This is a genomic window from Dactylosporangium sp. NPDC005572 (genome assembly GCF_040605515.1).
Classification (GTDB): domain Bacteria; phylum Actinomycetota; class Actinomycetes; order Mycobacteriales; family Micromonosporaceae; genus Dactylosporangium.
Genome location: NZ_JBEXCY010000082.1, coordinates 1 through 46,198, shown reverse-complemented (window position 1 = coordinate 46,198; position 46,198 = coordinate 1). Strand labels below are relative to the sequence as shown.

The following is a 46,198-nucleotide window of genomic DNA, read 5'->3' as shown; positions in this document are numbered from 1 at the left end:
CGGTGATCGCCCTCGGCGGTCAGGCCGTCCTGGTCAACACCGGCCTCGGCAACGCGCAGCTGGAGGCGGTCGCGCACGACCAGGGCCTCATGCTGCTGCTGCACGACGAGGCCCTGCTCGGCCTGCTCGCGGCGATGCCGCCGCACCTGCCCCGGGTGGCCGTCGAGCGCATCGACTCGCTGATCCAGCGGTCCCCGTCGGCGGAGCTGGAGCCGCCGGAGGTCGCGGGGTCCGTCGTCGTGCTGACCTCCGGTACCACTGGAGCACCCAAGGGCGCCAAACGGCGCAACCCGGCGGGTTTGGGCCCGCTCGCCACGGTGGTGTCGCGCATCCCGCTGAACGCGGGCGAGCGGATGTTCGTGGCCGCGCCGCTGTTCCACACGTGGGGGCTGGCCGCGCTGCAGCTGTGTCTGGCGCTGCGCGGAACGATCGTGGTCACCCGCCGGTTCACCCCGGCGTCCACTGTGGAGTCCATGCGGTCCAACGAGTGCACGTCGCTGTTCGCGGTGCCGGTGATGCTGCAGCGGTTGCTGGAGAGCCCGGGCGCGATTCCCACGCTGCGGGTCGTGGCGACGTCCGGATCGGCGCTGACCGGTCCGCTCGCGACGCGATTCATGCAGGTGTACGGCGACGTGCTGTACAACCTCTACGGCTCGACCGAGGCGTCGTGGGCGTCGATCGCCACGCCCGGCGAGCTGCTCGCGGCGCCGGGCACGGCGGGTCGGCCGCCGAAGGGCACCCGCGTGGCGATCCTCGACGAGGCCGGGCGTGACCTGCCGATCGGTGTGGTCGGGCGGATCTTCGTGGGCAACGACATGCTCTTCGAGGGGTACACCAACGGGACCGGCCGGGAGACCCACGGCGACCTGCTGGCCACCGGCGACCTGGGGCACCTGTCGAACGACGGGCTGCTGTTCGTCGACGGCCGCGAGGACGACATGGTGATCTCGGGCGGCGAGAACGTGTACCCGGCGGCCGTCGAGGACGTGATCGCCGAGCTGCCGCAGGTCCGCGAGGTCGCGGTGGCGGGCGTGCCCGACGACGAGTTCGGCCAGCGGCTCGCCGCCTGGATCGCGCTCCACGACGGCGAGTGGGTCGAGCCCGACGCGGTCCGCGAGTACGTGCGGCACCGCCTGGCCCGCTTCTCGGTGCCCCGCGACGTGTACTACATCCCGGCCCTGCCCCGCAACGCCACCGGCAAGATCGTGCGCCGTCAGCTTTTTCCCAGGTAACGTCGCTACGCTTGGTCGGTGGACGTCAGTAGTACCGAGCCGCTCTTGCGGCGGCATCGATGAACTCAACGTGGATCGAGCTCACGCTCGTCCTGGTGCTGACATTGCTCAACGCGGCGTTCTCCGGCAGCGAGATGGCGCTCATCTCGCTGCGGGAGGGCCAGCTCCGGCGCTTGGAGCGGCAGGGCGGAGCGGGCCGCACGCTGGTCAAGCTGGCCCGTGACCCCAACCGCTTCCTCTCGACCATCCAGATCGGCATCACGCTGGCCGGCTTCCTCGCCTCGGCGACGGCGGCCGTCTCGCTGGCCGAGCCGGTGGTGCCGCTGCTCGACTTTCTCGGTGGCGGCGCCAACGTCGTGGCGATCGTGCTGGTCACCCTGGCACTCACGTTCGTGACGCTGGTCATCGGCGAGCTCGCCCCCAAGCGGATCGCCATGCAGCGGGCCGAGCCGTGGGCGATGCTGGTGGCCCGGCCGTTGTACTTCCTGTCGACCGCCCTCCGGCCGGTCAACTGGGTGCTCGGCAAGTCCAGCGACCTCGTGGTGCGGCTGGCGGGTGCCGATCCGAACCTGCGCCAGGACGAGATCAGCCCGGAGGAGCTGCGCGACCTGGTGGCCACCCAGCGTTCGTTCAGCCGCCAGCAGCGCCTGATCATCGCCGGGGCGGTGGAGATCGTCGGACGCACGCTGCGCGAGGTGCTCGTGCCGCGCCCGTCCGTGCTCTCCCTCAACGCCGACCTGTCGGCCCGGGAGGCCGCGGCCGAGCTGGCCGCCACCGGCCACTCGCGGGCGCCGGTCGTCTCCAACGGCGACCTCGACTCGGCGATCGGCATCGTGCACTGGGCGGACCTGATCCGGGCCGACGGCCCGGTCCGGGCGGTGATGCGCCCGGCGCTGCTGCTGCCCGAGTCGCTGCCGGTCGCCCAGGCGCTCCAGCGGTTCAAGGCGGAGCGGCAGCAGCTGGCCCTGGTCGTCGACGAGCGCGGCGCCATCGACGGGATCGTCACCCTGGAGGACCTCATCGAGGAGGTCGTGGGTGAGATCTACGACGAGACCGACAAGGACATCCAGCAGGTCCAGCGGCAGAACGACGGCAGCCTGCTGCTGCCGGGCTCGTTCCCGATCCACGACCTGCCGGACATCGGCATCGACCTGGAGCGGCTGCCCGGCAGCGGCTACACGACGATCGCCGGCCTGGTCCTGGCGATGCTCGGCCACCTGCCGACCGCGCCCGGCGAGTCGGCGACGGTCGGCCTGTGGACCTTCACGGTGTCGCAGGTCCGGGGTCGCGCGATCTCGGCGGTGACGGCCCGGCAGGCGGCTATGGATAGAGCGTGAGCTCGGGGGAGGTGGCGATCGCGACGATCTCCGCCTCCCCGAACGGCGGGGGGATCGCCTCGAGCCCGGTCCCCGCGCCGCTCACTCCGACGCCGGTGCCGTCCGGTCGCACGATCTCGGCACTGAAGCCGGAGCGGACACCGCCCGGGTAGTACCTGCGGGAGATCAGGAGCACGGCGCCGTCGACCTCGGTGACCGCGCAGTCGTTGCCGATGATGTTCGGCCGTGGGCACCGGATCGCGGCCTCCACCCGGAACTCCGCAGGCGAGCTCTTCGAGGCGTAGACCTCGATGGTGACGGTGGAATGGAGGATCGGGTCGGGGCCGACCTGGAAACCGGCCGAGTAGCCGACACGGTGCAGCGCCTGCCGCTGGACGACTGCCGGCATCGGGCTGAGGTCGACCCACCGCAGCTCGCGGCGGACCACGGCGGTCACCGCCACGCTGAGCCGGGCGGTCGTGGCGTGGCAGTCCTCCACGACCGGGACCCGGGGCGGGTCGTCGACCACGAACCCATCGTCGAACGACGGCTCCGGGCAGGGTGGCGGCGGTGGCGGGTTCGTGCCGGTCTGCGGGAGGGCGAGCGTGCCGGCCAGCGCGGCCATGACCACGCCCGCGGCGGTCAGGCGGTGCCGACGCAGCGAGCGGCGGCGCTCGCCGGCGATCAGGGCGTCGACGTCGATCCGGGTGGGCGGCGCCGACTCGGTGGCGGCGTACATCGCCTCGGTCAGGTCCACAGCGGGTCCCCTTCCATCAGGCCGCGCAGGGTGTCCAGGGCCCGGGACGACTGGCTCTTGACGGTGCCTTCGCTGCAGCCGAGCACCTCCGCGGTCTCCTCCACGGAGAGATCGCAGAAGTACCGCAGCACCAGCACCGCCCGCCGGCGCGGCGGCAGCTCGTCGAGGAGGGTCAACACCGCCAGCCGCTGGTCCGGGTCTTCGGATGGCGTCGGGGGCTCCGGCAGTACCGCCACCGCCGCCTCCCGACGCCAAGGCCGGCGCCGCTCGTCCAGCCACGCGCGCACGAGCATCCGCCGCACGTAGGCGTCGAGGTGCTCGAAGGCGGCGGCGCGGCGCCAGTGGCGGAACAGCTTGACCAGCACGGTCGACGTCAGGTCGTCGGCCGTGTGCCAATCGCCGCACAGGAGGTACGCCGTGCGGCGCAACCGCTCCAGGTTGGCCGCGACGTACTCGCGGTAGGCGTGCTCCGTCACGCACTCAGAACGGAGCGTCCCCGGGCGCGGGTTGCCTGGGCCAAGCAGAAAAGCGGCGCCGCTTCGAAGAGGGTCAGCGGCGACGATTCGGACCGATCAGCCCCCAGCCCGGCAATCGCGACGGACATGTGGCCGATCGGCCGATGGCCGCCTCACGCTCCGTGAGAAGGTACCGACACCCGGTCCTCGACGGCAGCCAGCGCGATGTCCGTGCGGAACTGGGCGCCCTCGAACTCGACGCCCTGGACCAGGGCATACGCCGCATCACGGGCCTCGGCCAGGGTCGGGCCACCGGCCGTGCAGGTCAGGACCCGGCCACCGGCGGTGACGAGCGCGCCGTCGGCGCGGCGGGCCGTGCCGGCGTGGATCACGCCCGGGACGCCGTCGGCGCCGGTGATCACGTCGCCCTTGCGGGCCGACTCCGGGTAGCCCGCGCTGGCCATCACGACGCAGACCGCGGCGCCGGAGCGCCAGGCCAGCGGCGGGTCCTCGGCCAGCTGGCCGACTGCCGCGGCGTGCAGGACGCCGGCCAGCGGTGTCTCCAGGCGGGCCAGGACGACCTGGGTCTCCGGGTCGCCGAAGCGGCAGTTGAACTCGATGACCTTGGGGCCGCCGGCGGTGATCGCCAGGCCGACGTAGAGCGTGCCCACGAAGGGCGCACCGCGGTGGCGCATCTCGGCCAGGGTCGGCTGGACCACCTCGGCCATGACCTGGTCGACGAGGTCGGGCGGCGCCCAGGGCAGCGGCGAGTAGGCGCCCATGCCGCCGGTGTTCGGGCCCAGGTCGCCGTCGAAGATGCGCTTGAAGTCCTGGGCGGGCTGCAGCGGTACCGCGGCGGTGCCGTCGGTGACGACGAAAAGCGACACCTCGGGGCCGGCGAGGTACTCCTCGACGACGACCCGCTCGCAGGCGGCGCCGTGGGCCAGGGCCGCGTCCCGATCGTCGGTGACGATGACACCCTTGCCGGCGGCCAGGCCGTCGTCCTTGACCACATACGGCGCGCCGAACTCGTCGAGCGCCCGGGCCAGCTCGTCGGGCGTGGTGCACACGAACGAGCGGGCGGTCGGGACCCCCGCGGCCCGCATGACGTCCTTGGCGAAGGCCTTCGAGCCCTCCAGGGCCGCGGCCGCCTGGGAGGGCCCATAGCAGGGAATGCCCTTCGCCCGTACCGCATCGGCGACCCCGGCCACCAGCGGCGCCTCCGGCCCGACGACCACGAGGTCCGCCGTGCGCTCGACGGCCAGCGCGGCCACAGCCGCCGGGTCGAGCGGGTCGACGTCGGCCAGCTCGCCCAGCGCGGCCATGCCCGGGTTGCCGGGCGCGCAGACGAGCATGGTCACGGCCGGGTCGGCGGCCAGGGCAGCGGCGATGGCGTGTTCCCGGCCACCGGTTCCGATCAGCAGTACGCGCACCTGGAAAGCCTAGAGCAGTGCGTGCCGAATGACGTTTTCGTCCCGGCCCGGTCCCACTCCGACGATGGACACGCGGGTGCCGGCGAGCTCCTCGATCCGCTCGATGTACCGCTGGGCGTTGACCGGCAGGTCGCTGAACTCGCGGGCCTGGGAGATGTCCTCCCACCAGCCGGGCAGCTCCTCGTAGATCGGCACGGCGTGGTGGAACTCGGTCTGGGTCATCGGCATGTCGTCGGTGCGCTTGCCGTCGACGTCGTAGGCGACGCACAGCGGCACCTTCTCCAGCCCGGAGAGCACGTCCAACTTGGTGACGACCAGGTCGGTGATGCCGTTGAGCCGGGTGGCGTAGCGCGCGACGACCGCGTCGTACCAGCCCGTGCGGCGCTCCCGGCCGGTGGTCGTGCCGTACTCCCGGCCGACCTTGCGCAGGTGCACGCCGTTCTCGTCGAAGAGCTCGGTCGGGAACGGGCCCGAGCCGACCCGCGTGGTGTAGGCCTTGGTGACGCCGATGACCTGGTTGATCGCGGTGGGCGGGATGCCCGAGCCGACGCAGGCGCCGCCCGCGGACGGGTTGGACGACGTCACGAACGGGTAGGTGCCGTGGTCCATGTCGAGCATCGTGGCCTGGGCGCCCTCCAGCAGGACCGTGCGGCCCTCCTCGAGGCCGCGCCACAGGACCGCGCGGGTGTCCGTGATGTACGGGCGGAGGCGCTCGGCGTAGGTGAGGTACTCCTCGACCACCGCGTCGACGTCGATCTCCTTGCGGTTGTAGACCTTGAACAGCACCTGGTTGCGCTCGCGGAGCACGATCTCCAGCTTCTTGCGCAGGATGCCGGGGTCGAGCAGGTCCTGCACCCGGATGCCCATGCGGCTCACCTTGTCGCCGTAGGCGGGGCCGATGCCGCGGCCGGTGGTGCCGATGCGGGACGAGCCGAGGTACCGCTCGACGACCCGGTCGAGGGCCCGGTGGTGGGGCATGATGAGGTGTGCGTCACCCGAGATCATCAGGCGGGACACGTCGACGCCCCGCTCGGCCAGGCCGTCGATCTCGGCGAGCAGCACCTTCGGGTCGATGACGACGCCGTTGCCGATGACGATCGCGGCGTTGGGCCACAGCGCCCCGGAGGGCATGAGGTGCAGGGCGAACTTCTGCCCGTCCGGCGTCACCACGGTGTGACCTGCGTTATTGCCGCCCGAGAAGCGCACGACGTAGTCGACGCCGCCGCCAATCATGTCGGTAACCTTGCCCTTGCCCTCGTCGCCCCACTGTGCGCCGATGAGCACGATCGCTGGCATCTCTGCTCGCCCTCCAAAGGGGGTCGGGCGACCGCTCGGTCACCCGGGCTGCCAGGCTAACAACCTCATGCTGTGTGTTTCCTCTGAGGAAGGCTGACAACGGTGGTCGACGTCGTGGTGCTCGCGCTCGGCGAAGGCACGGAGTGTGCCTGCGACAACGGCGCGTGCGGCACGCGTACCCCCATTCTTGCCTGCCGAGACGCCCTCCGCACGGCAAGTGCCGAGGTCCGGACCGTGGTCGCGCACACCGACGCCGAGATCGACGAGGCGCTGCGCACGGATGCCCGGATCATCGTGGCGACCGCGGCCGACGCACAGCTGCGCGCGGTCATGCGGCGGCTGGTCCGGATGCACGCGCCCGCGCCCTCCAAGCGGCCCGACGACCTGCCCGACGACCGCACGGTCCCCGACCTGCCGCCGATCGGCATCCTGCCGCTCGGGCCGGACGCCACCGACCTGGCGACCCGCCTCGGCCTGCCCCGCGAGCCCGCCGCGGTCGCCGCGGCCGTGCTCGGCGGCCGCACCCGCCGCCTCGACCTGCTGCGCAACGACGGTGGCTCGGTCACCCTGGACGGCGCCCTGATCGGCGGCGTCGACGCCCGCGGGTCCGCCCGCACGTTCCTGGCCCGGGTCGAGGTCGATGACGCCGTCCTGGCCGACGGCACCGAGCCAATGCTGATGTCGGTGATCGCCAACGCGTCCCGCTACGCGACGGTGGACGGGCTTCCGCTGGTCTCCGGTCCTTCGGCGGATGACGGTGTACTGGATGTGGCCGTGGCGCTGCCGCGGGCATCCCGTCGCCTCTTCCGTCAGCCCCGGGTCGAGATCGAGGTCCGCCGGGCCCACGGCCGGGCCGTCGCGGTGACCCCGCGCGTGGACGTGCCGTTCGTCGACGACGGCGTGGAGGGGTCGCTGAACCGCAAGCGCTCGTGGTGGATGGAGCGCGCGGCCTGGGCCGTGTACATCCCGTAACACCTTCTCACGCTCCGTAAGGACCGGTTGGCGGCGGTATTCGGGTCGCATACGGTGGGGAGCGGCGAGTGGGTGGGAGGGCACGCAGTGGAGGACGGTTTCTGGCCACCGGAGGAAAGCGTCGACGGCCGGCGTCCGTCCGAGGATGAGCCTCCGGCCGGCGGTTCGCCCGGTGGCTCGGCCCAATCTGGTTCGCCCTGGTCGCAGCCGCCGAGCGCGCCGGTGATCCAGCACGGCCGGCCCGTGCCGCACGTGCCGGCGCCGGGTGAGCCGGTGCGTCCGCCGCAGGCCATTCCGGTGACCGGCTCGGGGGCGATCCCGGTCTCGGGCTCGGGGGCGATTCCGGTCTCCGGGCCGGCCGGGGCCTCGCATCCAATGCCGCCCCGGTACGCCGCCGATCTCGCGACGCCGTCGACTCCTACCGCGCCACAGGCTCCTACCGCGCCACAGGCTCCTACCGCGCCACAGGCTCCTACCGCGCCGCCGGCTCCTCCTACGCCACTGGCTTCTCCTGCGTCACCGTCCTCTTCGGCACCGCCGTCCTCTTCGGCACCGCCGGCGCCTTCGTCTCCGGCACCGCCTTCGTCTCCGGCACCGCCGGCGTCCTTGGCTGGGCCGCCTCAAGCACCTCCTCAAGCGCCGCCTAGGCAGCCGCAACCGTCCCCCGGGCCGCCGCCTCCAGCGCCTCCTCCCGGGCCGCTGCCACCAACGATGACGCGGCCCCGGTCGGGGGAGCCTGCCCACTGGCCGCAGCCGGCGCCCTCACCGCCGGCCCCTCCGCAGCTGGCGCCCCCACCTGGGCCGGCTCCGCCCCTGCCGCCGCTTCCTCCCGCGCAGTGGGGGGACGGGAGCACGCCGACCGCTGAGGAGTTCGCTCGGCGGCGGCAGGCCCGGCCCGCCGATCCGGTGGCCGTCCGCGGGGTTCGCGGGGTGCTGGCCAAGGGGACGCTCGGGCTGGTCCAGCTCCCACCCGGGCGGCGCGAGGTGGAGTACCGGCAGGACGTCGAGCGGGTGCGCCGCAACTTCGGCGGGCTCCGGCAGGTCACCGTGGTCAACCCGAAGGGCGGCGCCGGGAAGACCGTGGCCGTGCTGCTGCTCGCGATGACGTTCGGGCAGAAGCGCGGCGGCTACGTGCTGGCCTGGGACAACAACGAGACCCAGGGCACCCTCGGGATGCGGGCCCAGCAGGACTTCCACATCCGCACGGTGCGCGACCTGCTGCGTGACCTCGGGCAGTTCCAGGGTGCCCAGGGGCGGGTCGGCGACCTGTCGCAGTACGTCCGGGCGCAGGGCGAGGGCATGTTCGACGTACTGGCGTCCGACGAGTCGGCGACGGCGGGCGAGATGCTCACGGCGCACGCGTTCGGCGAGATCCGCGACGTCGTCAGCCGGTTCTACAAGCTGATCTTCGTCGACACCGGCAACAACGTGCGCGCGGAGAACTGGCAGGCGGCGATCGACGCCACCGACCAGCTCGTGGTGACGATGTCGGCCCGCAACGACTCGGCCGAGACGGCGTCGCGGATGCTGGACCACCTGGAGCAGCACGGCCGGCAGCGGCTGGTGCGCCAGGCGGTCACGGTCGTGTCGATGCCGCCGAGCCGCCGGCACGTCGACATCCCGGCCATCACCCGGCACTTCGCGGCCCGGACCCGGACGGTGGTCCTGGTGCCGTACGAGCGCTTCATCGACTCCGGCGAGCCGATCCGCTACGCGGGCCTGACCGCGGCCAGCCGCGACGCCTGGCTCAAGGTCGCCGCGGCCGTGTCCGAGGGTCTGTAGCCGCTACGCCAGGGCCTTCGCGGCCGCCGGGTCGCTGTCGTCGAGGAACTGCGCGCAGCGGTCGGCCTCGTCCTGCTCGCCGATGGCCGCGGCGGCCTGGCCGAGGGCGTGCAGGGCGCGGAGGAAGCCCTGGTTGGGCTCGTGCGACCACGGGATCGGGCCGGCGCCGCGCCAGCCGTTGCGGCGCAGCTGGTCGAGGCCGCGGTGGTAGCCGGTCCGGGCGTACGCGTACGCCGTGACCGGCTCGCCGGCCGCGAGCGCCAGCTCGGCCAGCCGGGCCCACGCCGCGCTGAACGCCGGATGCGCCGCGGCGACGGCCTTCGCGGCCGCCTCCGAGTCGGCGGCGTCCAGCAGGTCGGTCGGGACCCGGTCGACGGGCAGCAGGGTCGGGGCGGGCTCAGGCAGCAGGTTCTGCATGCCGTCATTACACCAGCCGGATACGGCGGATGATTCCAGAGGTGACTAAACGGTTGAGGTCTCGTCGCGCGACCGGGGGGTGTGGCGCCGCCCGCGGGCGGACTACAAATGAAAGTCCGGAGCCTCCCCAGGACCCGGTTATGCGATGGCCCGATCGTCATGATCGGGCCATCGTCCTTTGCCTCACCCTGACAGGATGATCTGGTGCCAACACCGCCACCGCCAGACGTCGTCGCCCTGCACGACCACTCGCCGGACGAGATCGAGTCGCCCGAGGAACTGCGGTTCCACCTGAGCTCCGGGACACTCGCCAACAAGATCGTCCAGGGGCTCGACCTCGCCGCCGTCGACCTGTCCACTGTGGACGTGAGCGACGCACTGTTCATCGGCTGCCACTTCGCCGAGCTCGACACCGTCGTCGACCTGCTGCTCCGCCGGGCGGTCGTGGTGCCGGAGTTCGCCGGCGTGCCGTATCCGACGCACCCCTCCCAGCTGTACAACCCGGAGAATCTCGCCGCCGGTTTCGCCTCGGACGGCTTCGCGGGCATGTTCGACACGGTCGTCTACGAGCACTTCCGCACCACGGGCGGCGCGACCCCCGAGATCCGCGAGGCGGTCGCGCAGCGCATGCACGACTCGGGCATCGACAACGCCCTGGCCAACGTGACGGCCGGCTGGATCGCGGCGCGCGGCCCCGCGGCGGCGGTCGGGATCATGGGCGGCCACGCGGTGACGCGCGGCTCCGCCGAGTTCCGCAACGCGGCCGAGCTGGCCTGGCGCCTGGCACGCGCCGACCGCCTGGTCGTGACGGGCGGTGGCCCGGGCGTGATGGAGGCCGCCAACCTCGGCGCCTTCCTGGCCGACCACCCACTGTCGACGGTGGACGAGGCGATCGCCACGCTGGCCACCGCGCCCGACTTCCACGATCACGACCCATACACGGCGGTGGCTTTGACGGTACGGGCAAAGTTCGCCCAGCCCGTCCCGCCGACACCGGACTCGGTGGCCCCGGCCGACCAGGTTGCGGTCGACCCGGTGACCTGGGCCCGCCGCGGCGGCCTGGCCATCCCGACCTGGCTCTACGGCCACGAGCCGGCCAACCTGTTCGCGGCGAAGATCGCCAAGTACTTCTCGAACGCGATCCGCGAGGACACGATCCTCCGCCTCTCCCGCGGCGGCATCGTGTTCGCGCCGGGGATGGCCGGCACCGTCCAGGAGATCTTCCAGGCCGCGACGAAGACCTTCTACGCGACGGACGGTGCGAGCGGCCCGTTCGTCTTCCTGGACACAGCCCACTGGACGGACCGCCTCCCGGTGCGCGGCCTCCTGGAGCCCCTCTTCGCGACGTCCCCGGTGGGCGACCTACGCCACCTGATCCACATCACCGACGACGTGGCCGAGGCCGCGGAAATCCTGACGACCTACACCCCCTGACAGCGGCCCATGATCATGGGAAACATCCGGCTGTCCCAGCGACCAGATGTTTCCCACGATCATGGAGCGCAAGCCTGGCACCACTGAACCGCCGCCACTTCTGCCCGACATATCCGAAATGTCGCCAGGGCAGGGGCCGAGCAGGGCAGGGGCCGAGCAGGGCAGGGGCCGAGCAGGGCAGGGGCCGAGCCGCGGCCAAGGCAACCAACTCGGGCCTGAGCCGGGCCGGAGCGGAGCCGAGCACCCCGCGCCAGAGCCGAGCCAACCCCGAGCCGGGGCGGGGCGGCCAATCCCGAGCGAACCCCCGTGCCGGGGCCGAGTTGGCGCTGGCCGCTAGGCGCAAGGCGTGAGTTCTGGCGCAAGAACTCGCTCAGCGCGGGGTTGTGGCCGCCGGTCCATGATCGATGGAGAGTTCTGGTTGCCATGACAGCCAGCGCTCGCCATCGATCATGGTGTGCGCGGCGGCCGGCGATCGGGGCGCGCGCCATTGCCGGACATGTCCGAAATATCGGGCACCCGAACCCGTGGGCCTTGGATTGGGATCGCAGGTGGTGGGGGCTTGGGGCGACGGTGGTGGCAGGGAGGGCCCTCCAGGGCCCGACCGGTGTCTGGCGGGAGCGATGGTCGTCACTTGTACGGACCCGAGTCAGAAAAGAAAAAGGCGCCCCCCGACAGGGGCGCCCTTCCCGAAGCGACCTACTTGGACAGCGTCGTGCCGGTCGAGCGGAGGTGCTCGCAGGCCTCGACGACGCGCTGGGCCATGCCGCCCTCGGCCGCCTTGCCCCAGGCACGCGGGTCGTAGGCCTTCTTGTTGCCGACCTCGCCGTCGACCTTGAGGACGCCGTCGTAGTTCGAGAACATGTGGGCCGCCACCGGGCGGGTGAAGGCGTACTGGGTGTCGGTGTCGATGTTCATCTTCACGACGCCGTAGTCGAGGGCCTCGCGGATCTCCGAGAGCAGGGAGCCCGAGCCGCCGTGGAAGACCAGGGAGAGGGGCTTCTCCTTGCCGTACTTGGCGCTCACCGCGTCCTGGATCTGCTTGAGGATCTCGGGGCGGAGCTTGACGTTGCCCGGCTTGTAGACGCCGTGGACGTTGCCGAACGTCAGCGCGGCCATGTAGCGGCCCTTCTCGCCGAGGCCCAGGGCCTCGACCATGGCCAGGCCGTCCTCGACCGTCGTGTAGAGCTTCTCGTCGATGGCGCCGACGACGCCGTCCTCCTCGCCGCCCACGACGCCGACCTCGATCTCCAGGACGACCTTCGCCGCGGCGGTCGCGGCCAGGAGCTCCTCGGCGATCTGGAGGTTCTCGCCCAGCGGGACCGCGGAGCCGTCCCACATGTGCGACTGGAAGAGGGGCTCGCCGCCCTTGGCGACGCGCTCGGCCGAGATGGCCAGCAGCGGGCGGACGAACTTGTCCAGCTTGTCCTTCGGGCAGTGGTCGGTGTGGAGGGCGATGTTCACCGAGTACTTCTTGGCGACCTCCTGCGCGTAGGCGGCGAAGGCGACCGAGCCGGTGATCATGTCCTTGATCGTCGGGCCGGACAGGTACTCGGCGCCGCCCGTCGACACCTGGATGATGCCGTCGCTCTCCGCCTCGGCGAAGCCGCGGAGGGCGGCGTTCAGCGTCTGCGACGAGGAGACGTTGATCGCCGGGTAGGCGAACGCGCCGGCCTTGGCGCGGTCGAGCATCTCGGCGTAGACATCGGGCGAGGCGATGGGCATGACGGCGCTCCTTGGCGTATTTGGATCGTGCGGTATGGAGCCGACAGACACGGCTCCACGCGGACCGCGCTGTCCTGTCACGAGTATCTCCCAGCCCTCCAGCAGGCCCGAAGCCGGGTGAGGACCAGGGGATTTACCGACCGCGGGAGCGAAAGGGGCGTTTCAGTCGTACGGTTGAGGCGGCCGACGAGGAGCGACGACCAACAGAGGGAGCGGCGATGACCCAGCCCGACGAGGAACTGTTGACGCTCGACGAACGGCTCGACCCCGAGGTGCGCGACCCGGAGGCCTCCCCGGCGGACGCGGCGGAGCAGGCGCAGCCGGCCAACCCGCTGGACCGGCCGGCGACCCCGCACGCCCGCCCGTGGGACGCCACCGAGTACGACGCCATCGAGCAGGACCGCGAGGTCGACCTGGACGACGAGTACCGCTGACGATCCTCAGGAGGCGTACGCGGGGTGAGCCACGAGCCACTCCGTGAGGGTGCCTGCGCGCATCGCGGCGAACAGGCCGTCGGCGTCGGGGGTCAGTACGACCGTGCCCTGCTCAGTGAGCCTGGTCGGCAGCCGTAGCCCGACGAGGCCATCGGCCCCGATGTGCGCAAGCTGGAAGGCCACCGTCGTCAGCGAGCGGCTGCCGAGGTGCAGGTCCACGCTCTCCGGGAGGACCGACAGCAGCTTCGACAGGGACACCGGGTCGGTCACCGGCACCGAGTGGGCCAGCGCGGCCAGCAGGTCGCGCAGGTGGCGGTCGCGGTCGACGTCCTTGCGCTGGCGCACGTAGTCGATCGCCTCCCAGCCCTGGAAGCGTCGGCAACCGGGCTCGTAGACGATGGGCTGCGCGCCCGGCTTCAGCGAGACGATCTCGCCCGACCTGGTGCGGCCCAGGTGCGCGGAGACGGTGCGCTGGTCGACGCAGAGGTCGACGCCGCCGAGCTGGTTGATCACCCGCTGCAACCCGGCGAAGTCGACGACGGCGCCGCCGTCGATCGGGAGGCCGGCCAGGGTGCTCACGACCTGGGCCGTGGCGTCGTAGCCGCCGAAGTAGAATTCGCCGTTGATCTTGTCTTTGCCGCGGGAGGTGGCGACCAGCAGGTCGCGCGGGATCGAGATCTGGAACGCTTTCCCCGCGGCCGGATCGACGTGGAGCAGGATGATCGCGTCGGAGCGGACCGGCTCGTCGGGCGACTGGGTCTGGCGGCGGTCGGTGCCGAGCAGGAGCAGGGTGAGCTTCTCGGGCTTCTCCGGTGCTTCGAAGAGCGCGTCGGCGCTGCGCGGGGGCTTGGTGGTGAGGGCGAACACGGAGATCACCGCCAACACGGCGATGAATGCCCCCGAAGCGGCCCCGAAGCGCCGCCGGATGCGGCGGCGACGGGCGCCCAGCGCGATCGCCGAGCGCAGTTCCTGCGTCGCCGGCGGGGCCAGTTCCTCGTGACGCGCGAACGTGTCGCGCAGCAGCTGTTCCATCATCACTCCGCCGGGACGATCTGGATCCGAAGCGTGGCCAGGGCGCGGGAGATCGACGACCGGACGGTCCCGACCGCGCAGTGCAGCACATCGGCGATCTCGGTGTCGTTGAGCCCCTCGTAGTAGCGCAGTACGAGCGCGGCCCGCTGCCGGGCCGGCAGTGTGCCGAGCCAGGCCCACATCTGGTCGCGCTCGGCGGAGGCGTCGACGTGGTCGGCCACCGCGCGGTCGAGCGACGATGTGAAGCCCCGCAGCGCGACCCGTTTCAGCCACGAGCCGCGATGCAGGTCGATGTACGCGTTGGTGAGCATGCGCTTCACGTACCGCTCGGGCGCCTGCGAGGCGGCCACCCGGCGCCACTTCAGCTGGGCCCGGATCATCGTCTCCTGGACCAGGTCCTGCGCGGTGTGCGGATCGCCGGTGAGCATGACGGCGTACCGCAGCAGCGTCGCCAAGCGCACCTCGACGAATTCCTCGAACGTCAACCCGGTCCCCCAATGAACGACGGCCTCGACCCTAGGACGGGTCGAGGCCGGTCGAACATTGCAGGAGGGGTCAGGGAATCAGCGGCGGGTAGTTCGGGTCCAGCAGGCCACGCTCGCGCAGCTCGTTGTAGAGCGGCGTGGTCTCCGGGTAGTGCCCCCAGGCGTGGTCGCCGTCGAGGCCGCCGACGCCGCCGAGCAGCTGCTGCTGGACCGGGTTGAGCCGGTTCCACCACGGCTTGCCGGGCAGGGCGCGCACCTCGTCGCGGACGGCGATCCAGCGGTACGTGTAGCCGAGGAAGACGCACTTGCGCGTGATGTCCGAGTGGTTGTCGGACCGGGCGTGCCAGATGCGCCGGTCGAAGAAGACCACGTCACCGGCGTCGACCTGGACCTGGCGGGCGCCGTCCGGGGTCGGCCACGGCACGTCGCGCTTCGGCGGGCCGGGCAGCCAGTTCGTCTTGTGGCTGCCGGGGATCAGGGTCAGGTTGCCCCGGCCGGTCTGCGACACGTCGGACAACCAGTAGGCCAGCTTCACCGACAGGCGGGGGCGCGGGTCGGTCTCCAGCTCGCGGTTCTGCCGGCCGCCGTCCTGGTGCCAGTGCCACCAGTCGGGCTTCGGCGCGGCCAGCGGCGGGTGCACGTCGAGGTGCGAGTGGTAGATGTGGACGTTCCAGCCGAGGATCGACCAGACCAGCGGGAAGGTCTCCGGGTGGTCGATCAGGCCGGCCAGGTCCGGGCAGCTGGTCACCGCGCTGAGCAGGTGCAGCGAGCCGTCGGGCGCGTGCGGTTGCTGGGCGTACGCGGCATCGAGCGCGGAGGAGTAGTGCGCCACCTCGTCGGGGCTGAGGACACCCCGCAGGATGAGGTAACCGTCCGTGTCGAACTGTTCGCGTTGCTCGCTGGTCATGGGTGCCCAGGTCGGCGCGGCCGTCGTCGTGACTGACATGCCCCGTTCTCCAAGTTCCGGCGCCGTCCGCAGGCGCCTCCACCCATTCAGACGGTTCCGAACGGTCACTCCAGAGGTCGGCCGTTCGGCCATCCTCTTTTGGACAATCCGGGTGCAACGGATACCCCGCCTACACCGTCAGTGACGCCGCTAAGTAACCGACGACCCGCTCCTTCGGACCGCCCTCGTCGGCGGACGTGGCGAGGTGGAGGATGTCGGCGCTGCGCCGGGTCTCCTTGCCCCACCGCAGCAGCCCGCGCAGCGCGTGCCGGCCGCAGGCGTCGTGGGTGCCGATCCGGGACGCGCTCAGGGCCATGATCGCGGCCACCGTCTGCACGTCGCGGAGCTGCGCCTGCTCCTCGCTCAGATAGTGCGAAAGGTCGGTACTGCAGAGCACCACCGTGCCCGGATGCGTGACCGCGTGCAGGACCGCGGCGACGTGCTCCACCGCGGACTGCCCGATGCAGACGGGCAGCAGCCGCACGTCGGGGATCTGCTGGAGAAAGGGCACCTGCACCTCGATCGAGTGCTCCGGGGCGTGCGGCCGGTCGTCGGCCATTGCGAGGCCCCGGGCGACCAGGTCGCGGGCGCCGCCGGAGTCGATCGTGATCGGCCCGAGCGGCGTCGCCCACTGCCGCTCGGTGGGCACGGCGACGCCGCGCAGCGGCACCTTGTGGGCCGGGCCGAGCACGACCACGCGCGACGGCTTGCGGTCCACCACGCGACGGTAGACGTGCGCGGCGGTGCGGCCGGACCAGCGGTAGCCGGCGTGCGGGACGATGTACGCGTCCGCGGTGTCCTGGGGCGCCTCCGGGGCGCTGCCGAGCAGGTCGTCGATGGTCGCCTGCAGGACCGCGGGCGATCCGGGGTAGAAGCTCCCGGCCACCGCCGGTCGCCTCATCGGACGCTCACCGGCAGCCGGCGCCGGCCCCAGCGGCCGGGCGGCCCGTCGAACACGCCGGGGAGGACCTGTCCACAGTGGATGCAGTGGCCGTCGTCGGTCACCTCGTAGGAACGCAGGTCGTACCAGTCGCGGACGATGACGGCGGTGTCGCAGCCGGGGCAGCGGGTCGACTGACCCTCGGGATCGTGGACATTGCCGGTGTAGACGTACCGCAGCCCGGCATCCATCGCGATCTTCCGAGCGCGGGTGAGCGTCTCCGGCGGGGTGCGCGGCACGTCGAGCATCTTGAAGTCGGGGTGGAAGGCCGAGAAGTGCAGCGGCACGTCGGGCCCGAGGTGTTCGGCGAACCAGGCGCACTGGCGGCGCAGCTCGTCGTCGCTGTCGTTGCGACCGGGGATCAGCAGGGTCGTCACCTCGAACCAGACCTTCGTGCCACGCAGATACTCCAGGGTGTCGAGCACGGCATCGAGCCGTGCGAACGTGATCTTCTCGTAGAAGTGCTCGCTGAATGCCTTGAGATCGATGTTGGCCGCGTCGATGTGCCGGTAGAACTCCTCGCGCGGGGCCGGGTTCATGTAGCCGGCCGAGACCGCGACCGCCTTGATCCCGCGCGCCCGGCACGCGTCGGCGACATCCATGGCGTACTCCATGAAGATCACCGGGTCGTTGTAGGTGAACGCGATCGACCGGCAGCCCAGCCGCTCGGCGGCCGCGGCGAGCTCCTCGGGGCCGGCCGCCGCGGCGAGCGTGTCGATCTCGCGGCTCTTGGAGATGTCCCAGTTCTGGCAGAAGCGGCAGCCCAGGTTGCAGCCCGCCGTGCCGAACGACAGCACCGGCGTGCCCGGCAGGAAGTGGTTGAGCGGCTTCTTCTCGATCGGGTCGACGCAGAAGCCCGAGGATCGCCCGTAGGTGGTGAGGACGATCTCGTCGTCGACCCGCTCACGGACGAAGCAGAAGCCCCGCTGACCCTCGTGCAGGCGGCAGTTGCGCGGGCAGACGTCACACTGCACCCGGCCGTCAGCCAGCCGGTGCCAGTGCACGGTCGGCACCACCGCCATGCCTCCAATCTACGCCCGGAAAAACCGGCGGACCTCCGGAAAAAACCAGGAGAAGATGGTCCGCGTGCTGCTGACCCTGACGACGACCCATCGACCGGCGACCGACCTCGGCTTCCTGCTCGTGAAGCATCCCGATCGCCTCCAGTCGTTCACCGTCACGGGCGGCACCGCGCACGTCTTCTACCCCGAGGCCACCGGCGAGCGCTGCACGGCGGCGCTGCTGGTCGACGGCCCCGACGTGGTCTCGGCGAGTCAGCTGGCCGCCGCGCTGAACAAGGTCTGGCGCACCGCCCTGCGCGGCGAGTCGCGCGAGCGGCCGGAGCTGGCGGCCACCGCCATCCCGCTCGAGGTGCACATCCCGGCGCTGGGCTGCAAGGGCAGCGCCGCCGAGCTGTTCGAGCCGCTCGGCTGGACGGTCCGGGCTACCCCCATCCCCGACGACTGGGGCGACAGCCGGTACGTCGACCTGCGCCTCACCGGGACGCTGCGGCTGGCCGACGCCCTCAACCAGCTGTACGTGCTGCTGCCCGTGCTCGACGACGAGAAGCACTACTGGGTGTCGTCCGACGAGGTGGCGAAGCTGCTGCGGGCCGGCACCGGATGGCTGGCCGGCCATCCTGTCCGGGCGCTCATCGCGCGCCGCTACCTCGCACATCGCAGGGCGCTGACCAACGAGGCCCTGGAGCGGCTGGGCGTCGTGCCCCTTCCTGAAAAAGCCGCGGCCCGAATCCCTCGCGGTCCTGCGGCGGGCCGCCGTCCGCGAGGCCCTCGAGGCGTCGGGCGCCGCCCGGGTGCTCGACCTGGGCTGCGGCCCCGGCGCGCTGCTCGGCGAGCTGGTGCGCGACCGGCGGTACACCGAGATCGTCGGTGCCGACGTCTCCACCGCGTCGCTCGAGGCGGCCGCCCGCCGCCTGCGGCTCGACCGGCTCCCGGACCGGCAGAAGGCCCGGATCCGGCTGCTCCAGACTGCGCTCACGTACCGCGACGACCGTCTCAAGGGCTACGACGCCGCCGTGCTCATGGAGGTCGTCGAGCACGTCGACCCGCCGCGCCTCGATGCGCTCGCGGCGAGCGTCTTCGGCCACGCGACCCCCGCGACGGTCGTGGTCACCACGCCCAACGCCGAGTACAACGTCCGCTACCCCGGCCTGCCCCACGGCCGCTTCCGGCACAGCGACCACCGCTTCGAGTGGAGCCGCGCGGAGTTCGCCGCCTGGTGCTCGTCCGTATCGAAGACCTTCGGCTACACGGTCACGATCAGCGGCATCGGCGACCACGACGACGAGGTCGGCGAACCGACCCAGATGGCGGTGTTCGCCAAGTGAAGATCCCCGAGCTGTGCCTGGTGGCGCTCGTCGGCATCTCCGGATCCGGCAAGTCGACCTTCGCCCGCCGGCACTTCAGGCCCACCCAGGTGCTCTCCTCCGACACCTTCCGCGCGATGGTGGCCGACGACGAGAACGACCAGTCCGCGTCGTCGGACGCCTTCGCCGCGCTGCACTTCGTCGCCGGCAAGCGGCTGAGCGCCGGCCGGCTCACCGTCGTCGACGCCACCAACGTGCAGGCCCACGCCCGCAAGGCGCTGGTCGACGTGGCCCGCGACCACGACGTGCTGCCGGTCGCCATCGTGCTCGACGTGCCCGAGGAGGAGTGCTGGGCGCGGACCCAGGCCCGGCCCGACCGCGACTTCGGCCGGCCGGTGCTCACCCGGCAGGCGCGCGACCTGCGCCGGTCGCTCAAGCAGCTGGCCAAGGAGGGGTTCCGGCAGGTCCACGTGCTGAGCGGCACCGCTTCGGTGGACGCCTCGACGATCGAGTACGAGAAGCTCTACAACGACAAGCGGGAGCTCACCGGCCCCTTCGACATCGTCGGCGACGTGCACGGCTGCCTCGACGAGCTCGTGGAGCTGCTGGGCCGGCTGGGGTACGCGGTCGGCGCCGACGACGCGGTGCACCCCGAGGGCCGCACCGCCGTGTTCGTCGGCGACCTCGTCGACCGCGGGCCCGCCTCGCCGGGCGTGCTGCGCCTGGTCATGGGCATGGTCGCGGCCGGGCACGCGCTGTGCGTCGCCGGCAACCACGAGGCGAAGCTGCTGCGCAAGCTGCGCGGCGCGAATGTGCGGGTGGCCCACGGCCTGCAGGAGACGCTCGACCAGCTGGCCGGCTCCGACGTCGACCCGGTGCCGTTCCTCGACTCGCTGATCGGCCACTACGTGCTCGACGGCGGGCGCCTGGTGGTCGCGCACGCCGGCCTCAAGGAGGCCTACCACGGCCGCGCCTCGGGCCGGGTGCGCGCGTTCGCGCTCTACGGCGACACCACGGGCGAGACCGACGAGTACGGCCTGCCCGTCCGCTACCCGTGGGCCACCGAGTACCGCGGCAAGGCCATGGTCGTCTACGGCCACACCCCGGTGCCCGCGGCCGAGTGGGTCAACAACACCATCTGCATCGACACGGGCTGCGTGTTCGGCGGCTCCCTCACCGCGCTGCGCTACCCCGAGCGGGAGCTCGTGACGGTTCCGGCGCGGCAGGTGTACTACGAGCCGGTGCGCCCGCTGGCACCCGCCGCACCGGCGGACCCGGGCCTCAACCTGGTCGACGTCACCGGACGGCGCAGCCTGGCCACGCCGGCCGGCCGGGTCACCGTCGCCGCCGAGAACGCCGCGGCGGCGCTGGAGGTCATGAGCCGGTTCGCGGTCGACCCGCGCTGGCTGGTGTGGCTGCCGCCGACGATGGCGCCCGCCTCGACCTCGCGCCAGGAGGGGTACCTCGAGCACCCCGTCGAGGCGCTCGGCGACTACGTGCGGGCCGGTGTCCCGCTGGTCGTCTGCCAGGAGAAGCACATGGGCTCGCGGGCCGTGCTCGTGGTGTGCCGCTCCCCTTCGTCCGCGCTCGAGCGCTTCGGCATCGAGGGACCGGGCGCGGTCTACACCCGCACCGGGCGACCCTTCTTCCCCGACGCCACCGAACCGCTCGACCGCGTGCGGGTCGCGGCGGAGGGGATCTTCGACGAGCTCCGGTCCGACTGGCTGGTGCTGGATGCCGAGGTACTGCCGTGGTCCGCGAAGGCGGCGCCGCTGATCCGCGAGCAGTACTCGAGCGTCGCCGCCGCAGCCGGTGCGGCGCTGCCCGCCGCGGTTTCGGCGCTCTCGCAGGCGGCCGCGCGCGGGGTGGTCGCCGAGGGGCTTTTGTCGCGGTTCGCGGCGCGGGCGGCGGACATCACGGCGTACGCCGACGTCTACCGGCGGTACTGCTGGCCGACCGACGGCCTGCAGGGCGTGCGGCTGGCGCCGTTCCACGTGCTCGCCGCCGAGGGCGCGAACCACGCCCGGCGCGACCACGACTGGCACCTGGCGCTCGCCGACCGCCTGGTCGCGGCCGACCCGTCGCTGTTCACCACGACCCGCCGGCTGGTCGTCGACCCGTCCTCCGCCGACGGGGTGGCGGCGGCGACCGAGTGGTGGCTCGACCTGACCGCGTCCGGCGGCGAGGGCATGGTCGTGAAGCCGGCGGCGGACGCCGGGCCGAGCGTGCAGCCGGCGATCAAGTGCCGCGGCCGGGAGTACCTGCGGATCATCTACGGCCCGTCGTACACCGAGCGGCTGGACCAGCTGCGCGCCCGCAACCTGGGGCGCAAGCGCGGCCTCGCCCTGCGCGAGCACGGGCTGGGCCTCGCGGCGCTGGATCTGCTGGCCGGCGGGGCGGCGCCGTGGCGGGTGCACCAGCTCGTCTTTGCGGTACTCGCGAGCGAAAGCGAGCCGGTGGATCCACGTTTGTAGTCTGGCTCACGTAGGCTGGTTCGCCGTGGAAGAAAAGACCCGCGCCTTCGGCGACCTGCTCTCCCTCAACCCGCTCGACGCAAAAGGCCTGCTGACCACGTTCGGCGTCATCGGCGTCTGGATCATCATGTTCGCGGAGACGGGCCTGCTCGTGGGCTTCTTCCTCCCCGGAGACTCGCTGCTGTTCCTGGCCGGCGTCGCCTCGTCGCCGGCCGCCACGGACCTGCTCGGCACCAGGCTGAGCCTGACCCAGCTGCTCATCGGCGCGCCGATCTGCGCGATCGCCGGCGCGCAGCTGGGTCATTACCTCGGCGCCCGGTATGGGCGGAAGATGTTCGAGCGTCCGAACTCGCGCATCTTCAAGAGGGAGTACGTCGAGAAGGCCGAGCACTACTTCGCCAAGTTCGGCCCGGCGAAGGCCGTGGTGCTCGCCCGGTTCATCCCGATCGTGCGCACCTTCCTCAACCCGGTCGCCGGCGTGGTCGGCATGCCGGCCAAGCAGTTCTTCCTGTGGAACGTGGTCGGCGGCATCCTGTGGACCGACGGGATCATCTTCGCGGGCTGGGCGCTCGCGAAGCAGATCCGGGACCTGATCCCGCCGGAGAAGATCGACACGTACCTGCTGCCCGCCGTGCTGCTGATCGTCCTGGTCTCGGCCCTGCCGATCTTCATCGAGATCTTCAAGGGCTGGCGCGAGAGGCGCCGCGGCGGCGGCCACGGGGCCACACCCAACGCCGTGCCGACCGGCCTGGCAACGCCGCAGTCCGGCGCCGCCCAGCCCACGGCGGGTCCGGCCCGCGGCACCGCCAGCGTCCCGGGCAACCAGGGCGCGCCCGGCGTCTACGGCTCCCCCGGCGCCAATGGCACGTACGGCGCCCAGGGCGGCAGTCACGACCCCCACGGTCGCCCAGGCTCGCACCGCGTCCACGACTGATCGCTGTTTTCCGCCGGCAAAGGGGAGCCCCCACGGGCTCCCCTTTCGTTTCAGGACGAGCGGATCAGCGCCTGCAGGAAGATGTTGCCGATCTCGTCCGGGTTCGTCACCACGAACGCCCGGCCGCCCGTCGTCGCGGCGATCTCGTCCAGCTCCTGCTTGCGGACGTCCGGCCCGACGCCCAGCAGCACGACCCGGATCGGCCGGGTCGGGTCCGTAGCCCGCTCCAGCTCCAGCTTGAGCGTCTCCAGGCTCATCCCGGGCTTGGTGTTCGAGCCGTCGGTGAACACCACCACGGTGTTCGAGCGGCCCTCCTTGTAGCCCTCCTTGAGCGAGCGGTAGGCGGCGAGCACCGTCTCGTAGAGGCCGCAGACGTCCGAGCCGGTCGCCCGCGCCGCGGAGACCGCCGTGTTGAGCCGCGCCCGCTGGCCCTGGTTCAGCTGGGAGACCGGCACGACCTGCTGGTACTCCGCGCCGTAGGCCCACAGGCCCAGCTCGCTGTCGTCGGTGAAGAGGCCCAGGCCCTCGGTCGCGGTCTTGCGCAGCACCTCCAGCCGCGCGGGGGAGCCGGCGCGGGTGGCCATCGGGCGGTTCATCGACGACGTGACGTCCACCAGCGTGAGGACGCGCGACGGCGCGGTGGTCGCGTTCCAGTAGCCGAGCACCTCGGCGATCTTCTGCGGGTCGGCCAGCGGCTTGACCGGGGTGGGCGCGGTACCGGCGCCGCGACCGGCCGGAAAGCCCGCCGACGTGCTGCCGTCCGGCGCGCGGAAGCCGAGCTTCGCGAAGGGCTCGCGGTCGGTGCCGAGCGCGGCGCGGAAGAGCTCGGCCGCCGCCACGGCGGCCCGCGGCTTGCCGGCGACGACCGCGAACGGGTAGTCGAGCGTGGCCGCCGGTTCCAGCGGCAGCGCGGTACGGTCGGCGCCACCGGTCAGGACGGCCTGCTCGCTGGTCACCGTTACCTGCTGGGCGGGCGCCTTGAGCAGGGCCGCGGTGTCGGGGACGACGGCGATCGAGCGGTACGCGCGGACCATGTCCACCAGCCGCTTGGGGTCGGTGACGATCGAGTCGTACAGCAGCCCCGCCCCGGCCAGGCCGGCCGTGCTGCGGCGCGGGTCGACCGAGGCGACCTGCAGCTCCTTCGCGCCGACCTTGGCCAGCAGCGCGGCGACCTGCGCGGCGCCGATGGTCGGGCTGCCCAGCGACCTGGCGACCGGCTCGGCGGCCGCGACGACGACGGGGCTGGTCGCCACCGAGGTCACGTCGGCCTCGAACGCCTCGCGGTTCACGGCCTGCATCCGGGTGATCCAGGCCGACGCGTCCGGAATCCAGACGGTCGGGACGTCGGCGTCGGCCGGCGTCGGCACGGCCGCGGCGGCGACGTTGATCGTGCCGCCGGCCCGGACGGCGAGCTTGTTGGCGACGTCGGCAGGCTCGGCCGCCGTGACCTCGACGCGCACGCAGTCGCCGTTGACCTCGGGCTCCGTGGCGGTGAACCGGTCCGCGGCGGTCCGGACGGCCGGCGCGATCTCGGGGGCCGCGGCCACGGAGATCGTGACGCCGCCGGTGCAGCCACCGATCTTGCCGAGCACCGTCCGTACCGTCACCGCACCGCCGGCGATGATCGCCACCGCGGCGACGATGGCGATGACTGCCCGCCGTGCGTTCACGTCCTACTCCCCTGACCTGCGGTTGTTCAGCAAGAGGACGAGTGTAGGGCGGGGAGGTTTCACCTAGGCAGTGGCGTTGTCCGCGAGGAGCCAGTCGGTCGGCAAGGGGTCGAGCGGACGGCCGAGGAGGAGGGCACGGTACGTCAGCCGCGCGGCCTCTTCGAGGTAGAAGGCGCGCTTGTGCGCGAGCTCGACCGAGTCGGCGATCACCGAGCAGCCGTGGCGGCCGAGGACGACGCAGTTGGTGCCGTCGGCGCACGCCTCGGCGGCCAGGGTGCCCACCTCGGGGCGGCCGGGCGGGACGAACGGCGTGGTCGCGACGCGCCGCAGATAGAACGCGTGATCCGTGGTGGCCAGCACGATCGGCTCGCCGATGGCGTCGAGCAGCAGCACGGACTGCGGGTGCAGGTGCACGATCGCGTTGACGTCAGGACGGGCGCGATACGTGGCGAGGTGGAGCGCAAGCTCCGAAGATGGCGCGGCCCCGTTGTCAAGGGCCGCGCCATCTGTGATTCGGACCCGAACGAATGAACCGCGGTCGAGCCGGTCGAGCCATGTCCCGGCCGCGGTTACCCAGCATTCGTCGGCGTCTGGTGCCCGAGCGGAGAGGTTTCCCCCCGAGCCCACGACGAGCCCGGCTTGCACGACTGCGTGCCCGAGGTGGGCCAGTTGGTCGCGCAGGTCGCCGGTTCGGTAGTGCAAAGCCTTACCGAGGGGCCTTCTTGGTCGCCCGCTTGCGCGGCGGCGTCAGAAGGTCGGCGATGGTGCCGATGGCGGAGGGCACGAGGCGGTAGAACGCCCACACACCCCGCTTCTCGCGCTCCAGCAGCCCGGCCTCGGTCAGGATTCGCAGGTGGTGGCTCACCGTCGGCTGCGAGAGGCCGAGCGGGGCCGTCAGGTCACACACACAGGCCTCGCCGTCAGGCGCCGACTGGATCAGGCTCAGGAGCCGGAGTCGGGCAGGATCGGCAAGCGCCTTCAGGACGCCGGCAAGACGCTCGGCGTCGGCACGGTCAATCGGCTCGCCGGCAAGCGGCGAGATCTGGGGCAGGGTCATCTCAGCCAGCGCAGTTCCCACGTTTTCCATCCTTCCACCAACACCATCGACCCGCCTGCATATCCGCAGGTCCGAATCGACAATTTTTCAGCCCTGTTGGCCGAGGTCGGCCAACGAAAATGCTGAGCGATAACTCAGCCCCGCGGCGCGAACCGCCTTTTCCGCGCCACGATCGACGATAACGGCCACACCGACCACATCGGCTCCGGCCTCCCGGAGCGCCGTGACGGCGGTGAGCACGCTTTCCCCCGTCGTGGAGGTGTCTTCCACCGCCAGGACGCGTCGGCCGGCCACGTCGGGTCCTTCGACCCGGCGCTGCAGACCATGAGCTTTGTCACTCTTTCGAACGACGAACGCGTCGAGCGCCCGTCCACCGCGGGCAGCCGCCGCATGGAGCATCGCGAGGGCCACCGGATCGGCGCCGAGGGTCAGCCCTCCCACGGCGTCGAACTCCCAATCGTCGACCAGGTCGAGCATGACCCGGCCCACGAGCGGCGCACCAGCATGGTGCAGCGTCAAGCGACGAAGGTCCACGTACCAGTCGGCAACTTGTCCGGACGACAGCGTCACCCGCCCTTTGACCACGGCGAGGTCGCGCACGAGTTTCAGCAGGTCGTCACGGTGGGTCATGTCCGAAGCGTACGCGCTAAATCCGCGCGGCGAATCGATGACCCGCACTCTCGCACGAATTTAGGTCCGTCAAGGGGACGAGGAGGAATACGAAGGTGATCGCAGCGATCACCACGAGTGACGTGAGGGGTGACGGTGACGCGGGATGCGGAAGCGCCGATGCGCGCTCCCGCGCCGGGATCTCACCCGGCCCCGACCGGCCCGGCGCCCCGAGACAAGCCGCTGACCTGCGAAAATGTCTGCCCCGTCGATGCCAGTCGCCGGCCGCCAGGATGCGCATCGACAACTGGCACTGCCTTGGTTTGGACGTGACCACAATCATGCTCGATACACAGCAAACTCAATGCTTGCTGTACCTCACGTACCTGCCCAGGTGGAGGAGGGTGCACAGCGAACCGGGGGACACTCCCCGCCACGTGGTGGATGCGTCAATGCGTCTCTCGGCCGATGCGGCCCCGGGTGCCCCGTGAAACCCGATGCACCAACGACCGGGGAGCGTGCCGCATGCCGAACGTCGCCAGTTTGTACTTCCAGTCCGGCACGCTCACCAGTTTGCCCTTGCGCAGATCCTTCAGCCCGGCCCGGACCACCGCGCCGGCGTCGAGCCACATCCAGGACGGGGTCTTCGACACGTCGATGCCGGCCCGGTCGTGGAACTCGGTGCGCGTGTACCCCGGGCACAGCGCCATCACCCGCACCCCGAACCGCCGCACCAGCTGCGCCTGCGACTCGCTGAAGTTGGTGACCCAGGCCTTGCTGGCCGGGTAGGTCGAGCCGGGCATCAGCGCCGCGAAGCCGGACACCGACGACACGTTCACGATGTCGCCGCGGCCCCGCTCGGTCATCACCGGCAGCGCGGCGAGCGTCAGCCGCATGACCGCGTTGACGTTGAGCCGCAGCAGCGCCTCCTCCAGCTCGACCGTCGAGCGCAGGAAGGAGCGGTTGAGGCTCATCCCGGCGTTGTTGACCAGCAGGTCGATCGGCCGGGCCGGATCGGTGAGCCGCGCGGCGACGGCGTCACACCCCGCCGGAGTGGACAGGTCGGCCGGGAGGACCTCGGCGGGCAGCTCGGCGGCCATGGCGGCCAGCCGGGCCTCGTCGCGGGCGACGAGGACCAGGTCGTAGCCCTCGGCGGCGAGCTCGCGGGCGAACGCGGCCCCGATGCCGGCCGTGGCCCCGGTGATGAGTGCGGTGCGCCGTTCGGTCACCGCGGCAATCTAGCTGATTTTCCGCACCCGGTTCAGCGGCCGGCGTGCGGGGTGGGCCACTTGCGGCGGCCCACCCCTTTGTTCGTCAGCGCTCGTCAGGGCTCATCAGAGTTCGTCCGAGCTCGTCCGAGTTCGTCAGGGCGTCGGGCCGGCCGGCGGGGGCGGCGGCGGCACGTCGTCGCCGCCACCCGGGGTACCGGGGACCGGCGGCTCCCACTCCTGCTTCGGCGCCCTGAAGAACGGGTGCGAGGCGGGCAGCGCGAGCAGAATGATCGCCCCGAGGATGGCGAGCGCCATCAGGACGCCGATGATCGTCGTGACCGGCTGGTACCAGCCCGGGACGGCCGCGTAGATCTGGTCGTTGTACTCCGCCCAGGTCGGCAGGTCCGGGTCGGTCTTGCGGGCCTCGTTCCAGCCCGCCTCACCGAGCGCTGAGAGGCCGAACGTGCTGAGCGTGCAGCACAGCGCCAGACCGCCCAGCACCCAGGTGAGAATCCGGGCGATCTGCACGCCCTTGCCGACGAAGATGGCCAGGGTCACGAGCAGCGCGAGGATGACCACGCCGACGACGATCCCGATCAGGGTCGACACATTCGGGTTCGTGCCGGCCTGGCTGGTCCCCTCCAGCGCCCGCTTCGACGCGTCGGCGATCTTGCCCGAGTAGACGGCAGTGAGGATGATGTTGATCAGTTCCAACGCCGCTGCGGCAAAGAGCAGGTTGACCGCGAGGCTGACGGTGGAAGGTCGGACACGTGGCGCCGAGGACGGCGCGGCGAATGACATCGGTTCTCCTCCCGTGATTCCCAGGGGATCACCGTATCGACGCCGGGCTAATCGCGCAGCCGCTCCTCGGCATATCGCCCTACGGTCGTGCTGCCCATGATGCATCCGCTGAAGGTCTTGACATCGCCGTGCTGGCCGGCCAGCCGGCGCCAGGCGGCCCGGCCGGACTCGGCGTCGACGTGGGTCAACAGCTCGGCCGCGTAGACCCGGCCGGCCGGGGTGGCCTTGTCGAGGAGGGCCTCCAGCTTCGGCCGGAGCTCGGCGCCGTGCTGCCGGAGCCCCTCCTCGATCGTGAAATAGGCCTTCGTGGCCGGCAGGAGCGTGCCGGCGATGCCGACCCCACCGAACGCCAGCGTGTCGGCGTCCTGGAGGAGTCGCAGTTCGTCGTGGAACGCGCCGCGCTCCCCTAGCAGCTTGTTCCACAGCATCGCCAGTACACCTCCACCTGATTGATTTGGTCGGGGAACCTAACCGGCGGTCACGGAGAGCGCCTTCTTGTCGTCGGCCAGATCCACGACCACCCGGTCGCCGTCGCGGATCGCCCCGCCCAGCAGCGCCCGGGCGAGCTGGTCGCCGATGGACGTCTGGACCAGGCGGCGCAGCGGCCGGGCGCCGTACACCGAGTCGTACCCAAGACTCGCCAACCAGTCACGCGCGGCGTCCTTGACGTCGAGCGTGAGCCTCCGGTCGGCCAGCCGCCGGCCCAACCCATTGAGCTGGATCTCTACAATCTTACGCAGGTCCTCCTGCGACAGGGCATCGAACACCACCATGTCGTCGAGCCGGTTCACGAACTCGGGCTTGAAGTGCTGCCGCACCGCGGCGATCACGGCGTCGCGGCGCTGCTCGGCGTTGAGCGTCGGGTCGTCGGCCAGCACCTCGGAGCCGAGGTTGGACGTGAGGATCAGGATCGCGTTGCGGAAGTCGACCGTGCGGCCCTGGCCGTCGGTGAGCCGGCCGTCGTCGAGCACCGCGAGCAGCACGTCGAACACGTCCGGATGGGCCTTCTCGACCTCGTCGAGCAGGACGACGCTGTAGGGCCGGCGGCGGACCGCCTCGGTGAGCTGACCGCCCTCCTCGTAGCCGACGTAGCCGGGCGGCGCACCGACCAGCCGGGCGACCGTGTGCTTCTCGCCGTACTCACTCATGTCGATGCGGACCATGGCCCGTTCGTCGTCGAAGAGGAACTCGGCGAGCGCCTTGGCCAGCTCGGTCTTGCCCACGCCGGTGGGGCCGAGGAACAGGAAGCTGCCCGTGGGGCGGTCGGGGTCGGCGATGCCGGCCCGGGCCCGGCGCACCGCGTCGGAGACCGCCTGGATCGCGCGGTCCTGGCCGATCACCCGGCTGCGCAGTGACTCCTCCATCCGCAGCAGCTTCGCCGTCTCGCCCTCCAGGAGCCGGCCGGCGGGGATGCCCGTCCAGGAGGCGACCACGGCCGCAATGTCGTCGGCGGAGACCTCCTCCTTCAGCATGGCGCCCGCGGCCTGGATGCCTTCCAGCTCCTGCTCCGCCCGTGCCAGCTCGTGCTCGAGCTGGGGGATCACGCCGTACCGCAGCTCGGACGCCTTGGCCAGGTCGAGATCGCGCTCGGCGCGCTCGGCCTCGCCGCGCAGCTGCTCCAGCTGCTCCTTGGTGTTGGAGATCTTCTGGATGTGGGCCTTCTCGTTCTGCCAGCGGTCGGTGAGCGCGGTGAGCTGCTCACGCCGGTCGGCGAGCTCGGCCCGCAGCCGCTGGAGCCGCTCGGCGGAGGCGGGGTCGGGCTCCTTGGCGAGGGCCATCTCCTCGATCTCCAGCCGGCGGACGTTGCGCTCCACCTCGTCGACCTCGACCGGCCGGGAGTCGATCTCCATGCGCAGCCGCGAGGCGGCCTCGTCCACGAGGTCGATGGCCTTGTCCGGCAGGAAGCGGTCGGTGATGTACCGGTCGGAGAGTGACGCGGCGGCGACCAGCGCGGCGTCGGTGATCCGGACGCCGTGGTGCACCTCGTAGCGCTCCTTGAGGCCGCGCAGGATGCCGATGGTGTCCTCGGTCGACGGCTCGCCGACGACGACCGGCTGGAACCGCCGCTCCAGGGCGGGGTCCTTCTCGATGTGCTCCCGATACTCGTCCAGGGTGGTCGCGCCGACCATCCGCAGCTCGCCGCGGGCGAGCATGGGCTTGAGCATGTTGCCGGCGTCCATCGAGCCCTCGCCCTTGCCGGCGCCGACGATCGTGTGCAGCTCGTCGAGGAACGTGATGACCTGCCCGTTGGAGTTCTTGATCTCCTCCAGGACGGACTTCAGGCGCTCCTCGAACTGCCCGCGGTACTGCGCGCCGGCCACCATCGCGGCCAGGTCGAGGCTGACGAGGCGCTTGTCGCGCAGCGACTCCGGCACGTCACCGGCCACGATCCGCTGGGCGAGGCCCTCGACGATCGCGGTCTTGCCGACGCCCGGCTCGCCGATGAGGACCGGGTTGTTCTTGGTGCGGCGGGACAGCACCTGGATGACCCGGCGGATCTCCGAGTCACGGCCGATCACCGGGTCGATCTTGCCGTCGCGGGCGGCCTGGGTCAGGTCGACGCCGTACTTCTCCAGTGCCTGGTAGGTCTGCTCCGGGTCGGCCGTGGTGATGCGCCGGTCGCCCCCGCGGACCTGTGGGAACGCGGAGACGAGGGTCTGTTCGGTGGCGCCGGCCTCCTTGAGCAGCCCGGCGACGGCCCCGCCGACGCGGGCGAGGCCCGCCAGCAGGTGTTCGGTCGATGTGTACTCGTCGCCGAGCGGGCGGGCGATCTGCTCGGCCGCGGCGATGGCGTTGGCGAACTCGCGGGACACGTTCGGCTCGACGACGCTGGAGCCGCGCGCGCTGGGCAGGCGGTCGACGGCGTGGACGGCCGCCCGCCGCACGTCGGCGGGGTTGGCACCGACCGCGCGGAGCAGGCCCGCGGCGGTCGAGCCACCCGTGTCCAGCAGCGACAGCAGCAGATGCCAGGGCTCGACGGTCGCGTGCCCGCGCTGGCTCGCCGCGTCCACGGCGGCCTTGATGACCTCGCGACTCTTGGTGGTCAGGCGTTCGGCGTTCATGTTGGGTCCGTGGCTCCTCGGTCTCAGTGCAACCCGTTCCTTGGGTACGACACCTCCGAGGTTGAGTCTATTCCACTCAAGTCTCAGCGGGCAGTGACCGCGACACGCGACCAGTCACATTTCCCGTCCTTCTCCTCCACGGAGCACAACCAAACCTCGCCGGACTGCTGCGCCGGATAGCCCAGGACGGTCGTCTGGCCGAGCCGGCGCAGCCGGAAGATGGTGCGGGCCGCCGTGTCGCGGACCTTCTGCTCCAGGTCGACCAGCCAGACGCCCTGGCCGGTGGCGACCAGCACCCGGCCCCGCGGGAGCACCTCGGCGCTGTACACCTCGGACAGCTCGCGCATCGCGGTCGCCTCGGTCCAGGAGCCGGCCCCGTTGCGGCGCGCCGCGAACCGGCCGCCGACCAGCCAGACGGCGGTGCCGGACGGGTCGACGACGAGCTTGGGGTCGGCGGTCGGGTCCAGCGGGCGGACGCTGCCGTCGGCGACCCAGTGCTTCCCGCCGTCGGAGCTGTACCACACCGAGATCGTCGGGGCGGTGCCGTCGGTCGTCTTCGAGGACACCCACATCCGGTTGTCCTCGGTCACCGCGATGCTGGTGAAGGCGTGGTTGCCCGGCGGCTTGTCGGTGATCGCGGTGCGGGTGCCGTCGTCGGCGACCTGGGTGAGCTGCCGGGCCGGGCACTCGCTGGCCCCGACCTCGGGACAGCTGGCCTGGTAGCGCGGCTCGGTCAGGTTGAGCTCGACCGGCGCCGGCTCCATCGGCCGCTGCTGGAACGTGCGGCCGGTGTCGCGGGAGATGAACCAGCCCGTCGGCGCCGCCTTGAGGATGAGCACGTTGCCCCGGCCGAGGCGCATGTCGACCTCGGTGGCGTCGTCGAACGGCAGCTTGCGGGCGACCCAACTGCTGCCGCCGTCGAGGGTGAGCACCAGCCCGACCTCGCAGGCCTGGCCGGCCACGCAGGAGCTGAAGAGGGCGTAGCCCGTGTCGGGGTCGGCGAACTCGACGGCCCGCGGCGAGGTGCCCTTGGGCACGGGCACGACGTTCTGCCGGTTGTGCGGGTCTTCGGAGCCGGTAGGGGCGGGCGGAAGCTCCGCGTAGGAGACGTCCGGCGCGGGCTCCTCGGCCTGCGGGGTCTCCTCCGGCTGGCATCCGCCGGCGGTGAGCGTCGCGATGAGAACGGCGGCCAGCGCGACGGCCAGGGCTCGGCGCCGGGCTGCTACCAACGCCACCACCAGAACCGTCGCTGATACCGCACGCGGACGCTGCTGCTGCGCAGCTCGCCGTTGATCCGGAAGACCACGCCCTGGCCGGCGGCGTCGTAGACCGCCGGCACCTTGGTCTTGACCGAGCTGGCGTGGTTGTCGATCTGGTCGACGTCGGCGGAGGCCCCGGCCGGCAGGACCAGGTCGATCGAGCTCGACCGCGACTCGATGTCGATCTGCACCTCGTGCTGCAGGAACACGGCCTCGGTGAAGTCGAGCTTCACGGCGCCGGAGCGGGTGGTGATCGCGATCCGCCGCGGCACCGTCCAGCGGCCCTGGCGCTTGAGGCTCGACGAGCGGTTGCGGATCGGCAGCAGGTCGGGCGCGGTGGCCGGGGTGCGGACCGGCAGGTCACCGACATAGGGCTCGATCTCGGCGAAGGTCCGCGAGCGCAGGACGCCGTCGACCCGCTCCTCGAACTCCGACAGCGTGAGCCGGCCCTCGGCGACGGCGTCATTGAGCTGGGCAACCACTCGCTCGCGCTCGGCGTCGGAGATGCGCATGTCCGGGCGCTCGCTGCTCACGACGACACTGTAGACCCCCGCCGAACCATTGACATCCCACGTTTTGCGGTGCGGGAAACATGATTTTTACGGAATTTTCGGCGTATCCGGAGGGTAACCAATCCCTTCGGCTCTTCCGCTGTCGCCAGGTGGCGGGCTACCGTGTCGCCGGACCCAGGACCTCTGGCGATAACTCAGCCCGCTGGCCACGGGAGCAGACGGTGAGCGTGACACAAGCGGGATTCCGAGGCTTCGCGAACCCGGTAGACCCTACTCCTGCCGAGCTGCGCGCGTGGGCCTATCACCCGGACGCGAGCGTGCTCCAGACCATGCCGCCCGACTGGGACCTGCTCGTCGCGGGTGACCGGCTCATCGGCACGCTGTTCGACCTGGCGATGGACCCGGCCTGCCCGGCGCGCCGGTTCGCGCTGCACTGCCTCTACATCTACGCCGCCGACGGCATCCGCACGCACTTCCGGGCCCACCCGAAGCGGCGGCTGCGGAAGTTCGTCGAGCAGGCCGAGGAGAACGGCGACGAGCTGCTCACCACGTGGGCGCACAACGCCCGGATGCTGCTCGCCCGGCCGGAGCTGTTCGAGTATCACGACTGGTGCGAGGGCGGCCTGGTCCGCCAGCCGCGCCGGCTGGCCTGAGTTTGCCCGCAACGGCCGGAAGGGCGCCCGCAATGGACGCCCTTCCGAGGTGACCACACCCCTGCGCGAGCATCCCGGTCAGCCTCCGGAACAACCGCACCATTCCCTGCTGTCAGGATGCCCGGCGCCCGCGGCGCTCAAACGTCCTTGCGACCCGGTCGCCAGACGACCAGTGCCGTCTGGTGCTGATGCTGCGGGACCAGATCGCGGCGCGGAAAGCCCGCCGCCTCGAGCTGGGCCAGCCGGGACCGCGTGCGGATCAGCTCGTCCTCGAGCTCGGCCACCCGCTGCCGCAGGTCGCCGACGATGCCCTCGAGCTCGATGATCCGCTTGATGCCGGCGAGGTTGACGCCCTCCTCCTGGCTGAGCCGCTGCACCTCGCGCAGGAGCGCGACGTCGCGCTCGCTGTAGCGGCGGCCGCCGCCGGAGGTGCGGCCGGGCTGCACCAGGCCCATGCGGTCGTACTGCCGCAGGGTCTGTGGGTGCATCCCGGCCAGCCTGGCCGCGATGGAAATGATCAGCACCTTGGCGTCGGAAACCGCCTCGAACGTGAGGAAGATTTCGCGGTCCTCGCCGTTGTCACCGCTGCTCATAGCTACTGCGCTCCCGTGCGATCGCGTCGAGCCGCTCGCGCGGCGCCGGCGGCGCCGCTGCCGCGAAGTCGGTCAGTGCCTGCCGAGCCTCCTCGGACAGCTCGGCCGGCACGTGGACGTCGATGGTGACCAGCAGGTCGCCCACGTTGCCGTCGCGCCGGGTGACGCCCTTGCCCCGCACCCGCAGCGTCCGCCCGCTCGGCGTGCCCGGGGGCACCCGCAGCAGCACGGTCGCGTCGAGCGTCGGCACCCGCAGGTCGGCCCCGAGGGCCGCCTCGGCGAACGACACCGGCACCGTCAGCGTCAGGTCGTCGCCCGACCGGCCGAAGACCGGGTCGGCACGGACCTTGATCAGCACGAACAGGTCGCCGGCCGCGCCACCGCGCGCGCCCGGCTCGCCGCGGCCGGCCAGCCGGATGCGCTGGCCGTCGGCGACGCCGGCGGGGATCCGCACGTTGATCGTGCGGGTCTTGGTGACCCCGCCGGTGCCGTGGCACTCCGGGCACTTCTCGTCAACGATCGTGCCGACGCCCTGGCACTCACGGCACGGCTCGGTGAAGCTGAACGAGCCCTGGTTGGTGCTCACCACGCCGAGCCCGCGGCACTTGGGGCAGGTCCGCGGGGACGTGCCGGGCGCCGCGCCGTTGCCGTGGCAGGTGTCGCAGGTGCCCGGCGTGCGCAGCGTGATCGGCAGCGTCGCGCCCTGCACCGCGTCGGCGAAGTTGAGCACCACCTCGGTCTCGACGTCCCGCCCGCGCGCCCGCCGCCCGGCCGGCGCGCCGGCCGGGCCGCCCCCGCCGCCGCCCGAGAAGATCGAGCTGAACAGGTCGGAGAAGCCGGCACCGCCGAACCGGCGGTCGCCACCGCCACCCCCGCCGCCACCGGCGCCGCGGGGAGCACCCGCGGCACCGTTCCCGAACAGGTCGGTGAAGTCGAACCCACCCGCACCGGCCGGGCCGCCGGCCCGCGCGTTGCGGCGGAACTGCCCCGCACCGAACAGCGACCGCATCTCGTCGTACTCCTTGCGACGACGCTCGTCGGAGAGCACGTCGTAGGCCTCGGACACCGCCTTGAACCGCTCCTCGGCCGCCGCGTTGTTCGGGTTGCGGTCGGGGTGCAGCTCGCGGGCGAGCTTGCGGTACGCCTTCTTGATCTCGTCGGTGGAAGCGGATTTGGTGACGCCCAGAACCGCGTAGAAATCCTTTTCCAACCAGTCCTTCGAACTCATCGCGCCACCTCCTCCAGGCGTTCGTCTACTCCGGGTCGGCGACCGCGACGAGCGCGGGCCGCAGCAGGCGCTCGCCGAGAAGGTAGCCGCGCCGCATCACGTCGATACATGTGGGCTCGGTCACCTCGGCCGACGTCAGGTGGGCCACCGCCTCGTGGCGAGTGGGGTCGAACGGGTCGCCCTTGGAGCCGAACACGGTCAGCCCGAACTTCGTCAGCGCGGCGACGAGCTGCTCCGCGACCGCCCCGAACGGGCCGACCAGGTCGCCGTGGTCGCGCGCCCGGTCGAGGTCGTCGAGCACCGGCAGCAGCGCACCCAGCACGTTGCCGGTGGCCTGCTCGACCACGAGGGCCCGGTCCCGCTCGACCCGCTTGCGGTAGTTCGCATACTCGGCCGTGACCCGCTGGAGGTCACGCGTGCGCTCGTCGAGCTCCGTCCGCAGCGCCGCCAGCTCGGCGCCGAGGCCGTGCTGGTGCGCGTCGTCGGTGGTGCCCTGCGCGGCCGCCGCGCCGGGCTCGTCGGCCGGCGGCGCGTGGACTGTGAACGCCTCGTCCACGATCTCGCCCTCCACCGCGTCGGGCTCGGCCACCGGCCCGGGAGTCCCGGTTTCGGTTTCGGCCTCGTCGACCTCCACGTTCGCCTCCTCCGCGGTCTCTTCCTTCGGTTCCTCGGTGATCACAACGCGCTCCGCCGGCTCCTCCGAGCCGGCGGCGCGGTTCTCGTCGGTCACTTCTTGTTGTCCTCATCGATGATCTCGGCGTCGACGACGTCGTCCGGGCCGTTGCCCGCCGTCGTGCCACCGGCCGACGCACCGGCCGCGCCGGCACCCGGGGCGTCGCCGCCCGGCGCTTGCTGCTGCCGCTGCTGCTCGTAGAGCGCGCTGCCGGCCTGCTGCGAGACCTGGGCCAGCTTCTCGTGCGCCGCCTTGATCCGCTCGGTGTCGTTGCCGCCGAGCGCGCTGCGCAGGTCGCCCAGCGCCTCGTTCATCTGCTCGCGGGCGTCAGCCGGGATCTTGTCGCCGCTCTCGGCAAGGAACTTCTCGGTCTGCCACTGCAGGGCCTCGGCCAGGTTGCGGGTCTCGGCCTCCTCGCGGCGGCGCTTGTCGTCGTCGGCGTGGTCCTGCGCGTCGCGCATCATCCGCTCGATGTCGTCCTTCGGCAGCGCCGAGCCGCCGGTGATCGTCATCGACTGCTCCTTGCCCGTGCCGAGGTCCTTGGCGGACACGTGCACGATGCCGTTGGCGTCGATGTCGAAGGTGACCTCGATCTGCGGCACGCCGCGCGGCGCCGGCGCGATGCCGGTCAGCTCGAAGGTGCCGAGACGCTTGTTGTAGGCCGCCATCTCGCGCTCGCCCTGGAAGACCTGGATGAGCACGGAGGGCTGGTTGTCGTCGGCCGTGGTGTAGACCTCGGACCGCTTGGTCGGGATGGTCGTGTTGCGCTCGACCAGCTTGTGCATGATGCCGCCCTTGGTCTCGATGCCGAGGGACAGCGGGGTGACGTCGAGGAGCAGCACGTCCTTGACCTCGCCCTTGAGCACGCCGGCCTGCAGGGCGGCGCCGACGGCGACGACCTCGTCCGGGTTGACGCCCTTGTTGGGCTCGCGGCCGGTCAACTGCTTGACCAGGTCGGTCACGGCCGGCATGCGGGTCGAGCCGCCGACGAGGATGACGTGGTCGAGCGCGGACAGCTTGATGCCGGCGTCCTTGATCGCCTGCTCGAACGGCACCTTGGTGCGGTCCAGCAGGTCCTGCGTCATGCGCTGGAACTCCGCCCGGGACAGCTGGGTGTCCAGGTGCAGCGGCCCGTCCGGGCCGGCGGTGATGTAGGGCAGGTTGATCGAGGTCGTCGTCGCGGCGGACAGCTCGATCTTGGCCTTCTCGGCCGCCTCCTTGAGCCGCTGCATCGCCATCTTGTCGGCCGCCAGGTCGATGCCGTGCTGGCCGCGGAACGTCTTCACCAGGTGGTCGATGATCCGCTCGTCCCAGTCGTCGCCACCGAGGTGGTTGTCACCGGAGGTCGACTTGACCTCGACGACACCCTCGGCCAGCTCCAGCACCGAGACGTCGAACGTGCCGCCACCGAGGTCGAAGACCAGGACGGTCTGCTCCTTGGAGCCCTTGTCGAGCCCGTAGGCCAGGGCGGCCGCGGTGGGCTCGTTGACGATGCGCAGCACGTTGAAACCGGCGATCTCGCCGGCCTCCTTCGTGGCGGTGCGCTGCGCGTCGTTGAAGTATGCCGGCACGGTGATGACCGCGTCGGTGATCTGCTCGCCGAGGTAGGCCTCGGCGTCACGCTTGAGCTTCATGAGCACCCGCGCGGAGATCTCCTGCGGGGTGTACTTCTTGCCGTCGATGTCGATGGCCCAGGTGGTGCCCATCTCCCGCTTGACCGAACGGATCGTCCGATCCGGGTTGGTGACGGCCTGCCGCTTGGCGACCTCACCCACCAGCACCTCGCCGTTGCGCGCGAACGCGACGATGGACGGCGTCGTGCGCGCACCCTCGGCGTTGGCGATAACGCTGGGCTCGCCGCCCTCCAGGACACTGACCACCGAGTTGGTGGTTCCGAGGTCGATGCCGACCGCACGTGCCATAGCTGCTTGACCTCCATGCCGCAGGCGGCGGTTGGGCGCCGGCTGCGAAGTTGAGTGACTGTCACTCAATAGTGCCACGCGACTCTCGATCGTCAAGTCGAGCTTGAGTGAGCTTGACGCAACCTAACGTACAACCGGGTGGTCACGGGGTGAGATTGCGCTGGGTGACATCGATGCTTACGGCCATTGCATGGCGCTCGCCGGTCACATCGTGCACGCTTTATCCGTGACCACACAGGGCGAGTCGGTGTCCGCCCGGTCGACGGCACCCGGCCCTTCGGCGGATGGCCCGTCCTCCGGTCGGCCACCTCGCGCCCGCACGCCCGAGTCGACGCCGACCGGCGCCCTCACCGCGGCGCTCGTGGAGCTGCGCGACACGGTCCGGGCCGTCCGCTTCGCCCTGCCGCTACCCAGCGCCGAGCGCGCGGGGACGGTCGCCAAGGGCATGGTCGACCAGCTCGACGACTACCTGCTCCCCCGTCTCGACCGGCTCGACGCGCCGCTGCTCGTGGTCGTCGGCGGCTCCACCGGCGCCGGCAAGTCCACCCTGGTCAACAGCCTGGTCCGCACGCCGGTCAGCCCGTCCGGGGTGCTGCGCCCGACGACCCGCGCGCCGGTGCTGGTCTGCCACCCGACCGACATGCCGTGGTTCTCCCAGGCCAACCTCCTGCCGACGCTCGCGCGCACGTCCGGGCCGAGCAGCGACCCGCGGTCCCTCCAGGTGGTCTCCGCGCCGGCGCTCAGCCCCGGCCTGGCCTTCCTCGACGCGCCCGACATCGACTCGGTCGTCGACGCCAACCGGCAGCTCGCCGGGCAGCTCCTGGCCGCCGCCGACCTGTGGCTCTTCGTCACCACCGCCGCCCGGTACGCCGACGCGGTGCCCTGGGGCATGCTGCACACCGCACGCAACCGGGGCACGGCGGTCGCCCTCGTCCTCGACCGGGTCCCCGGCGGCGGCGCGGCCGACGAGATCGGACCGCACCTCAAGAGCATGCTCCAGGAGCACGACCTGGGTGCGGTACCGCTGTTCGTCCTGCCCGAGGCCCGCCTCGACGGCCAGGGCCTGCTCACCGAGGCGCAGGTCGGCCCGCTGCGCGACTGGTTCACCCGGCTCGCCCGCGACGCCGACGCCCGCGCCGCCGTCGTCCGCCAGACCGTCGCCGGGGCGATCGACGCCCTCACCGTCGACATCGTGGTGCTCTCCGCCGCCGCCGACGACCAGCTGGCCGCGGCCCGGGTTCTCCAGGAGGCGGTCAACGGCGCCTACCGGGCCGCCACCGAGTCGGTCGAGAAGGGCATCCACGACGGCGCGCTGCTGCGCGGCGAGGTGCTCGCCCGCTGGCAGGAGCTCGTCGGCACCGGCGACATCATGCGCGCCCTGCAGGCCCGGGTCGGCAAGGCCCGGGACCGGGTGGTGGCCGCGATCACCGGCCGGCCGGCCCCCGGCGCCCGCTTCCAGGAGGCCATCGGCACCGGGCTGTCCGTCCTGCTCAAGGGCGCCGCCACCGACGCCGCCGAGAACGCCGCCACGGCCTGGCGGGCGCACCCGGCCGGCGTCGCGCTGCTCGACGCCGTGCCGAGCCTCACCGCCCCGTCCGACGACCTCGACGAGCGGATCGGTCGCCTGATCCGCGACTGGCAGCGCTCGGTCCTCGAGCTCGTGCGCACCGAGGCCGGCGACAAGCGGGTCCTCGCCCGGGCCAGCGCCTACGCCGTCAACGCCACCGGCCTGCTGGTCATGGTCAGCGTCTTCGCGGCGACCGCGTTCATCCCGACCGGCGCCGAGATCGCCGTGGCCGGCGGCACCACCGTGGCCGCGCAGAAGGTGCTGGAGGCGATCTTCGGCGACCAGGCCGTCCGGGCACTGGCCGCGCGGGCCCGCCGCGACCTCGTCGAGCGGGTCGCCACGCTGTTCGACGAGGAGTCCGGCCGGTTCCGCAGCGCGCTGGAGGGGGCCGGCATCGACGAGGACGAGGCCGCCCGCCTGCGCGGCGCGAGCACGACGGTGCACAACGCCCGGCTGGCGGCCGATCTGGACGGGACGTCATGAGCCTTGTCGAACGGATCAAGCAGGTGATCCCGCGCCAGGGCGGCGGGGCGGTCGACGCCGACCGGCTGGTCGCGCGGGTCGACGGGCTGCGCCGGTTCGTGCGCGCGGCCGAGGAGCACGTGCCCGAGCAGCAGCTGGTCACCGCGCGGACCGTGATCGACCGGGCCGGCGAGCGGCTGGCCCTCTCCCGCGCGCACACCGTCGTGGCCCTGGCCGGCGCGACCGGCAGCGGCAAGTCCAGCCTGTTCAACGCGATCTCGAAGTTCCAGCTGTCCCGGGTCGGGGTCCGCCGCCCGACGACCGGCGTCGCGCACGCCTGCGTGTGGGGTCCGGCTGGGGCCGGGCCGCTGCTCGACTGGCTCGGCGTGCCGCCCAGCCGCCGGTTCAACCGCGAGAGCGCGCTCGACGGCGAGGACGAGGCCGCCCTGCGCGGGCTGGTGCTGCTCGACCTGCCCGACTTCGACTCGATCGAGGCCCGGCACCGGATGGAGGTCGACCGGCTGCTGCGCCTCGTGGACCTGGTCGTGTGGGTGCTCGACCCGCAGAAGTACGCCGACCGGGTGGTTCACCAGCAGTACCTCGCCAACTTCCAACGGCACCGTGACGTCACCGTGGTCGTGCTCAACCAGGCCGACCGGCTCAACCGCGCCGACAGCGGGCGGCTCATCGCCGACCTCCAGCGGCTGCTCGAGGCCGACGGCCTCGGCGGGGTGCCCGCCTTCGCCACCTCGGCCAAGGGCCAGCCCGGCCTGGCCACGCTGCGCGCCACGCTGGAGCGGGCGGTCGCCGACCGGCAGTCGTCGCTGCGCCGGCTGGCCGGCGACGTCAGCGAGGTGGTCGACGGGCTGGAGCCGGTCGTCGCCCTGGACACGGGCGGGGGCGAGCGGATCTCCCGCGGCACCGTCGACCGGCTCGCCGGGGCGCTGTCCGCCGCGGCCGGGGTGCCGATCGTCGTCGAGGCCACCGAGCGCACGTACCGCCACCGCGCCACGGGCTCGCTCGGCTGGCCCGTCGCCCGCTGGCTGCGCCGCCTGCGGCCCGACCCGCTGCGCCGGCTGCACCTGCCGAGCGCGCCGCTGCCGACCCCGTCGGCCACGTCGCTGCCCGAGTCGACGGCCGCGCAGAAGGCGGCCGTCACGCTGGCCTCGCGCGACGTCGCCCAGGAGGCCGGGGCCGGGCTGCCCGAGCCGTGGCCGGAGGCCGTCACGAAGGCGTCGCGCTCCCGGGTCGACGACGTGCCCGACGCGCTCGACGTCGCCGTGGCCTCGGCCGACCTGGGGATGGCCCGCAAGCCGGTCTGGTGGCGGCTGGTCGGCGCGCTGCAGTGGCTGGGCGCGGCGGCCGCCCTGGCCGGGCTGGTCTGGCTGGCCCTGCGGGCCGCCTTCGCGTTCCTCGGCCTGCCCGACCTCGACGGCCCGCAGGTCGGCCGGCTGCCGCTGGCCACCGCGCTGCTCGGCGGCGGCCTGCTCTTCGGGCTGCTGCTCGCGGTGGTGATCCGGCCCGTGGTCGGGATCGCCGCCCGCCGGGCCCGGGCGCGGGCCGAGCGCCGGCTGCGCGACGCGATCGCCGAGGTCGCCGCCACGCACATCGTCGCGCCGGTGCGGGAGGTCCTGCGCTCGTACGATGACGCGCGTGAAGCTCTCCGGGCCGCCCGCGACTAGAGTCCTCCGGCGCGCCGGGTTCGCCGCTCTCGGGCTGGTCAACCTGGTGTGGGGCGGGTGGGCCGTGGCCTCCCCCGAGCACTTCTACGGCACCTTTCCTGGCTTCGGGCTGCGGTGGACGTCGGCGTACCCGCCGTACAACCAGCACCTCGTCGTCGATCTGGGCGCCACGATGCTGACGTTGGCGGTGCTGTTCGTGGGCGCGTCGGTCGTCGACCAGCCGGCCGTCAGCTGGCTCGCCGGGATCGCGACCGCCGTGTTCGGCACGCTGCACTTCGGCTATCACGCGCTGCACGCCGGTCACATGGGCACATCCGACCGGGTCCTGAGCCTGTTGAGCCTGGTCGGCGGGGCGCTCGTGCCGCCGCTGCTGGCCGCCACGCACCACCTGCGAACGGAGCGCTGATGGACCTCGACTACCTCAAGGCGCATCCCTCGCAGCTGCCGACCTTCCTCAAGCACCAGCGGATCCGGGAGACGCCGGTGCCCGGCGGGTCGATCTGCACCGCGCAGCGGCTCACCCTCGACGACGGGGGGTCGCTGTTCGCCAAGACGCTGGTCGATCCGCCGCCCGGCTTCTTCGCCGCTGAGGCGGAGGGGTTGCGGTGGCTTCGGGACGCTGCTCCGGATCTGGTACCGGAGGTGATCGCCGTTCTTCCCGACATGCTGGCACTTACGTGGATCGATCATGGGGAGGCTACGGCGGCGGGCGCTGAGCGGCTCGGTCGGCGGCTCGCGTCGCTGCACCGTGCGGGTGCGCCGTCCTTCGGGGCCTCGTGGTCCGGGTACATCGGCACCGCTCCGTTGCCGAACGACCCTTCGCCGGGGCCGTGGGGCGCATGGTTCGCCGCTCATCGTCTCGCGCCGTTTCTGCGTACTTCTGTTTTTGGTGGCGCGTTGACCTCGGATGACGCGACGGTCGTCGAACGGATTATGTCGGACATTTCTTCCTACGGCGGCGACGAGCCACCCTCACGGATCCACGGCGACCTCTGGCCGGGCAACGTGGTCTGGGATCGGCGCGGCGACGGCTGGCTGGTCGACCCAGCGGCGCACGGCGGGCACCGCGAAACCGACCTGGCACTACTGGGTCTCTGGGGCGGTACACCTCATTACGATCGGTTATTGGCCGCCTACCAAGAGGCGTGGCCGTTGTCCGACGGCTGGCGCGAGAGGGTGCCCCTGCACCGGCTTTATCTGTTGCTGGTGCATACGGCCCTGTTCGGGGCGGCGTACCGGGACTCGGTCCGATCCACCGTTCGCTCCCTCTAAAACTGTCAGTTGCTTGCTTGAGGGGCCGACGCCTTCGGCGCTTGGCCGGCGTGGGTTCGGGTACCGTTTCGAGCATGACCGCTTCGGAGCCTCCTGGCGCCGGTCTTGCCGATCGGCACGGCCGTGTGGCGACCGACTTGCGGGTCTCGCTGACCGATCGGTGCAACCTGCGCTGCAGTTACTGCATGCCCGCGGAGGGCCTCGACTGGCTGCCCAGCCCGACTCTCCTCACCGATGACGAGGTCGTGCGGCTGATCACCGTCGCCGTGACCCGGCTCGGCGTCACCGAGGTGCGGTTCACCGGCGGCGAGCCGCTGCTGCGCCGTGGCCTGCCGGAGATCGTGCGGGCGGTCGCCGCGCTCGAGCCGCGCCCGCAGACCATGCTGACCACCAACGGCATCGGCCTCACCCGGCTGGCCGGCCCCCTCGCCGACGCCGGGCTCGACCGGGTCAACGTCTCGCTCGACACCACCGACCCGGCCCGGTTCAAGGCGCTCACCCACCGCGACCGGCACGCCGACGTGGTCGCCGGCCTCTCCGCGGCCGCCGCGGCCGGCCTGGTCCCCGTGAAGATGAACGCGGTGCTGCTGCGCGGGCTCAACGACGACGAGGCGGTGCCGTTGCTGCGGTTCGCTCTGGCCCACGGCTACGAGCTGCGGTTCATCGAGCAGATGCCGCTCGACGCCGGCCACACCTGGCGCCGCGAGGAGATGGTCACCGGCGCCGAGATCCTGGCCCAGCTGCGCTCCGCGTTCACGCTGCTGCCCGACCCTGCCCGCCGGGGCGGCGCGCCCGCCGAGACCTGGCTGGTCGAGGGCCATGAGGCGGTCGACGGCCGCCCGGCCCGCGTCGGCGTCATCGCGAGCGTGTCGAGCCCGTTCTGCGGTGCCTGCGACCGCACCCGGCTCACGGCCGACGGCGCCGTCCGCTCGTGCCTGTTCAGCCAGGACGAGACCGACCTGCGCGGGGCCCTGCGCTCCGGCGCGACCGACGAGGAGCTGGCCGACCTGTGGCGGAAGGCGATGTGGGGCAAGCCGGCCGGCCACGGGATCGACGACCCCCGCTTCCTGCAGCCCATCCGCCCCATGTCGGCGATCGGAGGCTGAGCGGCGTGCTGCTGGTGCGCTACTTCGCCGGGGCCCGCGCGGCCGCCGGCGTGCCCGAGGAGAAGCTCGAAGCGGCGACGCTCGACGAGCTGGTCACCCTGATCACGGCCGACCGCCCACACCTGGCGTCGGTCTTGACGGCCTGCTCGTTCCTGGTCGACGGCGTCTCCTGGCGCGACCGCACCGCCGACCTCCCGCCGACCGCGACGGTCGACGTCCTCCCACCCTTCGCGGGCGGCTGATCCCGTGATCTTCGTGCTCCTCGCGGTGGTGCTGCTGATCCTCGGCTCCATCCACTTCTACCTGTGGAAGCGCCTGGTCAAGGACACCACCGCCCCGGGCCGCCTGCGCCGCGCGGGCACGGTGGCCGTGATCGCCCTCGCCGTGCTGCTGCCGGTCACGCTGGTCGGCACCCGGGTCCTGCCGCACTCGCAGCAGGCGATCCTGGCCTGGCCGGGGTACCTGTGGCTGGCCGTGATGTTCTACCTGCTGGTGACGCTGGCTCTGCTGGAGTTACCCCGCCTGGCCCTGCGCCTGTGGCTCCGCCGCCGCGCATCGGCGGCGGCCGGGGTGGGCTCGGCCGCTTCCGCCGAGGTGGCCGCAGAGGTCGCCGCCTCCGCCTCAGCCGTGTCCACCGCCTCTGCTGCGTCTCCCGCCTCCGCTGACTCCACCGCCTCCGCGGCCTCGGTTGCCTCCGCTGCTGAGCCGTTGCCCGCTGCCCCGGACCCGAAATTCGATCCGGCGCGGCGGTTGCTGCTCGGGCGGTCACTCGCGGCCACCGCGGGGGCGCTCTCCGTCGGTGCGGTCGGGATCGGGGCGTACCAGGCGCTCGGGGAGCCGCAGCTCAAGCGGGTGCCGATCCGGCTGGCGAAGCTGCCGGCGAGCATGGCCGGGTTCAAGATCGCGGTCGTGTCCGACATCCACCTCGGGCCGCTGCTCGGGCGGGCCCACACCGAGCGGATCGTGCGGATCATCAACTCCGTCGGCGCCGACCTGGTGGCGGTCGTCGGCGATCTGGTCGACGGGAGCGTCGCCGAACTCGGCTCCGCCGCGGAGCCGCTGCAGGACCTGAAGGCGCGGCACGGAAGCTTCTTCGTGACCGGCAACCACGAGTACTTCTCCGGGTACCAGGAGTGGGTCGACGAGGTGAACTCGCTCGGCGTGCGGGTGCTGCGCAACGAGCGCGTCGACATCCAGGGGCTCGACCTCGCCGGGGTCAACGACGTGACCGGCTCCGACTTCGACGACGGGCCGGACTTCGCCAGGGCGCTCGGCGGGCGGGACGCGGCGCGGCCGGTGGTGCTGCTCGCCCACCAGCCGGTCCAGGCCCACGACGCGGCGAAGCACGGCGTCGACCTGCAGCTCTCCGGGCACACGCACGGCGGGCAGATGGTGCCGTTCAACCTGTTGGTGGCGCTGGAGGCGCCGGTCGTGGCCGGGCTGGGCAACGTGGACGGCACGCAGGTGTACGTCACGCGCGGTGCTGGTTTCTGGGGGCCGCCGGTGCGTTTCGGGGCGCCGCCGGACATCTCGGTCGTGGAGTTGCACGGCGCGTAGCGGGCGTCGCCTGAGGCGGCTGTGACAGGATGCAGCGTGCCTTCGAACTTTGTCGCGGACCTCCACATCCACTCGAAGTATTCGCGGGCGTGCAGTCGTGACCTCAGCATGGAGACCCTCAGCTGGTGGGCCCGGCGCAAGGGCATCACGTTGCTCGGCACCGGCGACTTCACCCACCCGGCCTGGCACGACCACCTGCGCGAAGTGCTGGTACCGGCCGAGCCCGGGCTCTTCCGGCTCGACCCCGAGCGCGACGCGGGCGTCAAGCGCCGGCTGCCCCCGCGGCTGTCCGAGCCCGAGGTCCGGTTCATGCTGTCGGTGGAGATCTCGACGATCTACAAGCGGGGCGACAAGACCCGCAAGGTGCACCACCTGATCTACCAGCCCGACTTCGACGCGGTCGCCCGCTTCAACACCGCGCTCGGCCGGATCGGCAACCTGGGCTCCGACGGCCGCCCGATCCTCGGCCTCGACTCGCGCGACCTGCTGGAGATCACGCTGGAGGCCAGCCCCGACGGGTACCTGGTGCCGGCCCACATCTGGACGCCGTGGTTCTCCGCGCTCGGCTCGAAGTCGGGCTTCGACGCGATCGCCGACTGCTACGCCGACCTGGCCGACCACATCTTCGCCGTGGAGACCGGGCTGTCCAGCGACCCGGAGATGAACTGGCGGGTGTCCTCCCTCGACCGGTACCGGCTGGTGTCGAACTCCGACGCGCACTCGGCGCCCGCGCTGGCGCGTGAGGCGACGCTCCTGTCGGCCGAACTGGACTACTACCGGGTGCGCGACGCGCTGCGCACCGGCGACGGGCTGGTCGGCACGCTCGAGTTCTTCCCCGAGGAGGGCAAGTACCACGCCGACGGGCACCGGGCGTGCGACGTCAGCTGGCCGCCGGCCCGCACCCGCGAGGCGCAG

At 71.9% G+C, this 46,198-nt stretch carries 41 protein-coding genes and 2 pseudogenes; 18 read left to right on the top strand and 25 right to left on the bottom strand.

What is annotated here, in order from left to right:
• Positions 1-1,232, top strand: a 1,232-nt coding sequence (locus tag ABZS66_RS32275) for an AMP-binding protein (RefSeq protein ID WP_354764294.1), incomplete at its 5' end; no start/stop codon positions are given.
• Positions 1,233-1,291: 59 nt separating this feature from the next.
• Positions 1,292-2,569: a hemolysin family protein gene (locus ABZS66_RS32270; RefSeq protein ID WP_354764292.1), complete on the top strand. Its 1,278-nt coding sequence runs from the start codon at positions 1,292-1,294 to the stop codon at positions 2,567-2,569.
• On the opposite strand, the gene ABZS66_RS32265 is transcribed toward ABZS66_RS32270, so the two are convergent.
• The 4 genes from ABZS66_RS32265 to ABZS66_RS32250 all read right to left on the bottom strand — a co-directional run bounded on the left by ABZS66_RS32265 (position 2,553) and on the right by ABZS66_RS32250 (position 6,489).
• On the bottom strand, positions 2,553-3,305 hold the full coding sequence (locus ABZS66_RS32265; protein WP_354764290.1) for a hypothetical protein: 753 nt from the start codon (positions 3,303-3,305) through the stop codon (positions 2,553-2,555). The genes ABZS66_RS32270 and ABZS66_RS32265 overlap by 17 nt on opposite strands.
• The gene (locus ABZS66_RS32260) at positions 3,296-3,781 is read right to left on the bottom strand and encodes a SigE family RNA polymerase sigma factor (protein ID WP_354764288.1); all 486 of its coding nucleotides are present in this window, start codon (positions 3,779-3,781) and stop codon (positions 3,296-3,298) included. Before ABZS66_RS32260 ends, ABZS66_RS32265 begins: the two co-directional genes overlap by 10 nt.
• Before the next feature lie 152 nt (positions 3,782-3,933).
• Positions 3,934-5,193 carry a phosphoribosylamine--glycine ligase gene (purD, locus tag ABZS66_RS32255; protein ID WP_354764286.1) on the bottom strand — a complete coding sequence of 420 codons (1,260 nt, stop codon included), beginning with the start codon at positions 5,191-5,193 and terminating at the stop codon, positions 3,934-3,936.
• Positions 5,194-5,202: 9 nt separating this feature from the next.
• Positions 5,203-6,489 (bottom strand): adenylosuccinate synthase, encoded by a 1,287-nt coding sequence (locus tag ABZS66_RS32250; protein WP_354764284.1) that lies wholly within the window; start codon positions 6,487-6,489, stop codon positions 5,203-5,205.
• Positions 6,490-6,591: 102 nt separating this feature from the next.
• Here ABZS66_RS32250 and ABZS66_RS32245 point away from each other — a divergent pair, with 102 nt between their 5' ends.
• Both ABZS66_RS32245 and ABZS66_RS32240 read left to right on the top strand, forming a co-directional pair.
• A complete protein-coding gene (locus ABZS66_RS32245) occupies positions 6,592-7,461 on the top strand; it encodes a diacylglycerol kinase family protein (RefSeq protein ID WP_354764282.1) in 870 nt (289 codons plus the stop codon).
• Between the two features lie 822 nt (positions 7,462-8,283).
• Positions 8,284-9,243 (top strand): annotated as a pseudogene (locus ABZS66_RS32240) (hypothetical protein); the annotation flags it as partial.
• A 3-nt stretch (positions 9,244-9,246) separates the two neighbouring features.
• Here ABZS66_RS32240 and ABZS66_RS32235 read toward each other — a convergent pair.
• Positions 9,247-9,660 (bottom strand): DUF3151 domain-containing protein, encoded by a 414-nt coding sequence (locus tag ABZS66_RS32235; RefSeq protein WP_354764280.1) that lies wholly within the window; start codon positions 9,658-9,660, stop codon positions 9,247-9,249.
• A 204-nt stretch (positions 9,661-9,864) separates the two neighbouring features.
• On the opposite strand from ABZS66_RS32235, the gene ABZS66_RS32230 reads away from it, so the two are divergent.
• Positions 9,865-11,094, top strand: coding sequence for a hypothetical protein (locus tag ABZS66_RS32230; RefSeq protein WP_354764278.1), 1,230 nt, complete (start codon positions 9,865-9,867; stop codon positions 11,092-11,094).
• 696 nt (positions 11,095-11,790) lie between these two features.
• Here ABZS66_RS32230 and fbaA read toward each other — a convergent pair.
• On the bottom strand, positions 11,791-12,816 hold the full coding sequence (gene fbaA, locus ABZS66_RS32225) for a class II fructose-bisphosphate aldolase (RefSeq protein WP_354764276.1): 1,026 nt from the start codon (positions 12,814-12,816) through the stop codon (positions 11,791-11,793).
• Positions 12,817-13,034: 218 nt separating this feature from the next.
• Here fbaA and ABZS66_RS32220 point away from each other — a divergent pair, with 218 nt between their 5' ends.
• A complete protein-coding gene (locus tag ABZS66_RS32220) occupies positions 13,035-13,250 on the top strand; it encodes a hypothetical protein (protein WP_238009207.1) in 216 nt (71 codons plus the stop codon).
• 6 nt (positions 13,251-13,256) lie between these two features.
• Here the strand turns inward: ABZS66_RS32220 and ABZS66_RS32215 are convergent, their stop codons facing one another.
• From ABZS66_RS32215 to amrS, 5 genes are all read right to left on the bottom strand, one after another.
• Positions 13,257-14,282, bottom strand: a complete 1,026-nt coding sequence (locus ABZS66_RS32215; RefSeq protein WP_354764273.1) for an LCP family protein — start codon at positions 14,280-14,282, stop codon at positions 13,257-13,259.
• 2 nt (positions 14,283-14,284) lie between these two features.
• On the bottom strand, positions 14,285-14,767 hold the full coding sequence (locus tag ABZS66_RS32210; protein WP_354764271.1) for a SigE family RNA polymerase sigma factor: 483 nt from the start codon (positions 14,765-14,767) through the stop codon (positions 14,285-14,287).
• Between the two features lie 70 nt (positions 14,768-14,837).
• The gene (locus ABZS66_RS32205; protein ID WP_354764269.1) at positions 14,838-15,713 is read right to left on the bottom strand and encodes a phytanoyl-CoA dioxygenase family protein; all 876 of its coding nucleotides are present in this window, start codon (positions 15,711-15,713) and stop codon (positions 14,838-14,840) included.
• A 130-nt stretch (positions 15,714-15,843) separates the two neighbouring features.
• Positions 15,844-16,614 (bottom strand): AmmeMemoRadiSam system protein B, encoded by a 771-nt coding sequence (gene amrB / locus ABZS66_RS32200; RefSeq protein ID WP_354764265.1) that lies wholly within the window; start codon positions 16,612-16,614, stop codon positions 15,844-15,846.
• Positions 16,611-17,675 (bottom strand): AmmeMemoRadiSam system radical SAM enzyme, encoded by a 1,065-nt coding sequence (gene amrS / locus ABZS66_RS32195; RefSeq protein ID WP_354764263.1) that lies wholly within the window; start codon positions 17,673-17,675, stop codon positions 16,611-16,613. The genes amrB and amrS overlap by 4 nt, the downstream gene beginning before the upstream one ends.
• Positions 17,676-17,739: 64 nt before the next feature.
• Between amrS and ABZS66_RS32190 the strand changes: the two are divergent.
• The 3 genes and pseudogenes from ABZS66_RS32190 (at position 17,740) to ABZS66_RS32180 (ending at position 22,387) form a co-directional block, all read left to right on the top strand.
• Positions 17,740-19,000 (top strand): annotated as a pseudogene (locus tag ABZS66_RS32190) (3' terminal RNA ribose 2'-O-methyltransferase Hen1).
• Entirely contained in the window at positions 18,997-21,453 is a 2,457-nt protein-coding gene (locus ABZS66_RS32185) for a polynucleotide kinase-phosphatase (protein WP_354764261.1), read from the top strand. The pseudogene ABZS66_RS32190 and the gene ABZS66_RS32185 overlap by 4 nt, the downstream one beginning before the upstream one ends.
• 25 nt (positions 21,454-21,478) lie before the next feature.
• Positions 21,479-22,387 (top strand): VTT domain-containing protein, encoded by a 909-nt coding sequence (locus ABZS66_RS32180; protein WP_354764259.1) that lies wholly within the window; start codon positions 21,479-21,481, stop codon positions 22,385-22,387.
• A 50-nt stretch (positions 22,388-22,437) separates the two neighbouring features.
• On the opposite strand, the gene ABZS66_RS32175 is transcribed toward ABZS66_RS32180, so the two are convergent.
• From ABZS66_RS32175 to ABZS66_RS32130, 10 genes are all read right to left on the bottom strand, one after another.
• Positions 22,438-24,057 carry a VWA domain-containing protein gene (locus ABZS66_RS32175; protein WP_354764257.1) on the bottom strand — a complete coding sequence of 540 codons (1,620 nt, stop codon included), beginning with the start codon at positions 24,055-24,057 and terminating at the stop codon, positions 22,438-22,440.
• Positions 24,058-24,120: 63 nt separating this feature from the next.
• A complete protein-coding gene (locus ABZS66_RS32170) occupies positions 24,121-24,759 on the bottom strand; it encodes a class II aldolase/adducin family protein (protein WP_354764255.1) in 639 nt (212 codons plus the stop codon).
• A 4-nt stretch (positions 24,760-24,763) separates the two neighbouring features.
• Positions 24,764-25,144 carry a metalloregulator ArsR/SmtB family transcription factor gene (locus ABZS66_RS32165; protein WP_190248465.1) on the bottom strand — a complete coding sequence of 127 codons (381 nt, stop codon included), beginning with the start codon at positions 25,142-25,144 and terminating at the stop codon, positions 24,764-24,766.
• Positions 25,145-25,201: 57 nt separating this feature from the next.
• A complete protein-coding gene (gene pyrE / locus ABZS66_RS32160; protein ID WP_354764253.1) occupies positions 25,202-25,744 on the bottom strand; it encodes an orotate phosphoribosyltransferase in 543 nt (180 codons plus the stop codon).
• 428 nt (positions 25,745-26,172) lie between these two features.
• Complete coding sequence (locus ABZS66_RS32155) at positions 26,173-26,961, bottom strand: SDR family oxidoreductase (RefSeq protein WP_354764302.1); 789 nt, start codon at positions 26,959-26,961, stop codon at positions 26,173-26,175.
• Between the two features lie 126 nt (positions 26,962-27,087).
• On the bottom strand, positions 27,088-27,735 hold the full coding sequence (locus ABZS66_RS32150; RefSeq protein ID WP_354764251.1) for a hypothetical protein: 648 nt from the start codon (positions 27,733-27,735) through the stop codon (positions 27,088-27,090).
• Positions 27,736-27,782: 47 nt separating this feature from the next.
• Entirely contained in the window at positions 27,783-28,163 is a 381-nt protein-coding gene (locus ABZS66_RS32145; RefSeq protein WP_354764249.1) for a hypothetical protein, read from the bottom strand.
• Between the two features lie 39 nt (positions 28,164-28,202).
• Complete coding sequence (clpB, locus tag ABZS66_RS32140; protein ID WP_354764247.1) at positions 28,203-30,797, bottom strand: ATP-dependent chaperone ClpB; 2,595 nt, start codon at positions 30,795-30,797, stop codon at positions 28,203-28,205.
• Positions 30,798-30,880: 83 nt separating this feature from the next.
• Entirely contained in the window at positions 30,881-32,032 is a 1,152-nt protein-coding gene (locus ABZS66_RS32135) for a sialidase family protein (RefSeq protein WP_354764245.1), read from the bottom strand.
• Positions 32,020-32,589: a DUF1707 domain-containing protein gene (locus ABZS66_RS32130; protein ID WP_354764243.1), complete on the bottom strand. Its 570-nt coding sequence runs from the start codon at positions 32,587-32,589 to the stop codon at positions 32,020-32,022. The genes ABZS66_RS32135 and ABZS66_RS32130 overlap by 13 nt, the downstream gene beginning before the upstream one ends.
• A gap of 200 nt (positions 32,590-32,789) precedes the next feature.
• Here ABZS66_RS32130 and ABZS66_RS32125 point away from each other — a divergent pair, with 200 nt between their 5' ends.
• Positions 32,790-33,221, top strand: coding sequence for a hypothetical protein (locus tag ABZS66_RS32125; RefSeq protein ID WP_354764241.1), 432 nt, complete (start codon positions 32,790-32,792; stop codon positions 33,219-33,221).
• Between the two features lie 137 nt (positions 33,222-33,358).
• Here the strand turns inward: ABZS66_RS32125 and ABZS66_RS32120 are convergent, their stop codons facing one another.
• The 4 genes from ABZS66_RS32120 to dnaK are packed head-to-tail and all read right to left on the bottom strand — an operon-like array spanning position 33,359 to position 37,637.
• Positions 33,359-33,814, bottom strand: a complete 456-nt coding sequence (locus tag ABZS66_RS32120) for a helix-turn-helix transcriptional regulator (RefSeq protein ID WP_354764239.1) — start codon at positions 33,812-33,814, stop codon at positions 33,359-33,361.
• Positions 33,801-35,042 carry a molecular chaperone DnaJ gene (gene dnaJ, locus ABZS66_RS32115; RefSeq protein ID WP_354764237.1) on the bottom strand — a complete coding sequence of 414 codons (1,242 nt, stop codon included), beginning with the start codon at positions 35,040-35,042 and terminating at the stop codon, positions 33,801-33,803. Before dnaJ ends, ABZS66_RS32120 begins: the two co-directional genes overlap by 14 nt.
• A 25-nt stretch (positions 35,043-35,067) precedes the next feature.
• A complete protein-coding gene (gene grpE, locus ABZS66_RS32110) occupies positions 35,068-35,721 on the bottom strand; it encodes a nucleotide exchange factor GrpE (RefSeq protein ID WP_354764300.1) in 654 nt (217 codons plus the stop codon).
• Positions 35,722-35,768: 47 nt separating this feature from the next.
• Positions 35,769-37,637, bottom strand: coding sequence for a molecular chaperone DnaK (gene dnaK / locus ABZS66_RS32105; protein WP_354764235.1), 1,869 nt, complete (start codon positions 37,635-37,637; stop codon positions 35,769-35,771).
• 226 nt (positions 37,638-37,863) lie between these two features.
• On the opposite strand from dnaK, the gene ABZS66_RS32100 reads away from it, so the two are divergent.
• The 8 genes from ABZS66_RS32100 to ABZS66_RS32065 form a co-directional block, all read left to right on the top strand.
• Positions 37,864-39,687, top strand: a complete 1,824-nt coding sequence (locus ABZS66_RS32100; protein ID WP_354764233.1) for an ABC transporter — start codon at positions 37,864-37,866, stop codon at positions 39,685-39,687.
• On the top strand, positions 39,684-41,348 hold the full coding sequence (locus tag ABZS66_RS32095; RefSeq protein WP_354764231.1) for a GTPase: 1,665 nt from the start codon (positions 39,684-39,686) through the stop codon (positions 41,346-41,348). The genes ABZS66_RS32100 and ABZS66_RS32095 overlap by 4 nt, the downstream gene beginning before the upstream one ends.
• Complete coding sequence (locus tag ABZS66_RS32090) at positions 41,320-41,754, top strand: hypothetical protein (RefSeq protein WP_354764229.1); 435 nt, start codon at positions 41,320-41,322, stop codon at positions 41,752-41,754. Before ABZS66_RS32095 ends, ABZS66_RS32090 begins: the two co-directional genes overlap by 29 nt.
• On the top strand, positions 41,754-42,620 hold the full coding sequence (locus tag ABZS66_RS32085; protein WP_354764228.1) for a fructosamine kinase family protein: 867 nt from the start codon (positions 41,754-41,756) through the stop codon (positions 42,618-42,620). Before ABZS66_RS32090 ends, ABZS66_RS32085 begins: the two co-directional genes overlap by 1 nt.
• 74 nt (positions 42,621-42,694) lie before the next feature.
• Positions 42,695-43,726, top strand: a complete 1,032-nt coding sequence (gene moaA / locus ABZS66_RS32080) for a GTP 3',8-cyclase MoaA (RefSeq protein WP_354764227.1) — start codon at positions 42,695-42,697, stop codon at positions 43,724-43,726.
• The gene (locus ABZS66_RS32075) at positions 43,723-43,968 is read left to right on the top strand and encodes a MoaD/ThiS family protein (protein ID WP_354764298.1); all 246 of its coding nucleotides are present in this window, start codon (positions 43,723-43,725) and stop codon (positions 43,966-43,968) included. The genes moaA and ABZS66_RS32075 overlap by 4 nt, the downstream gene beginning before the upstream one ends.
• Before the next feature lie 7 nt (positions 43,969-43,975).
• The gene (locus ABZS66_RS32070; protein ID WP_354764296.1) at positions 43,976-45,283 is read left to right on the top strand and encodes a metallophosphoesterase; all 1,308 of its coding nucleotides are present in this window, start codon (positions 43,976-43,978) and stop codon (positions 45,281-45,283) included.
• Positions 45,284-45,304: 21 nt separating this feature from the next.
• Positions 45,305-46,198 (top strand): endonuclease Q family protein (locus ABZS66_RS32065; protein ID WP_354764225.1); only part of this gene is annotated, 894 nt, incomplete at its 3' end.

Excerpts from the sequence above, each read along its gene's own strand:
- ABZS66_RS32270 (WP_354764292.1), top strand. The coding sequence starts at position 1,292 with ATGAACTCAACGTGGATCGAGCTCACGCTCGTCCTGGTGCTGACATTG.
- ABZS66_RS32250 (WP_354764284.1), bottom strand. The coding sequence starts at position 6,489 with ATGCCAGCGATCGTGCTCATCGGCGCACAGTGGGGCGACGAGGGCAAG.
- ABZS66_RS32235 (WP_354764280.1), bottom strand. The coding sequence starts at position 9,660 with ATGCAGAACCTGCTGCCTGAGCCCGCCCCGACCCTGCTGCCCGTCGAC.
- fbaA (WP_354764276.1), bottom strand. The coding sequence starts at position 12,816 with ATGCCCATCGCCTCGCCCGATGTCTACGCCGAGATGCTCGACCGCGCC.
- ABZS66_RS32220 (WP_238009207.1), top strand. The coding sequence starts at position 13,035 with ATGACCCAGCCCGACGAGGAACTGTTGACGCTCGACGAACGGCTCGAC.
- ABZS66_RS32215 (WP_354764273.1), bottom strand. The coding sequence starts at position 14,282 with ATGGAACAGCTGCTGCGCGACACGTTCGCGCGTCACGAGGAACTGGCC.
- ABZS66_RS32205 (WP_354764269.1), bottom strand. The coding sequence starts at position 15,713 with ATGTCAGTCACGACGACGGCCGCGCCGACCTGGGCACCCATGACCAGC.
- amrB (WP_354764265.1), bottom strand. The coding sequence starts at position 16,614 with ATGAGGCGACCGGCGGTGGCCGGGAGCTTCTACCCCGGATCGCCCGCG.
- amrS (WP_354764263.1), bottom strand. The coding sequence starts at position 17,675 with ATGGCGGTGGTGCCGACCGTGCACTGGCACCGGCTGGCTGACGGCCGG.
- ABZS66_RS32165 (WP_190248465.1), bottom strand. The coding sequence starts at position 25,144 with ATGGAAAACGTGGGAACTGCGCTGGCTGAGATGACCCTGCCCCAGATC.
- pyrE (WP_354764253.1), bottom strand. The coding sequence starts at position 25,744 with ATGACCCACCGTGACGACCTGCTGAAACTCGTGCGCGACCTCGCCGTG.
- ABZS66_RS32150 (WP_354764251.1), bottom strand. The coding sequence starts at position 27,735 with ATGTCATTCGCCGCGCCGTCCTCGGCGCCACGTGTCCGACCTTCCACC.
- ABZS66_RS32145 (WP_354764249.1), bottom strand. The coding sequence starts at position 28,163 with ATGCTGTGGAACAAGCTGCTAGGGGAGCGCGGCGCGTTCCACGACGAA.
- clpB (WP_354764247.1), bottom strand. The coding sequence starts at position 30,797 with ATGAACGCCGAACGCCTGACCACCAAGAGTCGCGAGGTCATCAAGGCC.
- ABZS66_RS32120 (WP_354764239.1), bottom strand. The coding sequence starts at position 33,814 with ATGAGCAGCGGTGACAACGGCGAGGACCGCGAAATCTTCCTCACGTTC.
- dnaJ (WP_354764237.1), bottom strand. The coding sequence starts at position 35,042 with ATGAGTTCGAAGGACTGGTTGGAAAAGGATTTCTACGCGGTTCTGGGC.
- dnaK (WP_354764235.1), bottom strand. The coding sequence starts at position 37,637 with ATGGCACGTGCGGTCGGCATCGACCTCGGAACCACCAACTCGGTGGTC.
- ABZS66_RS32095 (WP_354764231.1), top strand. The coding sequence starts at position 39,684 with ATGAGCCTTGTCGAACGGATCAAGCAGGTGATCCCGCGCCAGGGCGGC.
- ABZS66_RS32085 (WP_354764228.1), top strand. The coding sequence starts at position 41,754 with ATGGACCTCGACTACCTCAAGGCGCATCCCTCGCAGCTGCCGACCTTC.
- moaA (WP_354764227.1), top strand. The coding sequence starts at position 42,695 with ATGACCGCTTCGGAGCCTCCTGGCGCCGGTCTTGCCGATCGGCACGGC.